Below are 57,671 nucleotides of genomic sequence, written 5' to 3'. Positions count from 1 at the left end.
GGCGTCCAGGTCGACCAGGACGACGCGTCCGTCGATGCGGCGCAGCCCGGGGACGCCGTCGATCCGAGCGCCCACCCGGACCGTGCCCAGGCACAGTGCGGCGTCCCGTTTCACCGGTCCGCCGATGAACAGCGTGCGTGGGGCCGCGACCGCGTCGGTCCAGCGCGGCAGCACCTCGTGCACGGCCGTGTCGCTCGGGCGGTTCAGCACGACGCCGAGACTGCCCGCCTCGTTGTGCTCGATGATGTAGACGACGGTGCGCCGGAAGGTCGGCTCGACCAGTTCGGTGGCCGACACCAGCAGCGTCCCGGCACGAACCACCTGCTCACCGTGCCGGAAATCGCGTCGCCTGCGGTCGCCGTGCCCGCCGCGAGTCTTCCGATCGTCCGGGTCTTCTGCGCGTGCCACTCCGACATCATCGCAGCTGTTCGCCCACAATGCGCCTTCTGCGGCCCACTTGTGTGTTCCGGATTTGCCGAACGGGTCGCGGACCGGGCGTCGGACGTCACGTTGCGCCACCGCCGCCACATCGTAGAGTCCACGTCATGGAACTGCCCGAGGTGCGCCTCGAGAACAACGCCGCCGTGTACGACTTCTATCGCGAGCACCGCCAGAACCGTCTGAAGGCATGGGGTGCGTACGCCATTCTCGGCCGCCGCTACCATCCGCGCGTCACCTACGCCGAGGGCGCGCGCGAAGCGCTCCGCACGGTGATCAGGCAGAACAGGCCGCTGCTGATCGCGATCAACCACCTTTCCGAGAGCGATCCGTACACCGTGGCGGCGGCCGCGTGGCGCAGCGGACTACGCCGGGTGATCGGCCGGGTGCGCGTGCTGGCCAAGGACGAACTGTTCGCCGACCCCGATCAGCGGCGCAAGATCGACATGATGGGCGGCATCCCGGTGTTCCGTGGCAAGGACCACGGCCTTCGCGCGGTGAACGCCGCTGGACAACTCATGATGGACGTCTGCGCGGAGCGGATGGCCCGCGGCGACGGCATCGCGGTGTTCCCCGAGGGCACCTGCAACGACGTGGACCCCTCCCGCGTGCAGGCGGTGGGCAGCGGCATCGGGCACATCGCCTTCCGGGCGATGAAACTCGGCGCCGAGCCCGTGCTGGTGTCCATGGCGCTGAGCTACGGTCCGCGCACGGACCCGGCGGTGCAGCCGACGAAGGAGGAGGCCAAGGGAGCCAGCTTCTACTTCAATGTCCCGGTGCTCGATTTGCCGCCCCGGCCCGGCGACATCGCCCGGCTGGTGCGCACCGATCTGCAGCAGGCGCTCGACGGCGCTGTCGCGGCCTACTGAGGCAGGTTCAGCCGGTCGCGCGCCCAGTGCGGCACCATCACCAGGTATTCGGGGCGGGTCTCGATGAAGTGGTGGACCGCCCGGCACATGGGCAGCGCGCCGAGCTTGTCGTCGCGGGTGCTGTCGAGGGCGGTCTCGATCAACAGCCGCGCATAGCCCTGCCCCTCGTAGCGCGGATAGATCTCGGTGTGCACGAACGCGCGCTCGGAGGCCGTGTCCTGGTATTCGGCGTAGCCGGCGATCGCACCGTCGACGTAGATCTCGAAACGTTCCAGTGCGGTGTTGTTGCTGACCTCGGTCGACATGGCTCGACGCTACTCTGTGCGCCGGTATCCCGGTAAATCACGCTCACAGCGGGGCGGAATCCCGCCACCGACTTGTCTGTCCGGGCGGGCCTGCGCAGAATGCTCTTGGTCGGGTCCGTCGTCGCGCGCGAGCGGGCAGGCTCGGGGAGGTACCGGAATATGTTGAGGACACCGCGGGTTTCGCGGGTCGCGGCCGCCGTGGTCGCCGTGGGCCTGCTCGGTGGATCGATCGCCGCAGGCGTCGCGGACGCCGCGCCGGGAGTCGCGTTCGGCAAGTGCCCCGAGGGTTCCGTGCCCGCCGATCGGGGCGTGCAGTGCGCCGTGGTGAGCGTGCCGATGAACTACGCCGACCCGGATGGCGCGAAGATCGAGCTGACGGTCAGCCGCATCGCGGCTACCGGCCAGCGGGAAGGTGTGCTGTTCGCCAATCCCGGTGGGCCGGGCGCGGATGCGCTGGACTATTGGGCGCGCCGGTTGGACGTGCTCCCCGCCGCGCTGGCCGAGCATTACGACCGGATCGCCGTCCAGCCGCGCGGACTGCGTTGGGCGACACCGCTGCAATGCGGCACGAGCACGAAGAACGGGGAGGGGCAGCAGGTCTCGCTCGGCGGCGGCAACCGCGACGAGATCAAGAAAGCCTGTGACGCGGCGCAGCCCGGCTACCTGGACACCATCACCACCGAGAGCACCGCGCGCGACCTCGACGCCGTGCGTTCCGCGCTCGGCCTGGAACGGATCGCCTACCTCGGCACGTCCTACGGCACCTACCTCGGCGCGGTGTACGCGGCACTGTTCGGCGACCACGTGGACCGGATGATCCTGGACTCCAACGTCAATCCGCACTGGGTGTGGACCGAGGAGTTCGCCCAGCAGCAGGTCGCGGGCAAACAGCGCCTGGACGATCTGTTCGCCTGGATCGCCGACCACGACGGCGAATACCACCTCGGCGACACGGCGTTGCAGGTCTACCGCACCTGGGTCCGGCTGGCCGCAGGCCAGGGCGGCGGTTGGTACGCCAACCTGACCCCGCCGCCCGCGAGCATCGCCGACCTGCCCGGCGTGCTGCCGGAGCCGTTGGCGGAGATCGCCCGGGACGGCTACACCGGCAGCGTAGAGCAACTCGGCAAACTGCAGAATTTGTTGCGCACCTTGATGAGCGGCGGTGTTTCCGCGCAGGTGCCGTTGCTCGGCGCCACCACCGTGGCCACCTATACCCGCACCTTCTGGCCCACCTTCGCCCGCGCGATGGCCGACGCCGCTGCCGACCCGGCGAACGTGCAGCGTCTGCGGGCCATCGAGGGCGCTACCTCGACCGACCCCACCGGGCGGTTCGTGTTCAGTGCCATTACCTGTAACGAGAACGCCGTGGCAGGCAGGCCGGAACTGCTCGGCGCGGCGGCAGGCACCATCGCCTCCGGCGGCAACGCCATGGACGCGCGCGCCGACCTGGTGCGCTCGGGGATGGCCTGTGGTTCCTGGAAACCCGTGACGAAACCGGTGCCGATCACGGGCGCCGGGCTGCGCACCCCGCCCCTGGTACTGCAGAGCCGCAACGACGCGCTGACCAAGTACGAAGGCGGCCCGGCCATGGCCACGGCGCTGGGCGGCGCGCTGGTCGTCGTGGACGGCGGCGACCACGGCACGTTCGGTCGCGGCAATCCGGCGGTGGACGAGGCCGTGCTCACCTACTTGCGCACCGGGAAGGTCGGCGTCACACGGGCCGACGAGGCTCCGCTGCCCACACGCTGAGAGTCCGACCCCCACGAAAGTGGTTCGTGACTGCTGTCCGACATCACGAACTGGGACTCATGGCGGCGTGAAAGCCCGGTCGGCGGCCTCGGCGCCGAATTCGTGGCCCGGCTCCGCCTCCCGCCAGGTAGGCAACCCGCACTCGCTCCCGTGGCGGCCGAGCCTTTCGCCGGCGGCCGGTGGTCCTCACCACGGTCGCGAACTCGTCATCTCGATCGCGCCGACGCTGTCCTCGCGCGCTGTCGATCCGGCCCGCGGGGTCGATCGGAGCGCGGCGACCGGCGTGCAGCTCCGGATGTTCGTTCCCGGTCGACGCCGGTGCGATTCACGTCGCGCAGTTCAGCGATATCCGCCGGTCCGGACACCGGTTCACCGCTTCGTGTGCGGAATCCGCGCTTCTCCGAGGTCGGCGAAGGCCCACGACGACGGCTGTGGCTGATGTGTCGTGGTGCGACCGGTCCGGTCGCGTCCGAGAATGTGAGGATGACACCCGCTGCGCGAGTCATCCTCGCTCCGGACAAGTTCAAGGGGTCGCTCGCCGCGCCCGAGGTGGCGGCGGCGCTGGCTGACGGTTTGCGGCGGAGCGCGCCGGAGACCGAGATCCGGCAGCTGCCGGTCGCAGACGGCGGTGACGGCACGGTCGAGGCGTTCGTCGCGGCGGGTTGGGCGCGGGTGGAGGTGACCGCTCCGGGGCCGACGGGGGTTCCGCGTCGCACATCCTATGCCCGGCACGGTGCGACCGCGGTCGTCGAACTGGCAGCCGTGGTCGGTCTGGCGATTCTGCCAGAGGGTCGGCTGGACCCGTTGGGCGCGAGCACATATGGGCTCGGCGTGGTGTTGGCGCATGCCATGGAGCACGGCGCGACCGACATCGTGCTCGGTCTCGGTGGCAGCGCCTCCACCGACGGCGGCGCGGGCATGGTGCAGGCGCTCGGCGTCCGTGTCCTGGATGCCGACGGACAGGAATTGCCGAGCGGTGGAGCGACTTTGGCCCAGGCCGCGAGTCTGGACCGCTCCGGCTTGCACCCCGGTGTCGCCGGTACGACATTCACGCTGGCCTGTGACGTCGACAATCCGCTACTCGGGCCGACCGGCGCGGCGGCGGTGTACGGGCCGCAGAAGGGCGCAGGGCCCGCCGAGGTCGATGCCCTCGAATCCGCCCTCGACACTTGGGCGCAGCTCGTCGGCCCGGAGTTCGCGCGGCTGCCCGGCGCGGGCGCGGCGGGCGGTACCGGTTTCGGCGCGCTCGCCGTGCTCGGCGCGCGGGTCCGCAGCGGTATCGAGGTCGTGCTCGAACTGCTCGATTTCCCCGCCCTGCTCGCTACCGCCACCCTCGTGGTCACCGGTGAGGGATCGCTCGATCGGCAGAGCTTGCACGGCAAAGCGCCGGTCGGCGTGTGCACGGCCGCGCGTAAGGCCGACGTCCCGGTGATAGCCGTGGCGGGCCGCACGCTGCTCACGCCCGACGAGATCCGGGCCGCGGGCTTCGCGGACTGCTACGCGCTCGCCGCTCTGGAACCCGACCCGGAACGGTCGATGGCAGAGGCGGCGTCGCTGCTCCGACGCGTCGGCGCGCGGATCGCCGACGACCGGCTGGATTAGCTCGCCGACGCCAGCGTGCCGGCGGCCAGTTGGTGCTTGTGCCGGTCGCCCCATTCCTCGAGCGGGCGCAGCGCCACGGCCAACTCCTCGCCGAGCGGCGTGAGCGAGTACTCCACCCGGGGCGGGACCTCGGGATAGACCTCGCGGTGCACCACACCGCTGGCCTCGAGCTGACGCAGGTTCTCGGCGAGCACCTTCTCGCTGACTCCGTCGAGCAGCTTGCGGATCCGGCCGAAGCGCTGGGGCCCGATGCCGAGCACCCACATCAGGTGCATCTTCCACTTGCCGCCCACGACATCGATCGCGACCGTCATGCCGCACACTTCATGATCCGCGTCACTGCTCATGCCCACCGCGCTCCTCTGACCTCGTTTCGAACCCCGAGGTGAGCAACCGCACCTCCACGTTCGGTCTTCCCGACTCTACCTGCGGGAACGACGATGAATTCCGGCGCCGACGCAAGTAACCGACGAGAATCGAAGGGACACATCATGTCCGAACAGACCACCGCCCGCGCTGTCTCCGTCGTCGGCCTCGGGCCGATGGGGCAGGCGATGGTCCGGGCCTTCCTGGCCGCGGGCGTCGAGGTGACGGTGTGGAACCGCAGCCCCGAGAAGGCCGACGCCATGGTCGAGATCGGCGCGAAGCGCGCCGCGACCGTCGCCGCCGCCCTCGATGCCAACGAAGTCACCGTGCTCAGCCTGACCCACTACGCGGCGATGTACGACGTGCTCGGTCCGGCGACCGGCCACCTCGACGGCAAGGTGATCGCGAATCTGTCCTCCGATTCGCCGGAGCAGGCCCGAAAGGGCGCGGCGTGGGCCCGCTCGCACGGCGCGCAGTTCCTCTCCGGCGGCGTCATGTCGGCGGGGGACAACATCACGCATCCGGCGTCCTACATCTTCTACAGCGGCCCCCGTGCGGTGTTCGACGCCCACGCCGAGCTGCTGCGCCCCTTGAGCCCGCAGGAGTACCTCGGCGCGGACGACGGCCTGGCGCAGATCTTCTACCAGGGGCTGCTGACCATCTTCCATCCCTGGTTGCTCGCCTTCGACCAGGCCACGGCGATGATCGATCGGTCGGGTCACGACGTCGCGGCGTTCGTTCCGTTCGCGATCCGCTCGGCCGCCGCCTTCCCCTACTTCATGGAGGAGCACTCGGTCGCCAACAAGAACGGCGGCTGGGCGTCATTGGCCGGTCTGAAGATGATGGACGCGGGCGCGCAGCACGTTATCGACGCGAGCGAGGAGATCGGCGTCGACGCCGTCCTCTCGCACACCGCCCAGGGGCTGTGGCGCAAGGCCATCGCCGCCAGCGAGCGGGCCGGAAAACCCATTTCCACCTACGCCCTGCTGCGCGACCCCGCCTGACGTCGCGGAGTCGGCCGGGTCCTCGCACTGTCGACGCGAGGACCCGTCTTCTGCTTTCGCAGGGCTTGATATGCAGCCTTGTGGTTGCCTATTGCTGGCCCAGCATCCTCTCCAACCTCAAAACCCTCCTGGAAACCGGCGAACCCCTCCCGGCCCCATAGGCCTCCGGGAAACACGAAGAGAGCAGTGCTCTTGACTTCCTCGCGCCCTTCGTGGAACACTTCTCTCTATAGAGAGCAGTGCTCACAACAAGGAGTAGTCATGGACCTCAACACCCGCTACGTCGGCCCCGCCGGATTCGACGCGGTCTTCAACCGGATCGCCAACCTGCTGCCCAAGCTGGGCATCAGCGTGATGGGGTCGCGGCTGCTCGCGGTGCGCGGGCGCAAGAGCGGGGAATGGCGCACGACGATGGTGAACCTGATGGTGCGCGAGGACGGCGAGCGCTTCCTCGTCGCGCCGCGCGGGCACACGCAGTGGGTGCGCAACCTGCGCGTGGCGGGCGGGGGCGAGCTGCGGCTCGGCCGCAAGGTCGAGGTGTTCACCGCCACCGAGGTGCCCGATGCCGACAAGGTGCCGCTGCTGCGCCTCTACCTGCGGAAGTGGGGCTGGGAGGTCGGCAAGTTCTTCGAGGGCGTGACCAAGGACGCCACCGATGCGGAACTCGCCGCCATCGCGCCGGGGTTCCCGGTCTTCCAGCTGAAGTGAGCTCAGCGCGAGCGGGCCAGGAATTCGATGGCGGCGGCGTAACCCTGGATGCCCATTCCCGCGACCACGGCGGTCGCGATCGGAGAGATGTAGGAGTGGTGCCGGAACTCTTCGCGTGCGTGCACGTTGCTGATGTGCACTTCGACGATCGGGAGTTCCGGGATCACCAGCGCGTCGCGGAGCGCCACCGAGGTGTGGGTGAGGCCGCCGGGGTTGATCACGATGCCCGACTCGGCGCCGCGCGCCCGGTGGATGCGATCGATCAGCGCGCCTTCGGAGTTGGACTGGAAGGCGACGATCTTCCGGTCGAACTTCGCCGCGGTCCGTTCGCACAACTCCACGACGTCCTCCAGCGTCGCCGACCCGTACACCTCCGGCTGCCTGGTGCCGAGCATGTTGAGGTTCGGGCCGTTCAGAACCAGGATCGGGCCCGGCGTCGCGTCCGCGGTCACAGCCATGCACGGCAAGATACCGCGTCACACCGCGCCGCCCGACCGGGCCCGACCGGCTACAGCCCCTGCGGGCCTTCCGAACGCAGGTCGTCGACCTTGCGCATGGCTTCGCGCAATTCCTCGAGCCACGTCTCCGCGTGCTTGCCCGCCAGTTTCACCGTCCAGGCGAGGGCGTCGGCGCGGGAACGGGCGACGCCCGCGTCGACCAAGGTGTCGAGCACTTTGCGTTCCGGCTGACGCAACCGGGTCATCACGGGCACGGCGAGGTGGGTGAACAGAATCCGTTCCCCGTCCACCGAGACGCCCCAGGCCACATTGCGCCGGTAGCGGTGCTGCGCTTCGTTCGCGATCTGCATCCGGGCGGGCCGGGTGGACTCGCGGAACCGGGCGACCGCTCCTTCCTTGGTCGCGCGGGGAACCTCTTCGGTCGAGGCTTCGGAATCGTCGGCGTCCGGCTTCTTCTCCGGCTGCGGAATCGGCAGCTCACCGATGACGACGATTTCGTCCCGGTCGATCTCGATCACCGGCGGACCGGTGAACCAGTCACTTGGCAATCTTCCGGCGAACCAATCGGGTACGTCCGACGGGTCCGGCAGGTCGGCTTGCTGCCAACCGCCCGTTCGTCCGAAACCCCGGCCGCGGTGTGCGTTTCTCATGGCGGGTCACCTACTTATCGTGATGCGTTGCTTTCAGTGATTACAAGATTACGTCGCAAACTACGCGGGGGAGTTGCGCTCAGTGCGAACAAGGGTCCGGTTGCATCGATCCGCACCCGTGGGGGTATTTATTGATACGAAACGTCGAGTCGGGTGGTAACCGCGCGACTTTTCGAGAAGGCCGGTACGGTAGCGGCGCCGGTTGCCGCCGACCGGCTGGACGATGATCATGAAAGGCCCCCCGAGATGCATGATCCCGGGGCAGAATTGGGATGCTGAGCATGGGTAACGTCCGCGCTACGGAGGCATCGCGGTCTGGTCTTTTTCGGGTACGGTGGTCTTGTTACTGGAGTGACAAGAGTGAAGAGTGGGCGACATGGACGTGTGGGGATCCCGCCGCTTTCGTGTTCGCGGCGCAATGGCACTCATGGGGGTGGCGGCGCTCGCGCTCGGGATCGGGTCGTGCGGGATACACGAGAAGCAGAATGAAGCGGAAGCGGTCGTGGAGCGCTTCACGGACCTGCTCGACGATCAGGACTACACCAAGGCGGCAGACCTGACGTCGTACCCCATCGCGGCCACAGCAACTCTGAAGCAAATGTTCGAGGGCTTGCAGGGCGCCAAGGTCGACTACCGCAAGACCCAGTTCATCGGTCTGGACGCGCAGTCGGCGATCTTCAGCATGGACGTCGAGTGGAGCTTCGGCGAGCGCAAGACCTGGAATTACAGTCTCGAGGGCAACGTCCGCAAACTCGCCATCGGCTGGCGGATCTCCTGGGAACCCGCGGTCGTGATGCCGCAGCTGGCGCACAACCGGACGGTGCGGCTGGTGCGCACCTATCCGACGCCGGCGCCGCGGGTCAACGACATCGCCGGTGAACCGCTGATGACCGAGCAGACCATCAACGTCGTCAAGCTCGATCCCGCCAAGATGCCGGACCCGGTCGCGTCGACCGACGCGCTGGCCAAGGCCATCGAGCCGGTCGCGCCGCTGATCACCGGGCCGGCGCTGATGCAGCAGCTGGCCACCTCGCAGGGCAAGCCGATTATCGCGGTGAACTTGCGCGAGGGGGATTTCGCGATCCTGGAGCCGCGGATGGCGCCGATACCCGGTGTGGTGATGGAGAAGCAGCCACGGCTGATCTCCGCCGACCGCCGGGTCTGGTCGCCGATGCTGGACGCGCTGCGCAAGGTGCAGCAGGAGAGTCAGGAAGCGCATTCCGGGTGGGGCGTGCAGCTGTTCGAGCAGGACGGGCGGTTCATCACGCAACTCGCCGGTCAGCAGGGCCCACCGGGACCGGACATCGCGGGCACGATGGACCAGCGCCTGCAACGTGCCGCCGAGGACGCGGTGGTCAGCGTGCCCACGCAGGCCTCGATCGTGGCGATCCAGCCGTCCACGGGGGCGGTGGTTGCGGTCGCGCAGAACAGCCAGGCCAGTGAGCACGGCTCGGTGGCGTTCACCGGACTGTATCCGGTGGGCGGCAACATGGACCTGTTCCGCGCCGTCGCGGCGTCGGCGAAGAACAAAGCCCCGCAAGATGTCTCGGTGCAGGACGCGGCCGAGGCGGCGACCGCGCTCGGCGTCGGCATCGACTTCAAGGTGCCCGGCCTCGACGAGGTGACCGGTCGCCTGGCCATCGCGGGGCGCAGCGCCGAGCAGGTGCTCCAAGGCGGTGGTTCGGATGCCGTCCTGGCCAGCCCGTACGGCATGGCCATCGCCGCGGCCGCGATCGCGCGCGGGGCCGTGCCGCCGCCGATGATCGAGGCCGGACGCCCGAGCGCCACCGACGCCCGGCTCGACCCGCTGCCGCCGCAGACCGCCGACCGGCTGCGCGGCATGCTGCGCGACGCCACGAACGCCCCGGAACTGGCGAGCGTACGCCGCTACCGCGACGTCGCCGCGTTCGCCGCGACCGCGGGTCCGGACGGGTGGCTGATCGGGTCGATGGGCGATCTGGTCTTCGCGATCCACATCAACGACGTGGACAGCAAGGACGCGACCGCGCGGATGGCGGCCAGGATGCTGCAGGCGCTGGCTACTCCGGAGCCGTGATCACCGCACGGCTTTGTACACCGCGCGCCAGCCGAGCAGGAACACCGCGAGCACCACACCGGCGACCAGCACGAAGCTGACCGCTGTGCCCTGACCGCTGACCACGCGCAGCAGCATGCCCCCGACCAGGGTGCACGCCCAGATCACGACTCCGGCGGGCCACAGCGGGGTGATGTCGAAGCGCCCGCTGCCCGCGGCGGCGCGCCACCGGAGCGCCACGACCAGCCAGCCGACGACCAACCCCGTCGCGAACGGCCACACGGTGCGCAGCAGCCCGGCGAGCACCGCTTCGTCGTGGCTGCGCCTGCCGATCGCGCAGAAGACGACGACGAGCAGCGCATCGACCACGAAGGGCACTGGTTTCCTCACGCGGGCCAGCGTAACGGCAGCCAGGACGCGGCTTCCGTCACAGCCGCCGCTGCTCGAACTCCTTCTCGAACTCCGCGTCGTCGGCCTGCGGTCTACGGAACAGGAACAGGAACACGATCCACCCGGCGATGGCGACCAGGATGAAGCTCACCATCCGATAGACGAACGCCGCGGCCACCGCTTGCGCGGCGGACAGGCCCGCGGCGGCGGTGAGACCGTAGATCAGCGTCGCGTCGACGTAGACGATGCCGCCCGGCGCGAACGGGATGGACCCGACGGCCTTGCCCACGGCGAACGCGAGCAGCAGACCGGCGATGCGCGGATCGGCGCCGACCGCGTAACAGGCCGCGCCCAGGCAGGCCACGTCGGCGAAACGATGCATCAGCGCCCAGAGCGTGACCAAGACGCCGTCGCGCTTGCCGAGTTCAACCGACTCCAGCTGACCGAGCATGTCCTCGATCTTGGCGGCGGCGTGCTCGGGCGGGCGTTTGCGCAGCCGGTTGACCAGCGCCAGCAGGTTGCGCAGCAGCGCGTCGAGCGAGCCGGGATTGCGTGAGACGTGATTGCCCGCCCACACCAGCGCGACGACGGCGGCCAGCGAGAGGATCAGCTTCAGCGGGCCGATCTGCCCGCCGGCCAGCAGCGTGCCGCCGACGCCGAGCAGCGCCAGCCCCACCGCGGCCACCACGCCGGAGAACACCAGCTGCCAGGAGGCGACGACCGGACTGGCGCCCCAGCGTCTGGTCTGCCGGTAGGTGAACGCGGTGGAGAACACCTGGCCCGCGGGCAGGGTCACCGACATCGCCGTCGCACCGTAGACCACGGCGACGGACTTCCGCTGACTCACCGCGACGCCGCCCGCGTTGAGCAACTGCTTCTGCACCCGGCCGAATCCACTCATCGACAGCGCTTGCAGCCAGATCGCGGCCGCCAGCCAACCCCAGTGGATCTCGGTGAGTTTGCGCCAGGACTCGTGCAGTCGCGGCCAGAGGTACACGCCCTCGGCGATCAGCAGGGCCAGCAGAGCGGCGCCGAGCACCCATTTCAACCAGCGGAATCTGCCACGGCGGGGACCCGCGGTGAGCGGCGGCGCAGGATCGTCTGCTCGTTCCCCGTCGGCCGTCACGCGGTCAGCCTAACGAACGCGCCGTTTCGACATCGGTATCGTCGGGCGCGTCGGCCCGTTCTCGTGGCCAGGCCAAAAGCGTTTTCCTGCGTCTGCCGCGCAGCTGTACCTCGTCGCCGGTTTCCCACTGGTCCTGCTCGCTCTCCTCGGCGAAATACAGCGCACTGCCCGAGGCCAGCGTCCGGCCGGGACGTTCTTTGGCCAGCTCGGTGAGCCGGGACGCCTCGTTGACCGGATCTCCGATCACCGTGTACTCGAAGCGGTTGGCCGCGCCGATGTTCCCCGCGACGGCCAGTCCCGCCGAGACGCCGATCCCGATGTCCAGGCCGGGAACTTCGCGCAGGGTCTCGCGCAGTTCGCGCGCGGCGGCGAGCGCGGCGGTCGGCGCGTCCGGGCGGTCCAGCGGCGCGCCGAAGATGGCCAGCGCCGCGTCGCCGACGAATTTGTTGACGAAGCCGTGGTGGCGGTCGATCACGTCGACCACGATGCGGAAGAACTCGTTGAGCAGGCTCACCACCTCGGTTGGCGGCCGCTCGGCCGCGGTGGCGGTGGACCCGACCATGTCGACGAACAGCACCGCGACGAACCGGGTCTCGCCGCCGAGTTCGGTGCCGTAGTCCAGCGCTCGCTGCGCCACCTCTTCGCCGACGTGCTGACCGAACAGCTCCTGCAGCTGACGGCGCTTGGCCGCCTCCTCCATCATCCGGTTGAAGCCGACCTGCAACAGGCCGATCTCACTGCCGTCGAAGACCTCGACCTGTACGTCCCGCGCCCCGGCCTGGACCCGGTCGATGGCCTGGCTGAGCTGGCGCACCGGGTCGGAGATGCTCGAACCGGTGAGCATCGACAGCGCGAGCGCCTGCATGATCACCACGCCGCACAGCAACAGGATGGAGATGGCCAGCGACTGTGCGGAGAACTTCACGTCCGAGGAGATCTGGGTCACGCACAGCAGCACGATGGCGATGGTGGGCGCGAAGGTGCCCATACCCCAGGTCATCCCCATCCTGGTGCCGACACCGGGAGTGAGGGTGTGGTCGAAGGTGCCCTCGGTCAGCGCTTGGGCCGCCACCGGGCGGAGGATGCGCTCACCCAGCATGTAGGTGAAGCCGAACACGATGGTCGCGGCCATGCACTCGGTGACGATGACCGCGCCCGCCAGCGCGGGAGTGTCCCTGATGATCAGCGCGGCCAGCACGGCTCCGCCGGTCAGCCACAGCGCGAGGTGCAGGATCGCCTGGCGCAGCGGTGCGTGCAGCGCGGCCATCTGCTCCTGGCGGCTCGGCGGTCCGCCGCGCATCTGCCAGCGCATCACCGGGCGCAGCATCAGCGCGGACGCGGCCATGCTGAGCAGGCCGCCCGCCACGAAGACGACAGCCGGGATCAGCAGGCCGGTGCTCCTGGCACCGGTTGGCTCGCCCTCGGGGACGGGTAGTCCGTACTGGATGAAGGCCCACACCAGAACCGCGCCGAAAGCGTTCGCCAGCAGCATCGATGTCAGGTACAGCGGCCAGCGCGTTCGCATGGTCTGTTTGACCGCTTCCAGAGGCGCCGACACGGGGTCCAATCTAGCGTTCCGGTCCGGTCGGCCTGTCTGCGGCGCTGGCCGCTGGTGAAGGCGGACAGGCTACGGCCGGGCCGGTTAGGCGTACCTCCGCCTTCGCTCCGGCCATGCGCGGGCTGAGGACGGACTCCGTCCGACAGCGCCCGTTAGGCGTACCTCCGCCTTCGCTGCGGCCATGCGCGGGCTGAGGACGGACTCCGTCCGACAGCGCCCGTTAGGCGTACCTCCGCCTTCGCTCCGGCCATGCGCGGGCTGAGGACGGACTCCGTCCGACGGCGCCCATTAGGCTCACGGAGGTGACCGACCCGAAGCCAAGTCCAGAGCGGAAAATCACGCTGTCGCGCCCCGCCGCGGAGACGGTGCACCCGATCGTCCGGGTATCGGCGGAGTGGGGCTGGCGTCTGCTGGTGCTGTGCGCGCTGGGGCTCGCGGTCACGGCGATCGTGCAGAAGTTGGCGACCGTGGTCATCCCGCTGGCGATCGCTCTGTTGGCGGCGGCGCTGCTCGCGCCGCTGGTGGACTGGATGCAGCGATTGGGCGTGCCGCGCTCGGTGGGTGTCTTCGTCGCGCTGGTCGGGTCGATCGGCGTGGTCGCGGGCATCATGACCTTCGTCGTGGAACAGTTCGTCGCCGGTGTGCCGCAGCTGTCGAACCAGTTCACCGACAGCATCCATCAGATCCAGGACTGGCTGATCAACGGCAGGCTGCATCTGAGCAACGAGCAGATCCGCAACGTGGGCGACGCGATCGTCAAGGCGATCCAGTCCAATCAGGACAGCCTGACCAGCGGGGCGCTCACCACCGCGACCGTGATCGGCGAATTGCTGACCGGCGCCTTCCTGACGCTGTTCATCCTGATCTTCTTCCTCTACGGCGGCGATCAGATCTGGGAGTTCGTCACCAGGATCGTGCCCACCGACCATCGCGAGCGGGTCCGCACCGCCGGACGGCTCGGGTTCGGCACGCTGGTCGGGTTCGTCCGCGCGACCGTCGTGGTCGCCGCGGTGGACGCCATCGGTATCGGCGCCGGGCTGGCCATTCTCGGTGTGCCCTTGGCGTTGCCGCTGGCCTCGCTGGTGTTCATCGGCGCGTTCATCCCGATCATCGGCGCGTTCCTGGCCGGATTCATCGCGGTGTTCATCGCGCTGGTGACCAAGGGGCTGGTCACCGCCCTGATCGTGCTCGGCATCATCATCGCGGTGATGCAGCTCGAGGGCCATGTGCTGCAACCGCTGCTGCTGGGGCGGGCGGTCAGCATCCATCCGCTGGCCGTGGTGCTGGCGATCACGGCGGGCGTGGTGATCGGCGGGATCGCGGGCGGTCTGCTGGCGGTGCCGTTCGTGGCGGTGATGAACACGGCGATCCGGTCGTTGCTGGAAGGCCCCGAGGAACTGTACGGGGAGCTGCAAACCGGCGAGGACCAGCACGGGCTGTATTCGGCCGAACCGGATCGACCCGAGCCCGGCCGGTTCGACGTGGCCGCGACGCTGATCGAGGCGACCAAGAAGCAGGCCACGGAGTCGGCGCAGCGGAAGGCGGAGTCCGATGACGGCGCGCAAGCCGGCGACGGCACGGCGAAGGGCTGAGCTGCGCTCGGCCGACGTGGCGACCACACCGCTGTGGCGGGCCGCGCAGGCGCTGCGGTTGGTCACGCTGCTGTACGCGGTCGGTCAGCAGATCGCTTCGGTGCCGTATTACACTAACCAGCGGTTGAGCTGGGTCCTCATCGCGTTGATGGCGGTGTGGTCGGGTGCTTCGGCGATCATGCTGTCGCAGTGGCATTTCCCCGAAGTGGCGCGGCTGCGCACTTGGGTGGTGATCGGCGATCATGTGGTCGTGATCGGGCTGATGGCCGCGACCCGCCTGGTCGCCGACTACGGCTGGTATCACGGGCACCAGACGCTGCCCACCACGCTGTGGGCCACCAACGCCGTGATCGGCGCGGCGATCCTGCGCGGGCCGTTCGCGGGCGTGCTGTCCGGAGCCTTGATCGCCGCGGTGTCGCTGACGGTGCGCGATCAGTGGGGGGAGGACGTGTGGGCGGACGCTACGGTGCCGGTGCTCGTCTCGGTGGGTCTCGCACTCGGCTTGGCGGCCAACACCGCGCGCCGCGCCCAGGACCAGCTCGAGCAAGCCGTGCGCCTGACCGCCGCGGCCGAGGAGCGCGAACGGCTGTCGCGCGAGGTGCACGACGGCGTGTTGCAGGTGCTCAGCTACATCAAGCGCCGGGGCAGCGAAATCGGCGGACCCACGGAGGAATTGGCCTTGCGCGCCGGTGAGCAGGAGGTGGCGCTGCGCGTGCTGATCACCGAGCAGGCCGATCACCGGGACGCGGGCGGAGCCGAGGTCGACCTGCGGCCACTGCTGACCGCGCAGTCCACGCCGACGGTGTCGGTGTCCACGCCCGGCGATCCGGTGCGGGTCGGCCGCTGGATGGCGAACGAGATCGCCTCGGCCGTGGCCACGGCGTTGTCCAATGTGGAGCTGCACGCCGGGCCGGATGCGAGAGCATATGTGTTGCTGGAGGACACCGGCGACGAAGTGGTGATCAGCGTGCGCGACGACGGCGTCGGCATCCCGCCGGGAAGGCTGGCCGAGGCGGAAGCCGAAGGGCGCATGGGAGTTTCCCGGTCCATCGTGGGGCGGATCGCGGCGCTCGGCGGCAGTGCGGACCTGCTCACCGAGATCGACGGCGGGGTCGGGTTCGGCACCGAATGGGAATTCCGGGTGCCCAGATGAGCGAGCGTCGGCGAGGCGCGGGCACGAGCGAAGACGGAGGCGCTGATGGCGGACCAGACGGCCGGGTCCATTTCGGTGATGGTGGTGGACGACCACCCGATGTGGCGGGACGGCGTCTCCCGCGATCTCACCGAAGCCGGATTCCGGGTGACGGCCACGGCCGACGGTGTCGCCGCGGCGAGCAGGCGCGCCGGGGCGGTGCGGCCGGACGTGGTGCTGATGGACATGCAGCTGCCCGACGGTAACGGGGCCCAGGCGACGGCCGAGGTGCTGCGGGTGTCGCCGCAGAGCCGGGTGCTGGTGCTCTCGGCATCGGCCGAGCGTGACGACGTGCTCGACGCCATCAAGGCGGGCGCCTCGGGTTACTTGGTCAAGAGCGCGTCGGCGGCCGAGCTCATCGACGCGGTGCGCGCCACCGCGGCCGGTCAAGCGGTGTTCACACCGGGGCTGGCCGGACTCGTGCTCGGCGAGTACCGGCGGATGGCGACCACGCCGGTGCGCCCCGACGAGCCGCACCGGCCCGCCCTGACCGAGCGCGAGACCGAGGTGCTGCGGATGGTGGCGAAAGGGCTGTCCGCCAAGCAGATCGCGACGCGGCTGGGACTGAGTCACCGCACCGTGGAGAACCATGTGCAGGCGACGTTGCGCAAACTCCAGCTGGCGAACCGGGTCGAATTGACTCGCTACGCCATCGAACAGGGGCTCGAGTAGTCCGGAGGATGCGCTCGAATCAGGGATCGCCCTGATGCGGTCGTGGCCGTCCGCTGGGTAACCTCGATCGCATGGGTGGGCCCGAATCGGTATCGAATGCGATCGGCTCCGGCGGCGCGGTGGGCGACCGGGAACTGCGCGTGTCGGACGCCGAGCGAGAACACGTCGGTCAGCTGCTACAGCGCGCGGTCGGCCTCGGCATGCTCTCGCTCGGTGAGTTCACCGAGCGGATGGACACCGCGCTGGCCGCCAAGACCCGCGGCGAATTGAACGCCGTCCTCATCGATCTGCCCGGCGTCCGCCTGGTGGGGCAGCCCGCCGCGCCGCCGTCGACGTTCGTGAACTCCTCGCCCGCCTTCACCAGACACACGTCCGGCTCGAACGGCGCGAGCAACGTGATCCGTTCGCGGTTGTCCGGGGTGAGCCGTCGCGGCCCGTGGCAGGTGCCGCCCACCCTGTATCTGAACAACTGGCTGTCCGGGGTCACCTTGGACTTCACCGAGGCGATCATGTCGACCCAGGTGGTCGAGCTGCGGGTCGACGACTTCGCCGGTTCGATCAATCTGATCGTGCCCGCGGAGGCCACCGTCGACCTGAACGGGCTGGAGCTGATCGGTTCCAGCGTGAACAACAAGGTGCGCACCGGGCCGCCGCTCGGCGCCCTGCACCTGGTGGTGCACGGCAAGATCCGATTCGGCTCGGTCACCGCGAAGCATCCGTTCATCGCGCAGTGGCGCCGGTTGATGGGACGCTGACCGGTTGGTCAGCCCGCCGTGGGAGTCAGGTCGAGCGTCGGGTAGTCGGTGTAGCCGTCCGCGCCGCCCACGTACATCAGATGCGCGTCGCGCGCCGGGTTGAGTGGTGCGCCGGTGCGCAGCCGCTCGATCAGATCGGGGTTGGCCAGGAAGGAACGGCCCAGCGAGATCGCGTCCGCTCCGCCCGCGAGCAGGTGTTGCGCCGCTTTCCGGCCGCCGTCCTCGGGCAACGGGACGCCCCAGCCCAGATTCGGGTTGGCGATGAGGGCCCCCGGCCACAGCGCCCGAATCCGCTGGAACAGGGGCTGATCGGGATCGGCGAAGACGTAGTGCAAGTAAGCGAGGCCCTTGTCGGCCAGCGCCGAGACGAGTGCGGGGTAGATGTCCTCGGTGTCGCCCTCATCGATGCCGTTGACGGACACGCCGGGGGAGATCCGCACGCCGACGCGCTCGGCGCCGATCGCGTCGGCGATCGCCTCGACCACAGCCACGGTGAATCGGATGCGGTTGGCCACCGACCCGCCGTAGGCGTCGGTGCGCTGGTTGGTGTTCTGCGCCAGGAATTGATGCAGCAGGTAGCCGTTCGCGCTGTGCACCTCGACTCCGGCGAATCCCGCCGCGATCGCGTTTTCCGCCGCGGACGCGAAATCGGCAATGGTGGCCTCGATACCGGCGGTGGTCATCTCCAGCGGAACGACGGCATCCTGCGCGCCGCTGGGAGTGTGGATGGGCTCGGGCAACGGAACCGGCGAGGGCGCGACCGGGTGCAGCCCGCTGTTGTCCGGATGGCCGACCCGGCCGCCGTGCTGGAGTTGCAGGAACATTCGCCCGCCCGCCGCCGCGACGGCGCCGGTCACCGCTCGCCAGCCCGCCACGTGCGCGTCGGTGTAGATGCCCGGAATGTCGGCGTAGGTCTGACCCACCCGGTTCGGTGTGGTCGCCTCGGCGATGATCAGGCCGGCGCTCGCGCGCTGCGCGTAGTAGGTCGCCATGATCTGGGACGGTGTGCCGTCGGCCGCGGCGCGGTTACGGGTCATCGGCGCCATCACGAGGCGGTGCGGCAGCATCAGGGAGCCGAGGGCCACGGGCTGGAAGAGAGCGGAAGCCGCTGCGTTCGTCATGCTGATACGGTAAAACTTGACATCGATGTGAGATTCAAGCCCGAAGGCGAAAGGCCAGGTGACGGATGCGAATCGGGGAACTCGCCGAGCGCACCGGCGTGAGTGAACGGTCGCTGCGCTATTACGAGGAGCAGGGCATGCTGGCCTCCGACCGCACGGGCGGCGGTCACCGCGACTATCCGGAGCGCGCGGTGGACCGGGTCATCCACATCCAAGAGTTGCTCGCGGCAGGACTCACCAGCAAGAAGATCGCGCGAATCCTGCCCTGCATGCGCGACGCGGACGGCGGTCCCAACGAGTACGCCACACCCGCGCTGGTCGATGAGCTGCACACCGAGCGCGAACGGATCACCCGCACCATCAATGATCTCCTGCGCTCGCGCGAGGTGCTGGACGAGGTGATCGAACGAGCCGGGGAACGACCGGCGGGCTAGGTGTTGACCCCGATCCGGCGGGCGAACGCGCGCAGCGGCACCTTGCGGTCGTGGTCGAGCAGTTCGGACACGATGTGGCGCGGCAGCGACTGGTATTTCAGCCAGTCCGCGCCGCCCACCCGTTCCGCGGTGAGCAAGGCGTCCAGCGCGCGCTGGTGCCGGCCGGTGCGGGTCAGCGCGACCGCCGTGTCGGCGAGGTGCCGCGCCCGGGATGCCTGCGGGAGACTGCCGTTGACCGGCATGTCCTTGGCCGCGGCCAGCGCCTCGGGGTAGCGCTCGGAGGAGATGTTGACATCGACCGTCTGCATGACGACCTGGGAAGGGCCGAAATAGGTCTCGTAATCCTGCCGGTCCGTGCCGATCCGCAGGGCCACCTCGCTCGCCGCCTCCACCAGGGACAAGGCGTCGTGCACGTCCTGGGCCCGGCCCGCCGCGGTCGCGCCCTGCAACACCAGCGAGCCGTAGGCGGACAGATGCGCGGGCGTGACGTCGCCGGAGGGCTCCAGGGTCGCGGCCGCGTTCAGCGCGACGCCGCGCGACTCGTCGTAGCGGCCCTGCACCAGCAACTGCCAGGCCACCGAACCGCGGATGGTAGCCAGCAGTAGGGGATCGTTGCCCAGCTCGGCGGCGGCGAGCGCCTGCCGGATGGCCAGGAACGCCGGATCGGTCTGGCCGAGATGCACCAGCGTGCATCCGGTTACCCAGTACATCCGGGCCAGCAACTCGTTGGCGGGTGCGACCGAACCGTTGCGCGCGGCGTGCACGGTGGCGCGCAGCTGGGTCAATCCCGGCGGAAGGATCGAGGTCAGCAGCTCATAGCGGCCCGACCAGTAAGCGCCCCAAGCGTATTCGACCGAGCGCCGTCCGTCGTCGAGGCTGACCGCCTCCTCTTCCCTTGTCTCGCCGAGCAGGTCGTCTACCGGCGTCAGCGCGCGGCGGATGGCCACGATGCCCGCGTCCGGATTGGTGGACGGCACGCCTTGGCGCTTGCCGATCAGGTCGGCGATATCCACGTCCAAGGCGCGCGCGATCTTCTGCAAGCTGGCGATGGAGGCGGTTTGGCGGCCACCCTGCTCGAGTTTGCGCACCAGATCCACGCTGACCCCCGCCTGATCGGCGAGCTGGCGCTGCGTGAGCGCCTTCCCGCGGAACTGGCGGATCCGAACTCCGATCGACGATTCGTCCATACCCAAGTCCTTTTGTTAAATCTGGGTTTCAGAGTACGACGCTATGTTATCTGCGACTACCGAAGTGGGACATTGCGTACGACTCGTTCGCTGCTGGTTGGAATACCGTTGCCTTTCTGCAACTTTGACTACAAAGGGCGGCGGCAATGAAAACCATGCCGAAGAACACCTTGCAGGCCGGGCGCGCCGATCGCGCGTGGCGGCCTGGTGCACAGACCACGCGACCGGCGCGCCACAGCGCGATTCGACCGGTACGCCAGGTCAGCGCTCTGCCCGCGAACGCTGGAACACGGATGCGCGACCAGCGCGGGTTGCTACCCCGAAAGCCTCTCGTTTCGACCGAATTCGGCTACTGCGATGCGGAGTAAAGCGATGTTCGAGGGCTGTCACGACCCCCATGAGGTCGCGCATCTGCTGCGGCATACCTACGGGCTTCCGGTTCAGTTGCTGGCCGGACGCCCGACGATAACCACCGGCTCCATCATGGGCGCGATCGTCATGCCGCCGGAACTCGGTCGCAAGGTGCTCGTCCAATTGGACCGTAACCACACCGCACCCGTGATCGCCGATCCGGGCGAGCGCACGTGGACCTTTCTCGTCACGCCGCCGAGCCCAGCTCGGCCGGTCGAGGTCGCGGTCCGGCGCTGTCTCGCCGGTCACGGGGTCACCGTGGTTCCCGGCGGTCGCATCATCCTGCTCCCCAGCTCCGACTCGGCACTGGGCTGGCACTGGGCGGGCGAACCGGCGCCGGGCGTCCTGCGCATGCCGCCGCGCACCGCGGTGATCGAGGCGGTGCACGAGGTCGTCGGGTTGCGCACCTACTGACCACTTGGCGCGACCGGTCCTCATCCGACTGCTCCGGGTGAGGACCGGTCGGGCGGGTAGAACCCGCCTGTCTACCAGGGGTAACTACTCATGCTCGCGCGCGTCGCGGTGACCAGCATGAAGTCATGACCACCTCCATTGATCCGGCGTTGCTCGCGCGTCTCTCCGGCGAGTTCGCGACGTTGGGGACGCAGCTGGGCGTGCTCGGCCGGGATCTGCGTGTGCTACATGAGCAGGTCGTCGCGGATGCGGGTGTCCCGGTGCGTCCGGCCTCATCCGACACGCCGGGTGCGCCCGGGAACGAGGTACCGGGCGGGGCAGCGTCCGGCGAGGCGCGCGATTCGATTGCGCGACCGTCGGCATACGGCGAGTCCGGCGGACAGGCGTTCGGCTATGCCACGGAATCCGGTGCGCCCGCCCGCCCGGTTGCGGGGTCGTCGAGCGAAATCGGAGGGCCTGTCAGCGGTGGGTTCGCTGGATTGTCGTCGCGTGAGACCGATGCACACGCCAGCGGTGGGTTCACTGGGTCGTCGCGTGCGGCCGATACGTTTGCCAGCGGTGGGTTCGCGGGTTCGGGGCACGCGGCGTCCGGTGCGATACCACCGATTACGCCGCCCTGGCCGGGACAATCGCCCGCGGCCGGTGTTCCGGTTCCCCCTTCGCAGCCCGCATACGTTCCGCGTTTCGCCCCACCGCCCGGCGGTGCGTGGGGTGGCGCTCCGTGGCCGCCGAACGCGCGGGGAACAATGCCGGGAGCGGTGCCGCCTCGCCCGCCTGTCCCACCGCGCGCGGGGCCACCGGCGCCGCATACGCCGTGGTGGCAGCGAGACGGGGTGATCAGCCGGATCTTGGCGCTGGCGGGTGTCGCGGTGACGTTGATCGGCGTCGCGATGCTCCTGGTTCTGGCCGCGCAGGCGGGATTCTTCGGGCCGGTGCCGAGAGTGATTGCGGGAGCGATTTTCTCGGCTGGGTTGTTGGCCGCGGGCGTACGAGTCTTCCAGCGGACCGGAGGGCGGGTCGGCGGTATCGCACTGGCGGCCACCGGCATCGCGGGCGCCTATCTCGATGTCGTCGCGGTGACCGCCATCTACCACTGGCTGCATCCGGTACTCGGGCTCGCCGTCGCTTTCGGTGTCGCCACCGCGGGCGTCGGTTTGGCGATGCGGTGGCGCTCGCAGCCATTCGCGGTCCTGGTGGTGCTCGCCGCGGCGGCGCTTTCTCCGGTGATGACCACGCGGGTGGTACTGCTCGCGTTCCTGATCGTGTTGCAATTGGCTTGCGTGCCGGTGCAATTGACGCGGAACTGGCCATACCTGCACGTGACGCGCACATTGCCCGCCGCACTGGCGACGTTCGCGTTCGTCGCGGGTGCGGTTCTCGGAACTCCCGCCGCTGGAGAGCGCAGTTGGGTGCTCGTGGCCGCGGTGGCGGTCGCGTCGGTCGGAATCACCGGGACGATCGTCGTCGTCCGGCACCGGCCGGCCGATCTCACCGCCTCGCTGACGATGGCGGCAGCGCTCGGGCCGATGCTGCTCGTCCCGGGGATGTATTCCGAACGGCACATCGCGGTGTCGGTAGCGTCGATCGCCGCCGCGGTGCTCCTGCTCCTCGCCGCGGTGAGCATGGCGCCGAAAGTCAACGAGTTGGTACGGATCCCGGGGCACACGGCCCTCGCGGCCGCCGTCGTGGGCTCGATCGCTGCGCTCGAGGCATGTGTCGGCGCTACCGAGACGCGGACCTTGCCCACGGCTCTGCTGCTGGTGGCGTTGGTCTTCCTCGGCGTCGCGGGCCAGCGGACGTCCCGCCCGGCGGCTGGCCTCGGCGCGGCGTTCGCGGTGCTCGGCGGCGTGGCCCTGCTGACTGTCGCGAGCCCGGAAGTGCTTGCCTCGCAACATCGGTCGGAGGCGAACCTCGGCGTGGCGACCGTGCTCGGCGCGACGCTGGCCCTCGCGGTGATCGCGGTGGCGATGTGGTGCGCGCGGCGATTGCCCGGACCTGTCGCGGGCAGCGCGTGGCCATGGATCGCCGCGAGCGTCGCCGGACTCTACGCGGTGACCACGACGACGGTCTCCCTCGGCGTCGCGACCGGAACGCCGAACTGGTTCCTCCTCGGCCACAGCGCCGCGACCATCCTGTGGATGGCAGCCGCGACCGGCGCTCTCCTGTTCGGATTGCGCGAACTTGCCGACGCACCCGCGGTCGCCAAACTCGCCTTGGGTTCCGGATTACTGGTCACGGCAGCCGCACTGGCCAAACTGTTCCTCTTCGACCTGGCCACCCTGGACGGCTTGGTCCGCGTCGCCGCCTTCCTCGTGGTCGGCATTCTGCTGCTCTTGGCAGGCACCCGCTACGGCCGCGCCTTCGCCGACGCAGGGATCGAGCGGCGACATCACTAAGGCGCTGTTGGCGACCCAGCGGTGGCATCCGGCCGACGCAGTTCAGGGTTCCGACCTGGTGAATTGGTCAGTTTTGAAGGTTTTCGAAATTTGTTGGAACCGATCGTCGACGTGTCGCGTCCTACATAGCGACGGAGAAGGACTCGAAAGGGGAGGAGTACAGATCGGTAGCCCAGGGGGATGCGTAGGGCCATGCACTCGGCATCCGTCGGGTCGGAACACCGCTTGGTCAATCGAGGGTGCGGCGTGGTGTATCTAAGAGTTCGCTGGTCGCAGCTCTACTCATCTAATGTGGAGGGTTCAATTGTTCGCGAAGTTTTCGCTTCTAGTCGCAGTGGCTGCATCATTACTTGTAGGAGCCGCTGGTGTGGCATCTGCCGAACGGCCAGGAATTCCCGTTAAAGGTCCTCTCGTTGACACGTATGAATGTACGGTGTGGATCACTAACTATGGGAATCCGAAGTCGGAACATGAGTGCCGAGGTCCGGAAAACAAAGTCTATGTGATCCTACTGACCGGCTAGTAGACACTATGCGACCGGCGGCCCGCGGCTCACCGCTGACCGCCGGTTCTGCATCAGGTACGAAAAGCGCGGATTTCCTTACTGATTGGGGCTTTCATATCCAGAAGGAACCCCGGACAGGGCGGCGGGAATCGGTCTCCGAGCAATCGCTTCTCACTCCCGGTCGCGTCGGCGCAATAATTCGTTAACGCTGACCGTGCGGCCGTCGCCGCCGTGGTGCCTGCCTTCCTCGGGGGCCCGGCCGATGTGGCGGCGGGAGGAGCGCAGTTCGGCCATCCAGCTCTCGATGCTGCTGCGGTTGGTGGTGTCCGGTCCGTTGTACGGCTCCGCGGGGGCCTCGGGTTCGGGTGCGCGGTGCGCGGGGCCGTCGGAAGCGTCCGGAGCCTCGGGCGGCAGGTGGCGCGCCGGACCGGGCGCGTCGGGTCGCTGCTGTGCGAGATCGACGGTGTGTTCCTGCGAGATACCCATAAGCGGGCGTGGTTCCGGTGCGTGGGTCGGGCGCGGGGCGGGTGGCGTGATCGGTGAGACGGCGGGTCGCGGGCTGTGCTCGGGCAGGGTCACCGACGGCAGACCGGCGAGCGATGCGTTCGGGTCCTGCGGCAGGCCGGAGGGCGGCGCCGGTCGCGACGGGTGCACGGGCGGTGACGGCGGCCGTTGCTCCGCCTGGCCGGGCGAGCGAGGATCGTTCGGAACCTGCGAAATCCGCCGCGGGCGAATCGGTTCACCCTGCGGGGGTGTGGGATTCCGTGGTGGTTCCGTGCGTGGCCTGGCCGGATCGAGCGGCGGCGGCGCGGGGGTCGGCGGCGGCGCGAGCGACGGCGGTACCCGGTCCAGCCGCCTGGTCGGCGCCTCGGCCTCGATCTCGGCGACCGTGCGCGGCTTGCGCCTGCGCGGCACTTTGTTGGCAGCGGTGACGGCGGGGATCTGCATGGTCACCGGATCGGTGATCGGCGTGGTCTTCACCAGGTCGACGACATCGCTACCGCCGACGCGCTCGTCATCGAGGATGGGCTCACCGAGCCCGACCTTCTCCTGCACCTTCTTCATCCAGGCAGGCGCCCACCAGCAGTCGTCGCCCAGGAGCTTCATGGTGGCCGGGACGAGCAGCATGCGCAGCACGGTCGCGTCGATGAACAGCGCGGCGATCATGCCGTAGGCGATGTACTGCATCATCACCAGGTCGGAGAAGGCGAACGCACCGGTGACGACGAGCAGGATCAGCGCGGCCGCGGTGATGATCCGGCCGGTCTGCGCGGTGCCGATCCGCACCGCCTCGGTGGTGCTCGCGCCTTGGGCGCGCGCCTCGACCATGCGCGACATCAGGAAGACTTCGTAGTCGGTCGACAGGCCGTAGATGATCGCGATGATCAGCACCAGCACCGGCGACATGATCGGCTGCGGAGTGAAATTCAACAGCCCCGCGCCGTGGCCGTCGATGAAGATCCAGGTGAGGATGCCGAGCGTGGACCCGAGACCGAGGGCGCTCATCAGCGCGGCCTTGATCGGCAACACCAGCGAGCCGAAGGTCAGGAACATCAGCAGCGTCGTCACGAACAAGACGAGCGCGATCATCAAAGGCATCCGGCCCAGCAGCGCGTTGATGCTGTCCTTCTGGATCGTCGGCTGACCGCCCACGAGCATGGTGACGCCGTCGGGCAACTCCAGCGAGCGGAGGTAATCGATGGTCGGATCGGCGTCCTGCGAATTGGTCAGCGTGACGGACGTGTTGTAGATGGTCTTGTCGTTGGGAGCCGTGCTGGGCGGATAAGCGAATTCGCCGGCCAGCCCGGGCGCTTTGCTCGCCTCCTTCACCACCTTGGCTACCTGGGGAGCGCGGCTGGGATCGTCGACTAAGAAAACCAGTTCGATCGGATCCGATTTGCGCAGCGGAAAGATCGTGTCGAACTCTTTCTGCGCCAAGCGGGTCGGATTGTCCGGCGGCAGATACCGCTCGTTGATACCGCCGAAGCTCAGATTCTTGACCGGGATGATCAGCAGCAGCAAGAGGATGCACAGCGGGATCGCGATCTTGAGCGGGTGCTTCATCACCCAGCGGGTGGAGCGCCCCCAAATGCCGTTCTCCACCTCATCCGCGGTCTTGGTCTGGCGGAACCGCTTGAGGCCGAGCAGGTCGACCCGCTTGCCCAGCACCGACAGCATGGCGGGCAACACGGTGATCGAGGTCAGCGCCGCGAGCGAGACCGTCGCGATGGCGCCGTAGGCCACCGATTTCAGGAAGCCTTGTGGAAACAGCAACATGCCGCCGAGGCTGGCGACGATCATCGTGGCGGAGAACACCACCGTGCGGCCCGAGGTCATCACCGTTCGGCGGACGGCCGTTCTGGTGTCGTATCCCTCGGCGAGTTCCTCGCGGAAACGACTCACTATGAACAAGCCGTAGTCGATGGCCAGCCCCAAGCCGATCATCGAGACGACCGGCGAGACGAACGAATTCACCTCGGCGAACTCGGTGATGAACCGGACGATGCCCCATGCGCCGATCACGGTGAGACCGCCGACGATCAGCGGCAATCCGGCGGCGACGATGCCGCCGAAGACGAAGAACAGCAGCACGGCCACCGCCGGAATGGCGAGGATCTCCATGCGCTTCTGGTCGTCGGCCATGGTGTCGTTCAGCGTGCCCGCCACGGCCTGCAGACCCGTCACCTGCACATCCACGCCGGGAATGAAGAAGACGTTCTTCACCTTCCGGTAGTTGCGCACCATCTCGGTGTCGTTGTCGCCCTTGATGGCGATGGAGGCGAAGGCGTACTTCTTGTCCTTGGAGCCGAAAACGGAGGCCTGGACCGGAATGTTCGCGTTGTTCCGCCAGTAGACACCGTTGATCTGGGTGATCTCGTCGGGATGCTCGCGAGGCAGACTCGCCAGATTGTCGAGGATCTTGCCGCTGAATTCCGGATCGTCGATCGTCTTGCCGTCCGGCGCCGTGTACAACACGATGACGTCGGATTTGTGATCTCGTTCGAAAGCACCGTCTTTGATTCGCGCCGCGCGCGCCGACTCCGAGGTCGGATCATCCCACCCGCTGGAGCTGAGGTGGTCCTCCAACCCGAGGCCGTAGCCACCGAGAGCCAGAAGACCGGCCACGACCACGCCGATGACGGCGAATCGCAGCCGGTATACCAGATCGCCCCAGCGTGTGAACACTAAGCGACTCCTTGGGCGGGGCGAGAGGTGAGCAGTGCCGACAGCGGCCGGAACGGCTGCAGCCAGGCACCCTCGTCGGGCAGCGAGTCGAGGCTCACCCGGGGCAGCGGTTCACGGAACACGCCCGGAATGTCCTCGAGGTCGATGAATTCGAGAGTATCGGATGTGACGGCCCAACTCGCGTGCTCGCGGAAGCCGAGCACCTGAACCGGCACTCCTTTGGCGGCGAGCGCCTCCAGCGGTTCGCGAAACGCCTGGCCGTCGGCGGAGGCGACCATGATGCCCGCCAAGCCCGCTCCACGGCTGCGTAAGGCGATGTGCGCCAGCATGTCGGCGTCGACGTCGGAGTCCTCGTCGATCTTCGGTTTGGCGAAGACCGCGTAGCCGACGTTGCGCAGCGCCTCCACCCAGGGCCGCACGACGTCGGCGGTGCCGGGCGCGATGTTGGTGAAGACGGTGGCCTCGGGTTCCACCCGATGCACCGCGCCTACCGACAGTTCCGCGGTCCGGGCCAGCAGCCAGCGGCCGAGCGCGTCGAACCGCGGGCGGTAGGCGGCGGTCGGACGACCGCCCAGAATGGCGCCGAGGCCCATGTCGAGGTTCGGGGCGTCCCACACCAACAGGACGCGGCGCACGTCCGGCCCCGAGCTGCCCAGACCTTCCGCTCCGCCGCCGTGCACCTCCCCGGCAACATCGACCACTTCGTGGGCCATTTCACTGACGCTCATCGGTCGATCTTCCCCCATATGAGCTCCGTGATGGCGCTACCGGCGCGATGTGCCTTGCCCTCGAATTTCGTGACGGGCCGCTCGAAACCGATCGGCGCCGTGGCGCGATGCTCCGCGCTGACACCGCCCGTCGCCTCGTTGAGACCCGAGAGCAGGGGCTCCGCCATGCCGACCGCGTGGATGTGCTCGGCATAGCCCGCGTGGTCGGTGGCGACGTGCAGCACACCGCCCGGCTTCAGGCGGTTGGCGATCAGCGCGACCGTCGCGGGTTGCAGCAGCCGCCGCTTGTGATGGCGCGCCTTCGGCCACGGGTCGGGGAAGAACACTCGGACGCCGGTCAGCGACTCTTCGGCAATCATGTTTTCCAGTACGTCGACCGCGTCGCCGCGCAGCAGGCGGATGTTCTCGATCCCTTCGCGCTCGACGCGCTGCACCAACTGCGCCAGGCCGGGCTGATACACCTCGATGCCGATCAGATTCAGGTGCGGTTCGGCCTGCGCCATGACGGCCGTCGCGGTGCCCGTGCCACAGCCGATCTCGATGACCAGCGGAGCGTCGCGGCCGAACCAGGCGGCGGCGTCCAGCGGCTCGTCGGCGACCTCGCGGCCGATCGAGGGCCACATCCGGTTCCAGGATTGCTGCTGGGTGGCGGTCAGCGCGCCCCTGCGCGAACGGAAGCTGGTGACTCGTGGGTACAGGCGGGAGCCGGTCTTGTGCCTGGGCCCGCCCTCGGCCGGAGCCGAAGCTGTGGACGGCGGGCCCGGAACTGACTCGGCAGTATGGTTCGCGGCGTCGTTCACGGCGTCCATTGTCCAGCATCCGGCGACCAGTGCGGCAAGCGGTCGTGCACGGGCCGCTGAGCAGGAGGTCAGGCGGCGCGCGCGGGCGCGATCCTCGGCTCGGTCGGCCGTTGCTGACGCAGCGGCCTTCCGAGTGCGACCTTGGCCGCGGTCACCGCCATCTCCAGCAGTCCGCGCACGCCCGAGGGTGAGGCCGCGACCGACCACACGGTGCTGTCGCCCGCGTCGCTCACCGGTTGCCCGGCGAGCCGGTCGGCCAGCCAGTCCAGGCTGATCGGCGTGGACAGCGGCAGCAGCGAGAAGTGCTCGCTGAGCCGGTCGCGAACGTAGGTCACCGCGGCGCCGCCGCGACGGTAGCGGGCCACCTGTCCGTCGATGCCCTCGATATGGATGACCTGGTCGTGAATGGGTTGCACCACCAGCAGCGGGCAGGCCGGCGTCGTATTGCCGAGCCGCAGATCGTCGAACATCGCCCGCAGCTCCGGGGTGTCGAGTACCTCGGCGAGCGGGCGGTCGAGGAAGTCGTCCACCTTCTTGCCCGCCAGCCCGAGGATCGCGCCGACCGGCGTCGCGTTCTCGGCGCGGACGACGAACCGGTGGCCGTCCGGGTTGAGCTCGTTGTCGATCAGCGAGCTCAACGCGGGATACAGCCTGCGCAGGGCGGCGATGACGATGGCGGGCAGACCCGCGAAGGGCGTGCCGTTGAGCCGGTCGAAGACCTGGCGCGGGTCGCCGACCGGGGCGCCGAGCACCGCGCCGACGATGTCGAGTTCGGGGGCGTAGGTCGGGGCCATCTCGACCGTCCACGAGCTGGCCATACCGCCGCCGGAGTAGCCCCACACCGCGACGCGGGTTTCCGGGCCGAGCCCGAGGGGGTCGAAGCGCAGGGCGGCGCGGATGCCGTCGAGCGCGCGGTAGCCGGGCTCGCGCGGCGCGCCGAAGTTCCCGTGCGGTCCCTCGTGGTCGGCGATGCTCACGGCCCAGCCGCGCCGCAGCGCGTTCGCGACCAGGAGCCATTCGAACTGGGTGATCGAACCGAGCGCCCGCGAGCCGTGACGCAGCGCGTAGGACGGCGAGCATTTCTCGGTCACCGCGTCCATCGCGGTCTGGAAGGCCAGCAGCGGGCGATCCTCGTCCGGTTCGGCGCCGATCGGAAGCAGGACGGTGGTGATCGCCGCTTCCGGCGCCCCGTGCAGATCAGAGCTGCGGTAGAGTAGCTGCCAGGCCGAGACCTGTTGCGGCACAATTCCGAACAGCGCCACTTCGATCTTCCTGCTGCGCAGGATGGTGCCCGGCGCCTTGGCCGCGAACCCTTTCGGCGGTCGATGGAACGGGTCCGTGCTGGGCAGCAAGGGCTTGCGGTCCGCGGGACAGGCGGGCTCCCGGTCGACTGCGCCGATGACATTCGCGGTCATCGCAACCTCCTCATCTTCGAGGTCGGTTGCCGCATGCGAAAGTTCAAGCTGCGCACCGGTTATGGTGCCGACCACTTCTGCAGGGTAAGTGACCGACCGGGCGTCTGGGAACCCCGCGGTACACGGCATTCCCGGCACTAGACTCCCCGGCATGAGCAGACCGACAGTATTCATCACCGGCGCGGCGGCGGGCATCGGGCGGGCCACGGCCTTGCTTTTCGCTGCGCAGGGATACCAAGTCGGGGCTTACGACATCGATGAAGTCGGGCTGACCAGGCTTTCCGGTGATATCACAGCCAAGGGTGGCGTAGTTAACACAGGTGTACTCGATGTGACGAACGCCACGCAATGGGCGGAGCGGCTCGCGGAGTTCCACGCCGCGACGGGACGACTGGACATCCTGGTCAACAACGCCGGGATCCTGCGCGCGGGGCCGTTCGAGGAGATCGACATCGCCGCCCATCGGGCGATCGTGGAGGTCAACGTGGTGGGCGTGCTCACCGGGACACACAGTGCGTTCCGCTACCTGCGCGACACGCCGGGCGCGCAGGTGGTCAACCTGTGCTCGGCTTCCGCGATCTACGGTCAGGCCGAACTCGCGAGCTACGGTGCGACCAAGTCCGCCGTCAAGAGCTTCACCGAGGCGCTCGACCTGGAATGGGAGCGCCACGACATCCGGGTGCTCGCGATCTGGCCGCTGTTCGTGGCCACGGCCATGGTGGACGGCGTGACTACCGGGACGACGAAATCGCTGGGCGTGCGGCTGACCGCCGACGACGTCGCGGCCGGGATCTGGGAGGCCACCCGCAAGCGCGCCCGGCTGCCGAAGGTGCACTACGAGATCGGCACGCAGGCGAAGGTGCTCGCGACGGTGGGGAAATACGCGCCGAACTGGATGGTGCGCACCGCCAACAAATACTTCAGTGGCAGCTGAGCCCGTCGAACCTGCCCGGCGAGCCGACTTCTGACACAATTGCGCACCGTAAAAGGGGGTGTGTGCAGCATGCCGACAGCCACTGATTCCGATGGGCCGCTGCGGGAGCGCGGCGTGCCGACGTCCGCGCACGATCAGCTCGACAAACTGCTCGCCGAGCTGCGCTTCGGCACCGGGCGGGATCCGCAGACCGGGTACGCCGCGGCGGCGGCCGTCAGCGCGTGGCGCAAACCGCCGCGCATCCAGGTGACCGGGCGCGCGCACGCGGGGCGGACCACGGTGCTGCACGCGCTCGCGCTCATGTCTGCGGTGGAGACCGATCCGGTGGACCGGCCGGATGCGCCCGACCCCGACCTCGACGCCGACATCGTCGTCTACGTGCTGTCGGCCGCGCCGACGCCCGCCGATCGAAGGGTGCTGGCCACGCTGCCGCCACAGCGCACGATCGCGGTGCTGAACAAAGCCGACGCGATCGGCTCTCGCTGGGGCGATGCCGTGGCCTCGGCCCAGCAGTACGGCAGCCAGCTGCGGATTCCGGTGGTTCCGGTGGTCGCCTCGCTCGCGACGCGCACCAGGGCGGGCGCGCTGACCGGCGCGGAGCTGGACCTGCTGCGCAAACTCGCCACCGAAGCCGACCCCGCGCTGCTCCTCGCGCCGGACCTGTTCGTCGCACCGGGGCCGGATGCCGCCCAGCGCGAGGAACTGCTGCGCCGCTGGGATCTGTACGGCGTGGCCTGCGCGTGCACGGCCCTCCGGCACGATCCGGATCTCGCTCCGCAGGCGCTGCTGCAGATCTTGCATGCGGCCAGCGGCATCGACGCGCTCCATCAGTTGCTGCACCGCCGCTACGAACAGGTGTCCGCGCTGCGCGGCGGCGAGCTGCTCGACGAGCTGGCCCGGCTCGCCGCCCGCGCGGTCCCGGAGGAGGGCGGCCGGGCGCGCGACCTCCTGGAGTCCTATCTGTACAGCGACGACGCCGTCTGGCTCGGGCTCTGCGCGGGCCTGGCGGGGCCCGAAGTGGCCCATCTCGCCGCGGGGTATCCCGCCCCCGCGCCTTCCGACGCCGACGATGCGCTAGCCCGCGCCACGCGCTGGCACGCCGTCGTCACCAGCGATATGCCCCCGGCCGCCCGCCGCGCCGCGTTGCGGGTGCACAACGGGTACGTCCGACTATGGGAACGGATGAGCAGTGCCGGTCTCTGAGCCGCCGGAGTCGGCGTCGGCGAGTGCGGCTGCCGCGGTGGACTCCGCCGACGGCGAAGCCGAGCGCCCCGCCGCGCTCGTCCCCGAGCTCGCGGCCGTGGTGGAGCGATGGAATCCGCAGGGCATGGCGCTGCTGCGCGCGGTGCACGACTCCGGTGGCGCTCGTGCGGTCACGGTGATCGGCCCCGCCGACGTCAACACGACCTTGTTGCGCACCGAGTTGGCCCGGTTCGAACCGCGCCTCACGCTGTCCGAGCCGCGCGCCGACGCCGTATCGGAGTCCGCCCCGCCCGCGGTGGCGTTGATCCTGCTCGACGCGGGCACCATCATCGGCGCGGACACGCTCGGGGTGGTCGATCGATTGCGCGCGGACGGCGCCCGCCTGCTGCTCGCCATGAACGGCGTCCACGCCCACCGGGACTGGCACGCCGTGCTGGAGCGCGACCTGGAGTTGCTCGCCGCGTCGGGCGCGGGCGATCTGGACATCGTGCCGGTCTCGGCGCGGCTCGCGGCCGCCGCACGCACCGCGGGCGACGCCGGACTGCTCGATCGCTCCGGTGTCGGCGCATTACACGCGCGGCTCACCGCGGCAGCCGCCGCGGGCGGTGACCGGCCGGGCGCGGTGACCGGCCGGGTCCTCGCCGACACGCGCCGACGGGTGGCCGAACAGGTGGCGGTGCTGCGCTCCGGCGCCGAAGCGGCCCGGCTGCGCGAGGAGCGCGCCCTGCTGCTGGCCGGTCGCGACGGGGGGCGCGCCACCGCGATGTCCACCCTGCGCGGGCAGCTACACCTGGCCCGGGTGGACCTGATGACCGAGATCGGCGCGAGCATCCGGGCGCTGCACACCGCCGTGCGCGCCGAGCTGGACCGGCTGCGGCCCGCCGAGCTCGGCGGCTACCCCGCTCGGCTGCAGCAGTCCGTCACCGAACTGACCGGCGCCCTCGACCACGTCATCGACCAGCGCATCGCCGAACTGAGCGCCCGGATCGAGAGCACGGATCGGGGTTCGCCGATGCGGCGGCGCGACCCGGCCCCTAGGGTCGGCCCGGATCCCGAGCCACGCCACCGGGGTGTCGAAGATCACCTTATGATCGCGCTCGGCGCGTCGGCCGGTGTCGGTCTGGGTCGCTTGCTGGTTGCTCCGTTCTCCCTCGTATCGGCCCTCGACGTCGCGAGCGTGCCGGTGACGTTGCTGCTCGGCGGCGGTGCGGCGGCGTGGGTGGTTCGGGCTCGCCGCCAGCTGGCCGATCGAGCGCACATCCGGCAATGGGTCGCCGACGCGTTGGTCAACGTAAAAGCGCAGCTCGAGCAGCGCGTGGTGACCGCACTCGTGGAAGCGGAGACCACTTTGGCCGATCACGTGGTCCAGGCAAGCACCGCGCGAATGGTCGAGACGGATCGCACGGTGGCCCGGCTGGAGGCCGAATTGCGCCGGATGGCGGCCGAGCAGCCGGCGCAGCTCGCCGCATGCGAGCGCGACGTCCGGATCCTCGATCGCTGGATCTCGCCTGTTGAAACGAACGACCGATTGGGTACACAGTGAGGAACCCGATACCGTACCGGCCGTCACATCGCGTTAACCTCTATTCAGGAACTTGGGCGTCCGCTAAGTCCTGATCTGCCGCCCTCCTGGGGTGCGCGTTCGACCGGTCGGAACGGGCGCCTTCCCGCCAACGGTGGCGCTCGGTGCATTCGCGCTGGTCATGGGCCTAGGGCCAGGCGGCGGAGCATCGAACAGCCGCCCATCTCAGGAGAGTTTTCATGACGTCAGCGACCATTCCTGGTCTTCGTGGATCCGACGGCAAGGCGCCGACCGAGCACAGCGAACTACTCGCCTGGGTACAAGAAGTCGCCGAACTCACCCAGCCGGATCGAGTGGTGTGGGCAGACGGCTCCGACGAGGAATGGGAGCGGCTCACCGAGCAGCTCGTCGCGGCGGGGACGTTCAAGCGGCTGGACGAGAAGAAGAAGCCGAACTCCTTCCTCGCCCTCTCCGATCCTTCCGACGTGGCCCGGGTGGAGTCGCGCACCTACATCTGTTCGAAGACCGAGGCCGACGCGGGCCCGACCAACAACTGGGTCGACCCGGCCGAGATGCGCGCCACGATGACCGAGCTGTACCGCGGGTCGATGAAGGGCCGCACCATGTACGTGGTGCCGTTCTGCATGGGTCCGCTGGGCGCCGAGGACCCGAAGCTGGGCGTCGAGATCACCGACTCCGAGTACGTCGTCGTGTCGATGCGCGTGATGACCCGCATGGGGGCCGCCGCCCTGGAGAAGCTGGGCGCCGACCGCCCGTTCGTGAAGGCGCTGCACTCCGTGGGCGCGCCGCTGGCCGACGGTCAGGCCGACGTGCCGTGGCCGTGCAACGACACCAAGTACATCACCCACTTCCCCGAGGACCGGGAGATCTGGAGCTACGGCTCCGGCTACGGCGGCAACGCGCTGCTCGGCAAGAAGTGCTACTCGCTGCGGATCGCCTCGGCGATGGCCCACGACGAGGGCTGGCTGGCCGAGCACATGCTGATCCTGAAGCTGATCTCGCCGGAGAACAAGGCCTACTACATCGCCGCCGCGTTCCCCAGCGCCTGCGGCAAGACCAACCTCGCGATGATCCAGCCGACCGTGCCGGGCTGGCGCGCGGAGACCCTGGGCGACGACATCGCCTGGATGCGCTTCGGCAAGGACGGCCGTCTCTACGCGGTGAACCCCGAGTTCGGCTTCTTCGGCGTCGCGCCGGGCACCAACCGCAGCTCCAACCCGAACGCCATGGCCACCATGGAGGCGGGCAACACCGTCTACACCAACGTCGCGCTGACCGACGACAACGACGTCTGGTGGGAGGGCCTGGAAGGCGAGCCCGATCACCTGATCGACTGGAAGGGCAACGACTGGTACCGGCGGGAGACCGAGACGCTGGCCGCGCACCCGAACTCGCGCTACTGCACGCCGATGGCGCAGTGCCCGATCCTGGCGCCGGAGTGGGACGACCCGCAGGGCGTGCCGATCTCGGCGATCCTGTTCGGCGGCCGTCGCAAGACCACCGTTCCGCTGGTCACCGAGTCCTTCGACTGGCAGCACGGCGTGTTCATGGGCGCCACGCTGTCCTCCGAGCAGACCGCGGCCGCCGAGGGCAAGGTCGGCACCGTGCGCCGCGACCCGATGGCCATGCTGCCGTTCATGGGCTACCACGTCGGCGACTACCTGGGCCACTGGATCAACGTCGGCAAGAACGCCGACGCGGCCAAGCTGCCCAAGATCTTCTACGTGAACTGGTTCCGCCGTGGCGACGACGGCCGCTTCCTGTGGCCGGGCTTCGGTGAGAACTCCCGCGTGCTGGAGTGGATCATCGGCCGCATCGAGGGTTCCGCCCACGCCGAGGCGACCGCGATCGGCAACGTGCCGACCGCCGCGCAGCTCGACCTGGAAGGGCTGGACGTCGATCCCAAGGACGTGGACGAAGCGCTCGTCGTGAACGCCGACGAGTGGCGCAAGGAGATCCCGCTGATCGAAGAGTGGTTCGAGTTCGTCGGTGACAAGCTGCCTTCCGGCGTGCGTGACGAGTTCGAGGCGCTCAAGCAGCGTCTGGGCTGACACTCCACCCAAAGTAGCATTCGCCCGCACCATCCGGCAGATGGTGCGGGCGATTTGTTTTGCGCGACAGACGTTTCCGTACCGGCTTGCCGTCTCCGGCCTGCATGCCGCGGATCATGGCCGCCGACCACGGGGGCGGTTACAGGATCCCGACGGCTTCGAGTTGATCCAGGATTTCCGACACTCGTGTGTGAATAGACCTCATGCCGGCGACGAGCGGCACATCGTCATCTGTGTCCGGAACATTGACGACGACGGTTGCCTCGAGCCGGTTGTCGTATGTGAGCTGAGACTGTGTGAACCCGGGGCGAAGCCTCAAACGGAAATGTTTGAAAACGGCTCCCGGTACGAGTTCGTGGACTGCCAGTCCTGGAATATCCACGACTTCGTAGTCATCCGATGGTGCGAAAATCAGCTCGGTCCTGAAGGAGTTGGTGACGAGCACCCGGCGGTGTGCGTCGCGGTCGACGAGTTCGCGGAGAAGTCCGAGTGGGTGATGCGTCGGCTGCGGATCGTTATATGGCTGATGGCGGAGAATTATGGCTGTGGTCGTGGCGTCGAATATCTCCGGAACGCATATCTCCTCACCCCTGCTGTCCGTGCTGCTCAGCAAGATCGGGAAATGCTCCGCGTGCGGGTAGACGGCGTGGTCGAGCGCGGCCCTCGAGTTGGTGAGCGCGTCACCGGTGATCAGTCCCCACTCGTCGGGCACCTCGGATACGCTCACCGCGGCTACCTGGCAATCGATCTCGTTCTCGTATTCCAGGCTCGGGGAAAGGTCGACCCGGACTTCGACCTGGTTCGCGTTCTGGTATTCCGAGATCATGCGTTCGAGGTCATTGATGTGGTGTACCGCGCGAGCAAGCTTGTGCCGTGCGCTTGCGATGCCGGTGACACCGTTCATAACGTCGAGCATACCGATCGGTCTGACGGGGCGGCTTGGTTATTCGGCGAACGGGGACATTCGGATCATGGCCAGGAAACCCGCCTTGTTGAGCCAATGAATCCGGCCTTTCGGCATCGCCTTCGCTTCCGCTCGGAATGCGGCGACGACATGCCGTCCGAACTCCAATCGCGGGTGCCGCCGCAGCAGTTCGGCGACCCACTCGCGGTCCAGTTCCGCCAGTCGCGTCCCGAGTACGTCCACCGAGGCTCCCGCGGAGACGAAGCCGCCGGGGTCGCCGAGATTGTCGGCGACCCCGGGCGTGATGTGGGCGGCGATGGCCGCGCCGATCGCTTCGGCCCGTTCCGGCGGCGCGCCCGCGCCCAGTGCGACGGCGGCCGCCCGTTCGCCGCCGACCACGGCGAAACACCGTCCGGGCGTGGGATGTTCGAGTTGCAGGTCGTGCAGTAGACAGGAGACGTAGACGAGTTCGTCGTCATAGGCGGCGCCGTCGAGATCCGCCAGGACCCGTCCGAAGTAGTAGGTCCGCAGCGAATGGTTCAGCACGTGCGGCGACAGCGACTCCCGCGCCTCGGTCTCCGCCGCGACGGCGAGCTGGGAGTCGGGTAACCGCAGACCGGCGAACTCCAGCCTCCCGCGCCCCCGCCTGCCCAGTGCCAGCCGGAGCCGGTTGGGCGCCATGGCGGGCAGCGTGCGGGCGGTCGCGACGGCCAACGCGCGGCGTTGCTCTTTCGACAGAGCGCCCCCGGTGCGGGTGGCCCATGCCCAGTCGAGGCCCGTCGGTGCGGCCACGATTCCTCCTTCTGGTCGGAACTCGGTGTGCACTGAAGTCAAGCGTGTGTCCGGATCCGCGGCGAGTGGCGGAAATGACAGTATTGCTCGGATTCGTGCCAAACTTGGGGACGTGAAGCAAGTCGTGGCGCTCGCGCTGGACGGAGTGATGGCCTTCGATCTGGCCTGTGCCGTTCAGGCGTTCCGCCACGGGCCGAGTAAGACCGGCGAACCGTACGGGTTCGAGATGCGGACCTGTGGGGTGCGTCCGGGGCCGGTGTGGACACCCAACGGCTTCGAATTGCGCGTGGAGCACGGGCTGGAGGCGTTGGCGGAAGCCGATGTCGTCGTCGTGCCCGGTATCGGTATCCCGACGCTGCCCACCCCACGGGAGGCGCTCGCCGCATTGCGCGGCGCGGCCGCGCGGGGCGCGACCATGGTGAGCATCTGCGTCGGCGCGTTCATCCTGGCCGAGGCCGGGCTGCTGGACGGACGACGCGTGACAACGCACTGGGCCTACTGCGACGAGTTCGCCGAGCTGTATCCGGCGGTGCGTTTGGACCCGACGGCCCTCTACGTCGATGACGGTGACGTGCTGACGTCGGCCGGGCTGTCGGCGGGTCTCGATCTGTGCCTGCACATCGTCCGCCGCGAGCTGGGCGCGCACGCGGCGGCGGAACTGGCCAGGTGGAACGTGACCGCGCCGCACCGGGAAGGCGGTCAGGCGCAATACATTCCGGACGCGCCCGCCGCGCGTACCGATGGCGGTCTCGCCGCGACGCTGGCTTGGGCGGTGGCGGAACCGGCTGCGGCGGTGGATGTTTCGGCCCTGGCGGCGCACGCGCTGATGAGCGAGCGCACCTTCATCCGCCGTTTCAAGGCGCAAGTCGGCACCACGCCGCGGCGGTGGCTGGATGCCCAGCGCACCGCGCGGGCGCGCGAACTTCTGGAAACCACGCGTTTGCCAGTGGAAGTCGTCGCGGTGAAGGCCGGGTTCGGCAGCGTCACCGCGCTCCGGGCGCACCTGCGTGCGGCGACGGGCGCGACACCGGCCGCGTATCGCCGGTCGCTGGGCCGGTGAACGCACCGGGGTGAAGTGCCTGGTGCGGCGAATGGCATTGCGGGGGTGACGATTCCGTTGTGCCGACCCCGGCGCTCGGGAGTCGGGCGGTCGGATTGGTGTCCCGCATCACACTCGAGCTCGTGAAATTCCCACGGACCGATCGGTTTAGCCGGATGGGAAAAGGGGTAATGATCTTGTCGAGAGATTTCGTGTATTCGTAACCTATGCTTGGCGTGTTCTTCCTTCCGCATCACCCAGTCGGATTACTGGCGGTTAACTGATCGACTGAACGACTTCCCTACCGATATCGGACCCGCGATGCCGCGGCGCACGGCGAGATCGACGCGAGAGGTGGATGGAGCATGGCCGATCCGGAGATGACGACGTCGGTTGCCCCGATGGTGGCCGAATTCGAGTTCGAGACCGTGAGTACGCCGCTGCGCCGGGCCGCGGGACGGCTGCGCGCGGTGCTGCCGCCCGGGTGGCGCGTCGAGATCGTCGACGCACCACCCCGGCGTTACGGCAACCGTGCTCCGCTGCTGCGGGTGGTCATGCCACCGGAGTGATCAGCCGGTCCAGCCGAGCGGCATGAGCAGCGACTTCTGCTCGCAGAACGAATCGAGACCCTCCGGGCCGTTCTCGCGGCCGAGTCCGGAGGCTTTGTAACCGCCGAACGGCGAACTCGGATCGAACGCGTACCAATTGATCGCGTAGGTGCCGGTGCGCACCCGCGCCGCGATCTCGGCGCCGTGTTCGATATCGGTCGTCCACACCGAGCCCGCGAGACCGTAGACCGAGTCGTTGGCGATGGCCACGGCCTCGTCCTCGGTCTCGTACGGGATGACCGACAGCACCGGCCCGAAGATCTCCTCTTGGGCGATGGTCGACTTGTTGTCCACGTCGGCGAAGATCGTCGGCTCGACGAACCAGCCCCGGTCCAGCCCCTCCGGGCGACCGCCGCCGAGCACGAGTCGCGCTCCCTCGGCCTTGCCCTTGGCGATGTAGCCCTCGACCCGGTCGCGCTGGCGTTCGGAGATCAGCGGACCCAGCTGCACGCTCGGGTCGTTCGGGTCGCCCACCTTCATCGTCTTCACGTGTTCGACCAGCGCGTCGAGAATCTCGTCGTACCGGCTGCGCGGGGCGAGGATGCGGGTCTGCGCGACACAGCCCTGCCCGCTGTTCATCAGGCCGGAGAACGCGAGCACCGGGATATTGGCCGCGACGTCCATGTCGGGCAGCAGGATCGCCGCCGACTTGCCGCCGAGTTCGAGCGAGACGCTCTTGAGCTGACCGGTGGCGATGGCGCCGATCTTGCGGCCGACCGCGGTGCTTCCGGTGAAGGTCACCTTGTCCACGCCGGGGTGTGAGACGAGGTACTCGGCCGCGTCGGGCTCGGCGGGCAGCACCGAGAGCACACCCTCGGGCAGGCCCGCCTCGGTGAAGATGTCGGCGACCAGGTTCGCCGTGAGCGGAGTCAGCGGGGCGGGCTTGAGCACGATGGTGCAACCGGCCAGCAGGGCGGGCGCGAGCTTGTTGACCGCGAGGAACAGAGGGACGTTCCACGCGGTCACCGCCGCGACGACGCCGCGCGGCTCGCGGGTGACCCGCGTGGTGCCGAATCCACCCACCCGGGTCTCCGACCACGGGAAAGACTCCGCCAGGGCCGCGTAGGCGTCCAGTGCGGCGACTGCGGGCAGCTGGTTCAGCGTCATCGCGATCATTTGCGGCGCGCCGACCTCGGCGGTCAGCGCGGCGAGCAGATCGGCGGAACGCTGTTCGATCAGCCGGGCGGCGCGGGTGAGTACCTCGGCTCGCTCCTTCGGGGACGTGGTCGGCCACGGTCCGTGATCGAAGGCGTGCCTGGCCGCGGCGACCGCGGCGTCGACATCGGCCCGGCTCACCGCGGGGACGCTGCCCACCGGCTCGACCGTGGCCGGCGAGATGACCTGGATGCGCTCGGCGGTGGCTGGCGCGGTCCAGCGGCCGCCGATGAACAAGCTGTCGTAGTGCATGAGAACACGTTACAGTTTTGCCCCCGCATTGTCTGTAACCTGTTCCAGTTTTGCGGCGCGGCGGCGGCCTGGCCGGTGTGAATTCCGACCTCTCGGTTCGCTTTTCGCAGAACGCACTATTGCGTTCTGTTGCTGGAGGGGGGATGCTGTATCGACATATCAGCTCGCTCCATTACCGAATCGTTACCGCAAACTGGGGAGTCCGAGTCATGGCGGTGCAAGTGATCGGCCGGTCGCTGATGACCAGTGATCAAACCGAGCATCAGGCTAAGAGTGTCGGCAGCGGCGGGTGGGTGGTCTCCTTCCTACCTGGGCGCACCCTGACGATCGAGCAGGCGACGGCGGCTATGCAGGCCGCGGAGGCGGTCGCCGCCGTAGGGATGCTGGCCGACCTGGTCGGGCTCACTACGCTCGAGACTGTCGGGTTGGCGATGCGCGAATCGCCGTGGAGCGAGCCCGTGCACGCTCCCTGCGGGAAGCGGCACTGGCGCCGCGGATGGCTGGAGCCTTACTTCGGCTAACTTTTGGTTGCCACCACGACCAGATTGCTAACAAGTAACTCACGCACCATTGGCACCCGGATCAACCACCACGCCCAGCGGGGGTGGTAGCGCGGGAAGACCGTGTGCACCTCCGCCGGAGTACGTGCCGCCCAGCGCAATCCGTCAGCGGCCCGCACCGCGAACAGCGACGTGCCGAACCTGTTCTTGGGATCGCGCCCGTGCTTGCGCCGATACCGCCGGGCGGCGTACTCGCCACCGAGGTAGTGCCACGGCCCCGTCTCGTGGCCGCCGAACGGGCCGTGCCACACCGTGTAGGAGAGCACCATCAGCCCGCCCGGCCTGGTCACCCGCACCATCTCGTCGGCCATCACCCACGGCTTCGCGACATGCTCGGCGACGTTCGACGAGAAACAGATGTCGACCGCGTCGTCGCGGAACGGCAGCGCCATCCCGGACCCGCGGACCGCGCCCGCCACGGAAAGGCCCGCGGCGTGCATCTCCGTCGGGTCGGGCTCCACCGGAATGTAGCGAGCCCCCGTACGGGCGAACTCATCCGCGAAGTAGCCCGGACCGCCGCCGACGTCGAGTATCGTCGCCCCGTCCAGCGACCGGCCGGTGAGATCGGCGTAGAAGTCCGCGATCAGCGCCGCGCTGTCGGCGGCCAGACCCCCGTAGAACAGGGCCGGGTCGGTCTGCTCGAACCGGAAACTGCCGAGCAGTCGCAGCGACCGGCGCAAGGTCGCCCGGCGGGCGAACCGAGGCGAACTCCTGCGTGTCGGCGTCTTCGCGGCTTTGAGCACGGCGCCGAGTCTCGCACAACCCCGATGCCGGCCTGCTCGGGCGGGTGCTCGGGATAGGGTGTAGCGCGACATCCGACATTCCCACCGGGACCTACTGACCGAGAGAAGCTCCACCGTGCGCGAAGTCCTCCTGCTCTGCTGGCGCGACACCGGGCACCCACAGGGCGGCGGCAGCGAGCGGTACCTCGAGCAGGTCGGCGCGCAACTCGCGGCGCGCGGGGTTCGAGTCACCCTCCGTACCGCCCGCTATTCGGGGGCGCCGCGGCGCGAACACGTCGACGGCATCACCATCAGCAGGGCGGGCGGACGCTACACGGTGTACCCGCGAGCGCTGGCCGCGCTCCTGCTCGGCAGGATCGGTCTCGGTCCGTTGCGCGGCGTGCGGCCGGACGCGGTGATCGACACCCAGAACGGCATACCGTTCTTCGCCACCGCCGTCACCGCGGCCCCGTCGGTGGTGCTGGTGCACCACGGTCACCGGGAGCAGTGGCCGGTCGCGGGCCGCCTGGTCGGCCGCGTCGGCTGGTGGATCGAGTCGTGGCTGTCGCCCCGCGTGCACCGCCGCAATCAATATCTGACCGTTTCACTGCCGTCGGCGGAAGAGCTGGCCACCCTCGGTGTGGATCGCTCCCGAATCGCGGTGGTTCGCAACGGGGCCGAACCTGTTCCAGTGGACGCACCCACCGGCGCCGCGGAAACCCGCACTCCCACACCAACTGTCGTGGTGCTGTCCCGTCTGGTGCCGCATAAGCAGATCGAGGACGCGCTCGCGGCCGTGGCCCGGCTGCGCGACCGCATCCCGGGTCTGCGCCTCGACGTGATCGGCGGCGGATGGTGGGCGGACAACTTGCGGGACAACGCCCGCGAACTCGGTATCGCCGACGCCGTCACCTTCCATGGGCACGTGGATGAGCGCCGCAAACACGAACTCCTCGCGCGCGCCTGGGTGCACGTGCTGCCTTCCCGGAAGGAGGGGTGGGGGCTCGCGGTGATCGAGGCGGCCCAGCACGGTGTTCCGACGGTCGGCTACCGCAGCTCGCGCGGGCTCACCGATTCCATCGTGGACGGCGCCACCGGAATCCTGGTCGACGACGTCGCCCAGTTGGCCGACGCCGTCGGCGACCTGCTGGACGATCCCGGCGCACGCACGGTCATGGGGGAGAAAGCCCGCGCGCGCGCACGCGAATTCTCGTGGGAGCAAACCGGAAACGGAGTCTACGAAGTACTGGCGGCGGCCGCCCGCGGCGAGCACACGAGCGGGTTGATCGCGCCGCGGACAGTGGACTGAACGACGCCTCTACGGCCTCGCACATCGTTCCGCACGCCCTCAGCCGTTCGCAAAGCACTATTACACAGCAGTATTCGCGTCGCACCTGGTCGGGCTCGTCGTGTCCAACGGGTGACGCTGTCTACTGTGCTGATCCCGAGGTGGTCCGCCCGGCGTGAGGTATTCGCCGCCTCCGCCTCGTTCGTGCGGGGATGTACGGCTAGAGGGGCGCGTTCGTACGACGAGGTCCGGTGGTCGGCCTGCCTGCCCGCTCCGGCGCTCATGAATTCGACGTTGCGGCACCGAAGTTGCCGACGGGACATTTCATACCGTTGTTCAACGGGACGATATATGGTGGTTCGTTGACTGCGTCTTCGATGGCGACGCCGTGACAGGAGGCCGATGCGGTTCAAAGTGGCTACCACGATGCTCATCGTCGTGGCGCTGGTGTTCGCTGTAGCGGGTTGCGGTAGCGACGGGTCCCGTGCGAACACGATCAGGGTGGTGTACCGGAGCTATAGCGACTTCACCGCGATGGGTCCGTTGGTGACGGCGGTCAAGACGGAGTTCGAGGCCGCGAACCCGGGCATGACCGTGCAACTCGTCCCGGTGACTGCGCTGGACAACGACTATCAGCACAAGCTCCAGTTGATGCAGCGGTCTGCGGCGACGGCGCCGGACGTGTTCTTCGAGGACAGCTACTACGTCAACTCGGACGCCGCCGCGGGCTATTTGCTTCCGCTGGACGACTATCTGGGTTCCTGGCCGGATTGGCACAGCCAGTTCATCGAATCCACGAAGCAGGCCGGCAAGTCCGTCGACGGGAAGACCTACGGCGTCCCGTTGGGTACGGACAGTCGTGGTTTGTGGTTCAACCGGAACATTCTCGCCCGAGCCGGGTTGCCTGCTGACTGGCAGCCCGCGACGTGGGACGACGTACTGGGAGCAGCCAGGAAGATCAAGCAAGTCGAGCCCGACGTCGAACCGCTGTATCTCCCGGTGGGAAAGCCGATGGCGGAGGGCACCTCCATCACGCTGCAGATGCTGCTCCACGGTACCGAGACCGCGAACTTGTACAACGCCGCGACCAAAAGGTGGGTTGCCCCGAGCCGGGGGATGCAGGATGCGCTGAACTTCGTCGCCACGGCAATGCGGGAGGGCTTGATGCAGACGGCGGCGCAGGCCGAGGACACCCAATGGTCTCGTGTCGAGCGAACCCGCCTGATCGCTCAGGAGAAGATCGCCATTGTCATGGACGGCAGCTGGTATCCCTCGTTCTGGAAACCGGGTGGTGTGTCCCCCTGGCCGAACTGGTCACAGACGCTGGGTACGGCCGCGTTCCCCACCCAGCACGGTCAGGCACCAGGAAAGGTGAATCTGTCCGGTGGTTTGACCCTGGCGCTCGGCGCGCGCACCGCTCATGCGCAGGCCGCCTTCCAGTTCATGACCATCGCTGTCAACCAGAAGAACTCGGCGGCCATGGCGCTGGCATGTTCGTGGTTGCCCGTGCGTAAAGATGTTCAGGCGGATCCGCGGCTGTCGCAGGCCGACTCGAGCGAGCCCTTCTGGGCAGGTCTGCTTCCGCTTACCCGCTATCGCCCCACCTTGGCCGACTACCCGAAAGTATCGGACACGATGCAGACCGCGGGTGAGTCGGTCATCAACGGTGCCGACCCGAGTCGAGCCGCCCAGCAGTGGGCGGACGCTGTTGTTCGTCTCGTCGGGTCCGGTGAAACCGAGGCCGGATGATCTCGGTACCCATCACCGCCCGCGCGCGGATCGGCCGATGGCTTCCGTTGACGCCGGCGACGGTGCTACTCGGAATCTTCGTTGCGGGCCCGGTCCTGTGGTGTGTGTTCGCGGCTTTCACCGATACCGCGTTGACCGGGGCGGCGGCCCGGGATCCTGACTTCGTCGGTTTCCAGAACATCGAGCGGGTACTGACCGGTCCGGACATCGGCGCGTCGGTGTGGTCGACCGTGGTGTTCGTCGTCGCGTCGGCGGTGATCGGGCAGAACGGCCTGGGCCTGCTGTTGGCGGTACTGATCCAGCACCGGAGTCGATTCGTGCGTCAAACCGTAAGTGCGACTGTGATATCGGAGTGGGTGCTGCCAGAAGTTGTCGCGGCCTTGGCGATTCACGAAGTCCTCAACGACCACGGACCGATGAATCAGCTGTTCCGGTTCATGGGCACCGGTCCACAGGAGTGGCTCTACACGGCGCCGATGTCAGTGGTGATCGTGGCCAACGCCTGGCACGGGGCAGCCTTTTCCCTGTTGATCTACCAGGCTGCGCTCGATGAGGTGCCGGGCGAGTTGATCGAGGCGGCACAGATCGACGGTGCCGGACCGGTACGCCGATTCCGTTACGTGGTGCTGCCGCTGATCCGGAGGACCATCGCCGCCAACCTGGTGCTGGTGACTCTGCAAAACATCGGCATGTTCAGCCTCATCTTCGTGCTGACCGGTGGCGGACCGGGTAACAAGACCGAGACGCTGCCGTTGCTGATGTACGAGCAGGCGTTCAAGTACGGCCGGATCGGGTTGGGGGCCGCGATCGCCCTGGTGCTGCTACTACTCGGCGCGGTGTTCTCATCGGCCTACGTTCGTAGCCTGAGCAGGCAGGTGTGAGCGGTGCCGCGTGCCAGAATCACGGTCGACCTCATCCTTGCCGCGGTGGTGTTGCTGTTCGCCGCCCCGATGGTGTGGCTGCTGGTGACGGGCCTCGGCGTGGACGGCATAATCGGCGGCCCGGCTCCAGTGCGGTTCACCGGTGCCAACTTCGGTGCGGTGCTGACCTGGGACGTCGCCGGTCGGCCGCTGCTCAATGGCCTGCTGATCAGTGGGGGAGCAGCGATCATCACAGTGCTGGTGGCGTTGCCCGCCGCTTATTCGCTCTCGCGTTACCAACTTCGTTTCGGCCGGATTTTTCTCTACACGGTCTTGTTCGCCACGGGACTTCCGCTCAGCGCCGTGATGGTGCCGGTATACGGGTTGTTCGTACGCCTGCAACTGGTCGACTCGCTCGTCGGCACAACCCTTTTCCTGGCAGCCACCTCGCTGCCGATGGCCATCTGGATGACCAAGAACTTCATCGACGGCGTGCCGCTGAGCCTGGAAGAAGCCGCCCAGACCGACGGCGCCTCATCCCTGCAGCGGCTGCGGCACGTTGTTCTGCCGCTGACGTTGCCGGGCCTCACCGTCGTCGCGATCATCACCTTCATCAGCACCTGGGGCAACTTCTTCGTCCCGTTCATCCTGCTGCTGGACCCGGGCAAGCAACCGGCCTCGGTGGATATCTTCTCGTTCTTCGGCGAGCACGGCGCCATCGCCTACGGCCAACTGGCCGCATACTCGATCGTCTACACCACCCCCGTGATCGGCCTGTACCTCCTGGCATCGAAGACGCTCGGCGCGGGCTTCGCACTGACCGGCGCGATCAAGGGATAGCCGATGGCCAATGGTGCCTTCCGCGTTCGATCGAGCTTCCCGCCGGTCACTGTCGTCCGACTGCCGATGAGGAGTTGCACGGCGGCGTGGGTCGGTTCCGTGCTCGTCTATGGCGTCGCGTTCGCGCGCCGAGGACGATGACGGGCCCTGCGATGAGCGACGCGCCCCAGAGCACATGGGCTGCCGCCGCGACCCAGCGTTGCGCGGTAGTCGGTGCACCACGCTCGATGACACCCGGCACGCGATACAGCGCGAGGTCGGGGTCCTCGTAGACCCGCTCCACCTGGGCGAGGGTCGAGGCCGATGCGCCGAGCGGTCCAGGGGTGTTTCGTTCGACGAGGACCCAGCCCACTCCGAGGCGCGCCAAGTCTGCGGGCGGGCCACCGTGAAGCAGCAGGTTCTCCACTTCTCTGGCGCGGGCGCCTTCGCCGGAGACGGTACGCCCGCGTACTGGGAGTTCGCCTGTCTGCAAAACGTCGCTGGGCAGCATGCGCGGGGCCGGGTCGAGTACGGGGGCCGCGCCGCTGTAGTGGAACTTGCGAAACATGCCTCCCGGCAGCACCGCGACGTCGCCGGGACCGTCCATTCGCTCGGCGACCTGCTGCCAACCGGCGGGATAGTGCACCGGCCGCACAGCACCGCCGACGCCCCAGGCCAAGTCGTGGAGCGGCAAAACGATAAGCGCTACGAATACCGCTGTGACTGTTGCCGTGATGGCCGGAGACGCCGTCGCGGGCCGGTCCGGTGTCGCGTCCGAGTGCACGGGGAGAAGACGCCGGGCCGTCATCGCGCAGCCTGTCGCCGCGGACAGGGCGAAAGCGGGCATGGCAAGGGCCACGTATTTCTGGGTATCGCGCAGCAGACCCGCGCCGGGAACGTGGGCGACCAGCCACTCCAGTGCGTGCATGCCCCACGCGGTCGCACCGAGCGCGGGGAACAGGATCGCGATCACGGCGAGCAGCAGCAATGCCCGGCGGACGTGGCGGTTGTCGGGATCGGGGCCGCCGGTGGCGACCGAGCGCACGCCCAGCACGACTATCGCCAGCAGCACCAGCGTGCCGATCGCTGCCAGCGGTGTGGTGCGCGAGTCCGGTACCGCCTCGGCGTTCCAGATCCCGCCGAGACCGGCCAGGCTCCCGAGCGTGCCCAAACCGGGTTCGGCCCGCGCGGCGAAGGCCGCGATGCCCGCGGGATCGGATGGCTCCGCGCCCGCACCGGACAGCGCGGTCGCGGCCAGCCATGGCGCGGAGGCGGCCAGCCAGAGGACGAACGTCGCGGCGAGTTGACGTCGATGGACCAGGGCGAAAGCGGTCACGCCCGCCAGCAGTGCTCCGGTCGGGGTGAGTCCGGCGGCGGCGAGCGATACGGCCAGGGCCGCCCAGGTGGATGCCGTTCGGACGGTCGCGCGCGGCGCCGCCGCGACGCTGAGCCGATTCGACCCGCCTTCGCCCGCTGTGCCGGTTGGTACGGAGTTGCGCGGATGTTCGGCTGAATCGGTCGGAGCGGTGTCGTCGGAACAATGGGAGGAGCCGGGCGCGGCTGCCGCTACCCCGCTGGGGTGTCCGGGTGAGTGGCGCGTAGCCAGTGGTGGTTCGGCTCGGCCGGTCGACCCGGTGCGCTCACGGGCCTTGGTCGGTGCGACTCGGCTCGCACGATCCGACACGTGGTGTGTAGTCGCCGGCGCTTCCGCTGGGACAGCTGTTTCGGAACGCGGGCCGTTACCGGTGGTGTCAGCAGGCGCTTCGCTGGAGTGATCGATTGTGTCCGGGGTGCCCAGCGGTTCGGCATGCGGGGTGGACTCGGTGGTGTCGGCCGAGGCGGGTGTGTTCGACAGGATCCGTCGGCGTCGCTTCGCAGTGGCCGTACCTCGAAGGCGGTAAGCGGCCAGCGCTGTCCACGGCAACGCCGCATAGCCCGCGAGCAGGCTCCAGTGTCCTTGGAGCAGCCGCTCGGCCACGTACGGATTCCACAACGCGACCGTCGCGGCGACCAGTTGCGGGCCGAGCGACGCGCGCAGCAATTCACGCGCGAGCGTCGCCGCTCCGTACGCCGCGGCCCACAGTGCGACGAGCAGAATCGCCTTGACCACCAACCCGCCGTCCGCGAACGACGTCAGGGTCGCGAGCAGAGCGTCCTGCGGCACCGCCCGTGGCGCGGCGTCGCCGAGGCCGAGCGCCGCGTCGGTCGGATAGTTGCGCGGCGTGCTCACCGCGTCCCGCAACAACAGATACCCCGGCGCGAGCAACGGCCCGGCGACGAGCAGCGCACCGGCCGCGCTGTATGCCGCGACCACCGCTCGAGTCCGACTGCTCCCGCTCACGCCTGAGCACTGTACGTCCCGGCCACCACTGCCGCCGATCCAGCGGCGTCGGCGCACGGAATCCGGGGGGACCGTGGGGGGTGCTGTGTACCAGCGCCGTCGCAGCCGCCCGTACTCCGGTATCAGCTGGCGGGCGCACCGTCTGCTGGGGTGATGTGTTGCCGCGAGGATGACGAGGACCAGCGTGGGTGCTGTGTGGTCGCGAGCCTGTCGAGGCCGAAGACTGTCGGGACGGCGGCGAGCGCATTGCCTGTCCCATGGTCCGGCGGGGCGCGACAGGTGGCGGGCCGTGCGAGTGGGACTATGGGCGGCGTGTCTGCTGTCCGTCGGTTTCCTGTGGTGGCGGATCTGACGTGGGTGACGGCCGGTGCGATGACCGCGAACGTCGCCGGGTATCTGCTGCAACTGCTGGCCGGGCGGTGGCTGGGCGTCACCGGGTACAGCGAGTTCGCGAGTCTGCTCGCCGTCCAGCTGCTGTGCGCGGTGCCCGCGCTGGCGTTGCAGAACGTGGTGGCCAGGGAACTCGTTCGCGGCGCGGGAACGGCGGCGCTGCGCGGGCTGCAGTGGCGCTGCGCGGTGATCGTCGCCCTGGTGGCCGCGGTGCTGGTGCCGCTGGTCGCCGTCACGCTGCACGCCGGGGTGGCCGCCACCGCGGCGGCACTGGGTGCGGCGCCCGCGCTGGTGCTGTTGTCCGGCGAGCAGGGCGTGCTGCAAGGCAGCAAGCGGTTTCGAGCGCTGGGAGTCGTGCTCGGCGCCGCCGGGGTCGCCCGGGTCGCGCCCGCGCTGGTAATTCTCGCGCTGGGCGGCGGTGCGACGATCGCGCTGTGGGCCGCCGCATGCGGCATCGCGACGGCGGCAGTGCTGGCCAGGATCGTCGCCGGTGCGCCGTCCGAGCGCGCCCGAAACGAACCCGGCGAGGTCTCCGCGCCCGGGGTGCTGCCGGTCCTGCGGGCCGCCCAAGTGCAGGCGGCGATGATGGCTCTCTCGTCGGCGGACCTGATCGTGGTCCGGATCGTGCTCGACGACGTGGACGCCAGCCGTTACGCCCTTGGCACCATCGCCACGAAGATCGCCTTCTGGCTGCCGCAGGCGGTCGGTGTCGTGCTCTACCCGCGAATGGCGCAGCCGACGCACTCGGCGAGCGCGATCCGGGCGGCGCTGGCGGTGCTCAGCGGCATCGGTCTCGTCGCCGTGCTCGGGGCCGCGCTGGCCGCGCCGCTCGCCCCGCTGCTCGCGGGCGAGGACTACGCCCCGATCCAGGGCCTGCTGTGGTTGTTCGCGTTGCACGGCGCGCTGCTGGCCGTGCTGCAAGGCGCGGTGCTCTCCGCGATCGCCGTCGACCGCACTTCCCTCGCACTGGTCACCTGGCTGGGCCTCGTCGTCGAAGTCACCCTGATGCTGTCGCTGGCCCGCTCGATTCCGGCGCTGATCACCACGGCGGTATCGGTCGCGGCCACCACCACCGTCGTGGTGGCCGTCATGGTCCTGCGCGCGGCCGACCACAGGGCGCGCCCCGAACCGCTGCGCCCGGTCGGCTGACCGAAACGAATTCGGCTCCCCAGCCGGAGGGCGGGGGAGCCGAATTCAGGAACGCTCAGCCGGTCAGGGCTGCTTATCGATCCGAATCTGTTCGGTCGGCGCGTCGTCGGCACCGCGGTTGACGCGCGGGGCGGGGCTGGTCGGAGCCGAGCCGCCCGGACGCTGGAACGGGGCGCCGCCCGCCCGCGCGGGCGTCGGAGCCGAGCCGCCGCGAATGCCGAGAACCACACCGACGATCAGCGCGATCACACCGAGGACGCCCAGGATGATCGGCAGGATCCGGCCGTACAGCGACAGCTTGTCGATGTTCTCCTTGGCCACCGACAGCTGCGACTCGACCGTGTTCTCGTCGAACACCAGGTGCGACTTCAGCGCGGTCACCTCCGGCTTGTCCGCGGTGCGCGAGTAGTAGAGGTGCAGCGCCTCGCCGCCCTTGACGACCGTGCCGGTCTGCGGCTCCACCCACAGGTCACGGGTGTTGGTGTAGTAGCGGGTCATGGTCACCGGCGCATCGCCGCCCTCGACGCCCCACTTGGCGGCGGGCAGGCTCAGCCGGTTGGTCGGCGCCTGCACGACGTCCCAGAGGCTGGTGGCGGGCACCGACATCTGGAAGTGGTAGACCTTCGTGTTGTTGATCTCGGTCTCTTCGATGAAGTTCGCGTCGAAGGTCTTGCGGACATTCAGATCGAAGTACGGGTAGGTCTTCTTCTCGGTGCCGATCGGGAATCGGTACTGCAGACCGGTGTGCTGCACCGGCTCCGCGATGCTCTGGCCCTCCAGGTTCGCGGTCACCGCGATCGAGCCGTTCGGCACGGTGCTGACGGGCTCACCGGTCACCCGGTCGATGGTCACCCGGTCGACGGTCGCGGTGAGCAGGCCGGTGTCGCCCTGCTTGTCGATGCGCCGCAGCGTCTGGCCCGCCTGCACCGTCATCTGGTGGGCGTCGGCCGGGTCCTCGACGGTGAGGAAGCGCTGCGAGACCAGCGGGACGTTGGCGTCGACCTTCGCCGAGCCTTCCGGAGCGGTCAGCGACTTGGCGTCGAGTACCAGGCTGTCCTCACCCTGCTGGTTCGTCGCGATAGTGGTGATCTCCAAGTCGAGGGGAGTTTTCGCCAGTTTGTCGACGGTGTAGGTCGGGATCATGATTGCGGCGACGATCAGCAACGCGCCGAGACCCACGAGCAGGCAGGCCACCGTCCTTCTGGTACCGGCACTCAGTGCCATGCAAACTCTCCTCGTCGTAGAACACAGGTCGCTCCGGCGAGTACTGCGGGCACGCCGCGGCACTCGTGAGCCCCGACACTAACAGTCCGATGTCGTACTATGCGGCGTCGAGGCCGGAAACGGCCGAGAAATCGCCCGAGTCTAGCGCGAAATCTGAAACGTCGGGTTATCAACTGTGGACCTGCCGAGGCAGACTGGAGCCCGATGACCGCAACCCTGCCCAGCACCGCCCCCGCGACCGAACGGGTGCGCCCCCGCGCGTTCGTGCCCGCCTTGGAAGGCATGCGCGGTATGGCCGCCCTCGGTGTGCTGCTGACCCATGTCGCCTTCCAGACCGGCGCAGCGGGCACGCCGGTCATCGGACGGGTGTGGGGCCGGTTCGATATGGCGGTGGCGGTGTTCTTCGCACTGTCCGGTTTCCTGCTCTGGCGTCCGCACGCGGCGGCGGCGCGGGGACTCGACAGCGCCCCGCCCGCGGGCTACTACCTGCGGCATCGCGCCGCCCGCATCCTGCCCGCGTACTGGGTGGTAGTGTGCGCGGTCCTGGTGCTGCTGCCCAGCGCCGCCGGAACCGCCGGCCTTCGGGTCTGGGTGTCGAACCTGGCGCTGTTGCAGGTATTCGTGCCGCTGACGCTCACCGACGGCCTCACGCAGATGTGGAGCCTTTCGGTGGAGGTGGCCTTCTATCTGGTGCTGCCGTTGCTGGCGTTCGCGCTGGTGCGCCTGCGCGGACCGGCGGCGCGGTGGCGGGTGCCGGTGCTGATCGCCGTCGCCCTCGTCAGTCTCGGCTGGAATTTCATTCCGGTCCCGACACCCGACGCGATCCACGCGGACAACTGGCTGCCCGGATATCTGCCCTGGTTCGCCGCGGGCATGCTCCTCGCGGAGCTCGCCGAACATAGCGTTCGGCTATCACGCTGGTGGAAAGTCGGCGGGAATCAGCCCCTGATGTGGGCCCTCGCGGCGGTGGCCTTCCTGCTCGCGGCTACCGATCTGGCCGGTCCGGCGGGTCTGACCCGAGCCGAACCATGGCAGTACGCGGTGAAGATGGGGCTGGGCGCGATCATCGGTTTCGCGCTGCTCGCGCCGCTGGTGCTGCGGGACCTGGAGGCACGCGGGCACCGCTGGCTGGAGTCGCCGGTGGCCGCGACGCTCGGACGCTGGTCCTACGGCATCTTCATCTGGCACCTCGCGGTGCTGTCGATCGTGTTCCCGGTGTTCGGCATCCTGCCCTTCCAGGGCGACTTCGGTTACGTCCTGGTTCTCACGCTCGCCATCACCCTTCCGGTCGCCGCGGCCAGCTATGCGCTGGTGGAAGAGCCGGTGCGGCGCTGGGCCCGCCGCCGGGACCGGGTGCGGCGGAACTCCGAACCCGAGCCCGCGCCCTGATCGGCGGCCCCGCGCGAGGTCAGCCGTCGAGTTGCCGGTGGATGTCCATCAGGTGGTGGCGCAACTCGTGCAGGGTGTGCACCGCCAGCCAGCGCAGGGAGCGATCCGCGGGTTCGGGGTAGAGGAAGACGAGGGTGCGTTCCCAGTCGTCGTCGCCGAGCCGCTCCAGCACGTTGGCGAACAGCAGGGCGGCGTCGCGGATCTGGCGGGCCACGTCGGCGGGGTTCTGCTGGGCGTAGCCGTCGTGCTCGACTCGTTCGTCCCGGCCCATCGCGGTGCTGGGCGGGTTGTCCGAACGGCGAGCGGCCAGCACGCGTTCGCGCTGGGCCAGCAGCACATCCCGGACGTGGCAGGCGTACTCCAGCGGCGACCACACATCGGGCTTGCCGCGTTCGCGCAACTTGACGCTGTCGGCGCCGAGCAGGTCGGCGTATTCCACGGCGTGCTCCCGCGCCAGCGACGGCACGTCGGCCGCCGAAGCCAAGTCGTAGACGAAACCGCATTCGGCACAGGTGTTCACGCATGGTCACGTTAGCAACGGGTGCCATTGCGGCGCACGGCGAATGGGCGTCTTGTCCAGCGGCGCCGCCGCGCGTTCGCGCGGGCCGAGGTCGCCGGCTGGTGCGCGGGCCGGGGGTCAGTGCTCTCCGGTCGACGGGTCGGTTTCGTCCGGCCGGATCGCGCCGGGCCGATCGGCGTGTTCCGGCCGAGGCAGCGCCGCGATGCCCACCGCGATGATCGCGAGCACCGCGGGCAGCTGCACCAGCAGGGAGCCACCCATATAACGGTCGGGCGAACGCCACGGGCCGGTGGACAGCGCGGCAGCGGACAGCATGGTGCCCGCGCCCGCGACGACGACGAGCGCGCGCGGTGTGACGTACCGCGTGAAACGTGTCGCGGCCAAGGCGATCACCGTGGCGGCACCGCCCACCGGACCCGCGATCACGGTGGCCGCGCCGGTGAGCCCGATCGCGCCCATCCAGCGACGGCCCCAGGTGCCGGGCACTTCGGTGCTCGAATTCGCCTGACCGGTAGGCACATTCGCCGCGGAGGGCCGCGCGCGGCGGGGAACGGCCAGCACCGCGAGCGGCAGTAGCAGCAGCAATCCGCCGAAGATGGCGAGGCGATACCACCGGTCGACCGGGAAGGTGATCGTCACCGGGCCGGTGGCATCGGCCGGCAGCAGCCAGGCTTGCTGCCAGCCGTCGAGCACCACGGGTTCGAGCACGCGCCCGTCCGCGCTGGTCGCATGCCATCCGACATTGGTGCTCAGCGGCAGCACGAGCAGACGGTCGCCCGCGCTCGTCGGCGGTGCGGCGGCGGTTTCCGCCCCCGTTCGGTTCAGGCGCAGCCGATCCACGAAGAAAAGGTCGGTCGGACCGACCGCCACGTCGGCGCGGCCCTGCGGCAGCGCGAGTTCCGGTGTGTCCGCCTCGTCCGTGCACACCCGGGCGGGAACCGGCGCACCGGACCGCAATTCGCCGACGGTGGCGGTGACCGTGGTGCGCAGCGTCCGGCCGCCCGCGTCGATCGTCGGGCCGAGTGCGCACGGGACGGTGATCTCGCGGTCCAGCGCGGCGGCCTCCGGGTAGTCCGGTCCGAGGACCGTCACCTCGGCCAGTCCGGGCGGCTGGGTCTGGACGAAACCAAGCGCGGTCTTGTCCAGCACCGGCCGCCAGGTCCGCATGCTCAGCTCGATGCGGTCGGTCACCGTGGGATGCAGGGAGATCCGCGTCGGCGTGCCCCGGCCGTCGTCGTCCAGCTCGCGCACCTGCGGCCCGTCGCCGAGGTTCACCGTCACCGAGGTGGGCGCGGCGGGCAGACCGCCGAGCGAGGGAGTCAGTTCGAGACCGGTCACCAGCGTGGGCTCGGGCAACTCGAGGGTGAGCGTCGGCCTGCCCGCGGTCGGCTCGCGGACCGAGTCCTCCGGTGCGGTCCAGCTCGTGCGCGGATCGCCGTCGGTCGCGGCGAATGCGGCCCCGCGCAGGTCGCCGACGTCGGCCTTGCCCCGGGCCACCGGCCTGGCGTGGTCGGTGAGCAGCGCCTCCAGTGCCGGACCCTGCCGGGTGCGGACGGTCAGTTCCGGGGCGACCGACATCGGTTCCGGAACGGTCAGCGTGCGCTCGAACGCCCCCGGTTCCTCCGGGGCCAAGGCGAGACCTTTACTGCAACGCACCCGGTCGGGCGCATCGAAACAGGCACTGCGGCCGGGGAATTCCTGACCGAGATCCCATCCCCGCACCGGTGCGCCCGCGGGAGCCGAAGGCACCACGGTGCGATGCCTGATGTCGACGCGGACGGGCGCGTCGCGCGTCGAGTAGTCGTCCAGCGTGAGTTCGCTGATCCCGAACTGCCCGCCCGAGGAACCGTTCTCGGTGCGAATCGCGGTGATCTTCAGCCACTCGGTGCGGCCTGCGGGGAGCGAAACCGAGACCGGCGCACCGGGTTCGGGCACTCGCACCGAGACGGTGCCGTTCGCGGTGCGCACCTCGATCCATTTGACCGGGTCGCCGATGGCGGCCGAACTGGTGGTCAGGTTCAGTTGCCCGGCCTTGATCGGGTGATCGAGATCGAGCCGGAGCCATTGGCCGAGGGCGTGCTCGGTGCCGTTGCTGATCCACGCGGTGGACGGATCGCCGTCGACGACGGCCGCGGTGGAACTTCCCGGGGCCGCGCCGCCGAGCTGGGTGGCGTCGGCGGCCGAGCTGGACGCGGTGACGGTGGCGCCCGACCACTCGCCGCGCACCAATTCGGTACCGGGCACCGGATAGTCGGGGACCAGGTTGAAGGTGCGGCGCGCGTCGTCGGGTGCGCGCAACGCGGAGTTGTGGTTGTCCACCCGGCCGAAATCGGCTTCGCGGTCCATCGGCGTATCCGTGACCGTCACCGGGCCGAGCGGTAACCCGGCCTCGGTCGCGTCGGCGGCGAGCAAGGCGGGTGTCCGGGCGAGGCCGGGATCGCGGCGCATCCGCTCGAGCACTTCGGGGCCGCCCTGGATGACCGGGACGTCTCCGAGCGGGACGGTGTACGCGCCGGGGAACGCCTCCGGCGCGCCGGTGCCGCTACGCACTTCCGCGGGTGTCCCGTGGCCCGGCGCGTCCACCCGGTAGATCTCGATCGCCGGGTACGGCGGGCGCAGGTCACCGTCGGCCACCAGGTCGTCGGCGATCACCACCGATTCGATGGGGTTGCCGAACTCGGCCACCTTGTGCAGCCCGGGCGACCCGTCGAGCGCCTGATGGGCCAGCATCGGCCGGGTCGAGCGAGAGGTCTCCGGATCGAGGTCGTTGCGCAGGACGACGACGCCGATCCCTTGGGCGCTCAGCGTCGCGGCCAGTCCCGCCGATGGCCTGCCGTCGGCGATGAGCCGCTGCACCGAATCCATCGCGCGGATGGTGCCGGGCGGGTTCAGCGGCACAGCGTCGCGGATCGCCCACGGCGTTCGGGCCAGCGCTTGCAGTGGTTCGTCGCGCGTGAGTCCCCAGACCTGACTGCCGAAAGGCGCGCCGGGCACCACCAGGGCGCGCGTATCGGCGGCGTTGTGCTCGAGCCAGTCCGCGGTCTGCTGCCAGTAGGCGGGTACCCGGTCGTAGGCGCCGCGCGGGGCGAGTTTGCCGGTCCAGGCCAGCGAGGTGGACAGGGCCAGCGCGGTGAGGATCAGCGCCGCGATCGCGACCGCGCGGTCCCGCTCCGGGTGCGCGAAAGCGCTCCGCCAAGACTTCAGCGGTACCGAAGCGGGCAGCGGAACCCGGGCCAGCAGCTGCGCCAGCCCCAGCACGAGCGGGATGCGGATCAGCGGCTCCAGCTTGTGCACGTTGCGCAGCGGGGCGCCGCCGGAGTCCAGGAAGACGCGCACCGACTGCGCGAACGGTCCGCTCAGTTCACCGACGAACCCGGCGCTGATGCCGACCAGCCCGACACCCAGGATCAGGACGAGCCTGCCGCGATACGGCATGGACCGCAGGGCCAGCCCCGCCATGCCCGCCGCCGCGACCAGCCCGGTGGCCAGCACCGCCGCGGGCTGGGTGACCAGCACCGCGCCCGCGATGCGCTCCGGCGAGACGAACGGCGTCCAGCTGTCGGTGCCGCGCAGCACCTCGCCGAGCGAGGCCCACTGCGTGGTCACGCCCGAGGACTCGATGTAGTCCAGGAACGGCGGACTCACCTTGCCCAGCAGCAGCAACGGCACCGCCCACCAGAACGTGGCCAGCACCAGCAGCGGAATCCAGGCGGCGGTGAAACGCCACCACCGGCGGCTGGGCCGATAGGAGCCCGATCGAGCGCCGTCGGACGCAGTCCGCCCGCGGCCGATCGCCGGCGAGGCAGCCGCCCACCACAGCAGCGCAGGCAAAAAGGCGGCCACGGTCGCGACAGCGTTGACCGAGCCCATCAGGGCCAGCGCCAGCGCACTGCCCGCGGCGGACTCGGCCCCGCCCCGCCGCCGGGGGCGCCCCGCGGCGCCGCGGGCGGGGGGGGGGGGGCGCACCCCCCGCCCCCGCCTCAACGGCCGCGGCGGCGCCGAGAGGGACCCCGCGGGGGGGCGCACCCCCGGCCCCCCTGCGGTCCCCCGCCCGCGGACGCCGCCGGCCGGGCCCGCGCGGGGGGGCCCGGGGCGGGGCACGGGGGCAACCCG

48 protein-coding genes (1 of these 48 running past the window's edge) are annotated in these 57,671 nt (G+C 69.1%); 26 read left to right on the top strand and 22 right to left on the bottom strand.

What is annotated here, in order from left to right:
* Positions 1-408, bottom strand: the 5' portion of a protein-coding gene (locus ACWEH3_RS07620) for a YqgE/AlgH family protein (RefSeq protein WP_450022112.1). The gene continues 237 nt to the left of window position 1, outside the view; 408 of the gene's 645 nt are visible here — the first part of the coding sequence; the start codon lies at positions 406-408; its stop codon lies off the left edge, out of view.
* Between the two features lie 137 nt (positions 409-545).
* Between ACWEH3_RS07620 and ACWEH3_RS07615 the strand changes: the two genes are divergently transcribed.
* Complete coding sequence (locus ACWEH3_RS07615; protein WP_450022114.1) at positions 546-1,307, top strand: lysophospholipid acyltransferase family protein; 762 nt, start codon at positions 546-548, stop codon at positions 1,305-1,307.
* On the opposite strand, the gene ACWEH3_RS07610 is transcribed toward ACWEH3_RS07615, so the two are convergent.
* Positions 1,301-1,612, bottom strand: coding sequence for a GNAT family N-acetyltransferase (locus ACWEH3_RS07610; RefSeq protein ID WP_355071301.1), 312 nt, complete (start codon positions 1,610-1,612; stop codon positions 1,301-1,303). The two genes, ACWEH3_RS07615 and ACWEH3_RS07610, sit on opposite strands and share 7 nt — an antisense overlap.
* A gap of 159 nt (positions 1,613-1,771) precedes the next feature.
* Here ACWEH3_RS07610 and ACWEH3_RS07605 point away from each other — a divergent pair, with 159 nt between their 5' ends.
* Together ACWEH3_RS07605 and ACWEH3_RS07600 are read left to right on the top strand one after the other, a co-directional pair.
* Positions 1,772-3,361, top strand: coding sequence for an alpha/beta hydrolase (locus tag ACWEH3_RS07605; RefSeq protein ID WP_450022116.1), 1,590 nt, complete (start codon positions 1,772-1,774; stop codon positions 3,359-3,361).
* A gap of 483 nt (positions 3,362-3,844) precedes the next feature.
* On the top strand, positions 3,845-4,963 hold the full coding sequence (locus ACWEH3_RS07600; protein WP_450022118.1) for a glycerate kinase: 1,119 nt from the start codon (positions 3,845-3,847) through the stop codon (positions 4,961-4,963).
* Here the strand turns inward: ACWEH3_RS07600 and ACWEH3_RS07595 are convergent.
* Positions 4,960-5,310, bottom strand: a complete 351-nt coding sequence (locus ACWEH3_RS07595; protein ID WP_450022120.1) for a winged helix-turn-helix transcriptional regulator — start codon at positions 5,308-5,310, stop codon at positions 4,960-4,962. The two genes, ACWEH3_RS07600 and ACWEH3_RS07595, sit on opposite strands and share 4 nt — an antisense overlap.
* A gap of 93 nt (positions 5,311-5,403) precedes the next feature.
* Between ACWEH3_RS07595 and ACWEH3_RS07590 the strand changes: the two genes are divergently transcribed.
* Both ACWEH3_RS07590 and ACWEH3_RS07585 read left to right on the top strand, forming a co-directional pair.
* Positions 5,404-6,333 carry an NAD(P)-dependent oxidoreductase gene (locus ACWEH3_RS07590; protein ID WP_450022122.1) on the top strand — a complete coding sequence of 310 codons (930 nt, stop codon included), beginning with the start codon at positions 5,404-5,406 and terminating at the stop codon, positions 6,331-6,333.
* A 261-nt stretch (positions 6,334-6,594) separates the two neighbouring features.
* On the top strand, positions 6,595-7,041 hold the full coding sequence (locus ACWEH3_RS07585; protein ID WP_450022124.1) for a nitroreductase family deazaflavin-dependent oxidoreductase: 447 nt from the start codon (positions 6,595-6,597) through the stop codon (positions 7,039-7,041).
* 2 nt (positions 7,042-7,043) lie between these two features.
* Here ACWEH3_RS07585 and aroQ read toward each other — a convergent pair whose 3' ends face one another.
* Positions 7,044-7,499 carry a type II 3-dehydroquinate dehydratase gene (aroQ, locus tag ACWEH3_RS07580; RefSeq protein ID WP_450022126.1) on the bottom strand — a complete coding sequence of 152 codons (456 nt, stop codon included), beginning with the start codon at positions 7,497-7,499 and terminating at the stop codon, positions 7,044-7,046.
* Between the two features lie 50 nt (positions 7,500-7,549).
* Positions 7,550-8,149 (bottom strand): hypothetical protein, encoded by a 600-nt coding sequence (locus ACWEH3_RS07575; protein ID WP_450022128.1) that lies wholly within the window; start codon positions 8,147-8,149, stop codon positions 7,550-7,552.
* Between the two features lie 502 nt (positions 8,150-8,651).
* Here ACWEH3_RS07575 and ACWEH3_RS07570 point away from each other — a divergent pair.
* A complete protein-coding gene (locus ACWEH3_RS07570; protein ID WP_450022130.1) occupies positions 8,652-10,205 on the top strand; it encodes an NTF2-like N-terminal transpeptidase domain-containing protein in 1,554 nt (517 codons plus the stop codon).
* Here the strand turns inward: ACWEH3_RS07570 and ACWEH3_RS07565 are convergent, their stop codons facing one another.
* The 3 genes from ACWEH3_RS07565 to ACWEH3_RS07555 are packed head-to-tail and all read right to left on the bottom strand — an operon-like array spanning position 10,206 to position 13,225.
* The gene (locus tag ACWEH3_RS07565) at positions 10,206-10,574 is read right to left on the bottom strand and encodes a DUF3054 domain-containing protein (protein ID WP_450022132.1); all 369 of its coding nucleotides are present in this window, start codon (positions 10,572-10,574) and stop codon (positions 10,206-10,208) included.
* A gap of 37 nt (positions 10,575-10,611) precedes the next feature.
* Complete coding sequence (locus ACWEH3_RS07560) at positions 10,612-11,700, bottom strand: lysylphosphatidylglycerol synthase transmembrane domain-containing protein (protein ID WP_450022134.1); 1,089 nt, start codon at positions 11,698-11,700, stop codon at positions 10,612-10,614.
* Positions 11,701-11,704: 4 nt separating this feature from the next.
* Positions 11,705-13,225, bottom strand: coding sequence for an adenylate/guanylate cyclase domain-containing protein (locus ACWEH3_RS07555; protein ID WP_450022164.1), 1,521 nt, complete (start codon positions 13,223-13,225; stop codon positions 11,705-11,707).
* Positions 13,226-13,560: 335 nt separating this feature from the next.
* Here ACWEH3_RS07555 and ACWEH3_RS07550 point away from each other — a divergent pair, with 335 nt between their 5' ends.
* The 4 genes from ACWEH3_RS07550 to ACWEH3_RS07535 all read left to right on the top strand — a co-directional run bounded on the left by ACWEH3_RS07550 (position 13,561) and on the right by ACWEH3_RS07535 (position 17,469).
* On the top strand, positions 13,561-14,850 hold the full coding sequence (locus ACWEH3_RS07550) for an AI-2E family transporter (RefSeq protein ID WP_450022136.1): 1,290 nt from the start codon (positions 13,561-13,563) through the stop codon (positions 14,848-14,850).
* Positions 14,810-16,003, top strand: coding sequence for a MacS family sensor histidine kinase (gene macS / locus ACWEH3_RS07545; RefSeq protein ID WP_450022138.1), 1,194 nt, complete (start codon positions 14,810-14,812; stop codon positions 16,001-16,003). The genes ACWEH3_RS07550 and macS overlap by 41 nt, the downstream gene beginning before the upstream one ends.
* 45 nt (positions 16,004-16,048) lie before the next feature.
* On the top strand, positions 16,049-16,714 hold the full coding sequence (locus tag ACWEH3_RS07540; protein WP_450022140.1) for a response regulator: 666 nt from the start codon (positions 16,049-16,051) through the stop codon (positions 16,712-16,714).
* Positions 16,715-16,833: 119 nt separating this feature from the next.
* Positions 16,834-17,469, top strand: coding sequence for a DUF1707 SHOCT-like domain-containing protein (locus ACWEH3_RS07535; RefSeq protein ID WP_450022166.1), 636 nt, complete (start codon positions 16,834-16,836; stop codon positions 17,467-17,469).
* 8 nt (positions 17,470-17,477) lie between these two features.
* Here ACWEH3_RS07535 and ACWEH3_RS07530 read toward each other — a convergent pair whose 3' ends face one another.
* Positions 17,478-18,590 (bottom strand): alkene reductase, encoded by a 1,113-nt coding sequence (locus ACWEH3_RS07530; protein ID WP_450022142.1) that lies wholly within the window; start codon positions 18,588-18,590, stop codon positions 17,478-17,480.
* A gap of 65 nt (positions 18,591-18,655) precedes the next feature.
* On the opposite strand from ACWEH3_RS07530, the gene ACWEH3_RS07525 reads away from it, so the two are divergent.
* Positions 18,656-19,024: a MerR family transcriptional regulator gene (locus ACWEH3_RS07525; protein WP_450022144.1), complete on the top strand. Its 369-nt coding sequence runs from the start codon at positions 18,656-18,658 to the stop codon at positions 19,022-19,024.
* Here ACWEH3_RS07525 and ACWEH3_RS07520 read toward each other — a convergent pair.
* On the bottom strand, positions 19,021-20,211 hold the full coding sequence (locus ACWEH3_RS07520; RefSeq protein ID WP_450022146.1) for a helix-turn-helix domain-containing protein: 1,191 nt from the start codon (positions 20,209-20,211) through the stop codon (positions 19,021-19,023). The genes ACWEH3_RS07525 and ACWEH3_RS07520 overlap by 4 nt on opposite strands.
* A 357-nt stretch (positions 20,212-20,568) precedes the next feature.
* On the opposite strand from ACWEH3_RS07520, the gene ACWEH3_RS07515 reads away from it, so the two are divergent.
* Positions 20,569-21,036, top strand: a complete 468-nt coding sequence (locus ACWEH3_RS07515) for a hypothetical protein (RefSeq protein ID WP_450022148.1) — start codon at positions 20,569-20,571, stop codon at positions 21,034-21,036.
* Between the two features lie 833 nt (positions 21,037-21,869).
* Complete coding sequence (locus ACWEH3_RS07510) at positions 21,870-23,432, top strand: DUF2339 domain-containing protein (protein ID WP_450022150.1); 1,563 nt, start codon at positions 21,870-21,872, stop codon at positions 23,430-23,432.
* 676 nt (positions 23,433-24,108) lie between these two features.
* Here ACWEH3_RS07510 and ACWEH3_RS07505 read toward each other — a convergent pair.
* Genes ACWEH3_RS07505 through ACWEH3_RS07490 form a run of 4 tightly spaced genes read right to left on the bottom strand, consistent with a single transcriptional unit; the run spans position 24,109 to position 30,066 of the window.
* The gene (locus tag ACWEH3_RS07505; RefSeq protein WP_450022152.1) at positions 24,109-27,123 is read right to left on the bottom strand and encodes an MMPL family transporter; all 3,015 of its coding nucleotides are present in this window, start codon (positions 27,121-27,123) and stop codon (positions 24,109-24,111) included.
* Positions 27,123-27,851, bottom strand: coding sequence for an NYN domain-containing protein (locus tag ACWEH3_RS07500; RefSeq protein ID WP_195044044.1), 729 nt, complete (start codon positions 27,849-27,851; stop codon positions 27,123-27,125). Before ACWEH3_RS07500 ends, ACWEH3_RS07505 begins: the two co-directional genes overlap by 1 nt.
* Positions 27,848-28,660 (bottom strand): tRNA (guanosine(46)-N7)-methyltransferase TrmB, encoded by an 813-nt coding sequence (trmB, locus tag ACWEH3_RS07495; RefSeq protein ID WP_450022154.1) that lies wholly within the window; start codon positions 28,658-28,660, stop codon positions 27,848-27,850. Before trmB ends, ACWEH3_RS07500 begins: the two co-directional genes overlap by 4 nt.
* Positions 28,661-28,719: 59 nt before the next feature.
* Positions 28,720-30,066: a lipase family protein gene (locus tag ACWEH3_RS07490; RefSeq protein WP_450022156.1), complete on the bottom strand. Its 1,347-nt coding sequence runs from the start codon at positions 30,064-30,066 to the stop codon at positions 28,720-28,722.
* A 151-nt stretch (positions 30,067-30,217) separates the two neighbouring features.
* Here ACWEH3_RS07490 and ACWEH3_RS07485 point away from each other — a divergent pair, with 151 nt between their 5' ends.
* The 4 genes from ACWEH3_RS07485 to ACWEH3_RS07470 all read left to right on the top strand — a co-directional run bounded on the left by ACWEH3_RS07485 (position 30,218) and on the right by ACWEH3_RS07470 (position 35,797).
* Positions 30,218-31,000: an SDR family oxidoreductase gene (locus ACWEH3_RS07485; RefSeq protein ID WP_450022158.1), complete on the top strand. Its 783-nt coding sequence runs from the start codon at positions 30,218-30,220 to the stop codon at positions 30,998-31,000.
* 69 nt (positions 31,001-31,069) lie between these two features.
* Positions 31,070-32,203, top strand: coding sequence for a hypothetical protein (locus tag ACWEH3_RS07480; protein ID WP_450022160.1), 1,134 nt, complete (start codon positions 31,070-31,072; stop codon positions 32,201-32,203).
* Positions 32,190-33,746, top strand: a complete 1,557-nt coding sequence (locus ACWEH3_RS07475) for a hypothetical protein (RefSeq protein ID WP_452358289.1) — start codon at positions 32,190-32,192, stop codon at positions 33,744-33,746. Before ACWEH3_RS07480 ends, ACWEH3_RS07475 begins: the two co-directional genes overlap by 14 nt.
* Positions 33,747-33,964: 218 nt before the next feature.
* A complete protein-coding gene (locus ACWEH3_RS07470; RefSeq protein ID WP_450017874.1) occupies positions 33,965-35,797 on the top strand; it encodes a phosphoenolpyruvate carboxykinase (GTP) in 1,833 nt (610 codons plus the stop codon).
* A gap of 139 nt (positions 35,798-35,936) precedes the next feature.
* Here ACWEH3_RS07470 and ACWEH3_RS07465 read toward each other — a convergent pair whose 3' ends face one another.
* A complete protein-coding gene (locus tag ACWEH3_RS07465; protein ID WP_450017872.1) occupies positions 35,937-36,701 on the bottom strand; it encodes a hypothetical protein in 765 nt (254 codons plus the stop codon).
* A 39-nt stretch (positions 36,702-36,740) separates the two neighbouring features.
* Complete coding sequence (locus ACWEH3_RS07460) at positions 36,741-37,493, bottom strand: phosphohydrolase (RefSeq protein ID WP_450017870.1); 753 nt, start codon at positions 37,491-37,493, stop codon at positions 36,741-36,743.
* A gap of 112 nt (positions 37,494-37,605) precedes the next feature.
* Between ACWEH3_RS07460 and ACWEH3_RS07455 the strand changes: the two genes are divergently transcribed.
* Together ACWEH3_RS07455 and ACWEH3_RS07450 are read left to right on the top strand one after the other, a co-directional pair.
* Positions 37,606-38,553, top strand: a complete 948-nt coding sequence (locus tag ACWEH3_RS07455; RefSeq protein WP_450017868.1) for a GlxA family transcriptional regulator — start codon at positions 37,606-37,608, stop codon at positions 38,551-38,553.
* 344 nt (positions 38,554-38,897) lie between these two features.
* Positions 38,898-39,101 (top strand): hypothetical protein, encoded by a 204-nt coding sequence (locus tag ACWEH3_RS07450; protein WP_450017866.1) that lies wholly within the window; start codon positions 38,898-38,900, stop codon positions 39,099-39,101.
* On the opposite strand, the gene ACWEH3_RS07445 is transcribed toward ACWEH3_RS07450, so the two are convergent.
* Positions 39,102-40,547, bottom strand: a complete 1,446-nt coding sequence (locus tag ACWEH3_RS07445) for an aldehyde dehydrogenase (RefSeq protein WP_450017864.1) — start codon at positions 40,545-40,547, stop codon at positions 39,102-39,104.
* 209 nt (positions 40,548-40,756) lie between these two features.
* Between ACWEH3_RS07445 and ACWEH3_RS07440 the strand changes: the two genes are divergently transcribed.
* A complete protein-coding gene (locus ACWEH3_RS07440; protein WP_355071348.1) occupies positions 40,757-41,068 on the top strand; it encodes a hypothetical protein in 312 nt (103 codons plus the stop codon).
* Here the strand turns inward: ACWEH3_RS07440 and ACWEH3_RS07435 are convergent.
* Positions 41,065-41,850, bottom strand: a complete 786-nt coding sequence (locus ACWEH3_RS07435) for a class I SAM-dependent methyltransferase (RefSeq protein WP_450017861.1) — start codon at positions 41,848-41,850, stop codon at positions 41,065-41,067. The two genes, ACWEH3_RS07440 and ACWEH3_RS07435, sit on opposite strands and share 4 nt — an antisense overlap.
* A 115-nt stretch (positions 41,851-41,965) precedes the next feature.
* Between ACWEH3_RS07435 and ACWEH3_RS07430 the strand changes: the two genes are divergently transcribed.
* The 4 genes from ACWEH3_RS07430 (at position 41,966) to ACWEH3_RS07415 (ending at position 46,566) form a co-directional block, all read left to right on the top strand.
* Positions 41,966-43,138, top strand: coding sequence for a glycosyltransferase family 4 protein (locus ACWEH3_RS07430; RefSeq protein ID WP_450017859.1), 1,173 nt, complete (start codon positions 41,966-41,968; stop codon positions 43,136-43,138).
* Positions 43,139-43,519: 381 nt separating this feature from the next.
* Positions 43,520-44,866, top strand: a complete 1,347-nt coding sequence (locus ACWEH3_RS07425) for an extracellular solute-binding protein (protein WP_450017857.1) — start codon at positions 43,520-43,522, stop codon at positions 44,864-44,866.
* Complete coding sequence (locus ACWEH3_RS07420) at positions 44,863-45,747, top strand: carbohydrate ABC transporter permease (RefSeq protein WP_450017855.1); 885 nt, start codon at positions 44,863-44,865, stop codon at positions 45,745-45,747. The genes ACWEH3_RS07425 and ACWEH3_RS07420 overlap by 4 nt, the downstream gene beginning before the upstream one ends.
* Before the next feature lie 3 nt (positions 45,748-45,750).
* Positions 45,751-46,566 (top strand): carbohydrate ABC transporter permease, encoded by an 816-nt coding sequence (locus ACWEH3_RS07415; RefSeq protein ID WP_450017853.1) that lies wholly within the window; start codon positions 45,751-45,753, stop codon positions 46,564-46,566.
* Positions 46,567-46,612: 46 nt separating this feature from the next.
* Here the strand turns inward: ACWEH3_RS07415 and ACWEH3_RS07410 are convergent, their stop codons facing one another.
* Positions 46,613-48,886 carry a hypothetical protein gene (locus ACWEH3_RS07410; protein WP_450017851.1) on the bottom strand — a complete coding sequence of 758 codons (2,274 nt, stop codon included), beginning with the start codon at positions 48,884-48,886 and terminating at the stop codon, positions 46,613-46,615.
* Positions 48,887-49,189: 303 nt separating this feature from the next.
* Between ACWEH3_RS07410 and ACWEH3_RS07405 the strand changes: the two genes are divergently transcribed.
* Positions 49,190-50,425: a polysaccharide biosynthesis protein gene (locus tag ACWEH3_RS07405; protein ID WP_450017849.1), complete on the top strand. Its 1,236-nt coding sequence runs from the start codon at positions 49,190-49,192 to the stop codon at positions 50,423-50,425.
* Between the two features lie 63 nt (positions 50,426-50,488).
* Here the strand turns inward: ACWEH3_RS07405 and ACWEH3_RS07400 are convergent, their stop codons facing one another.
* Positions 50,489-51,649 carry a DUF3068 domain-containing protein gene (locus ACWEH3_RS07400; RefSeq protein ID WP_450017847.1) on the bottom strand — a complete coding sequence of 387 codons (1,161 nt, stop codon included), beginning with the start codon at positions 51,647-51,649 and terminating at the stop codon, positions 50,489-50,491.
* Positions 51,650-51,853: 204 nt separating this feature from the next.
* On the opposite strand from ACWEH3_RS07400, the gene ACWEH3_RS07395 reads away from it, so the two are divergent.
* Complete coding sequence (locus tag ACWEH3_RS07395) at positions 51,854-53,038, top strand: acyltransferase family protein (RefSeq protein WP_450017845.1); 1,185 nt, start codon at positions 51,854-51,856, stop codon at positions 53,036-53,038.
* Between the two features lie 19 nt (positions 53,039-53,057).
* On the opposite strand, the gene ACWEH3_RS07390 is transcribed toward ACWEH3_RS07395, so the two are convergent.
* Positions 53,058-53,477, bottom strand: a complete 420-nt coding sequence (locus tag ACWEH3_RS07390) for a DinB family protein (protein ID WP_450017877.1) — start codon at positions 53,475-53,477, stop codon at positions 53,058-53,060.
* A 198-nt stretch (positions 53,478-53,675) separates the two neighbouring features.
* The coding region (locus tag ACWEH3_RS07385; protein ID WP_452358288.1) for an alpha-(1->3)-arabinofuranosyltransferase domain-containing protein at positions 53,676-57,671 on the bottom strand (3,996 nt) is incomplete at its 5' end.

The sequence above is a fragment of the Nocardia sp. NPDC004718 genome, assembly GCF_053601535.1.
Note: the sequence above shows the minus strand (reverse complement) of the source record. Positions and strands in the feature narration are given on the sequence as shown.

Bases quoted from the DNA above. Each gene is read 5' to 3' on its own strand.
- ACWEH3_RS07615 (WP_450022114.1), top strand. From the start codon at position 546: ATGGAACTGCCCGAGGTGCGCCTCGAGAACAACGCCGCCGTGTACGAC.
- ACWEH3_RS07610 (WP_355071301.1), bottom strand. From the start codon at position 1,612: ATGTCGACCGAGGTCAGCAACAACACCGCACTGGAACGTTTCGAGATC.
- ACWEH3_RS07605 (WP_450022116.1), top strand. From the start codon at position 1,772: ATGTTGAGGACACCGCGGGTTTCGCGGGTCGCGGCCGCCGTGGTCGCC.
- ACWEH3_RS07600 (WP_450022118.1), top strand. From the start codon at position 3,845: ATGACACCCGCTGCGCGAGTCATCCTCGCTCCGGACAAGTTCAAGGGG.
- ACWEH3_RS07595 (WP_450022120.1), bottom strand. From the start codon at position 5,310: ATGAGCAGTGACGCGGATCATGAAGTGTGCGGCATGACGGTCGCGATC.
- ACWEH3_RS07590 (WP_450022122.1), top strand. From the start codon at position 5,404: ATGAATTCCGGCGCCGACGCAAGTAACCGACGAGAATCGAAGGGACAC.
- ACWEH3_RS07585 (WP_450022124.1), top strand. From the start codon at position 6,595: ATGGACCTCAACACCCGCTACGTCGGCCCCGCCGGATTCGACGCGGTC.
- aroQ (WP_450022126.1), bottom strand. From the start codon at position 7,499: ATGGCTGTGACCGCGGACGCGACGCCGGGCCCGATCCTGGTTCTGAAC.
- ACWEH3_RS07575 (WP_450022128.1), bottom strand. From the start codon at position 8,149: ATGAGAAACGCACACCGCGGCCGGGGTTTCGGACGAACGGGCGGTTGG.
- ACWEH3_RS07555 (WP_450022164.1), bottom strand. From the start codon at position 13,225: ATGCGAACGCGCTGGCCGCTGTACCTGACATCGATGCTGCTGGCGAAC.
- macS (WP_450022138.1), top strand. From the start codon at position 14,810: ATGACGGCGCGCAAGCCGGCGACGGCACGGCGAAGGGCTGAGCTGCGC.
- ACWEH3_RS07540 (WP_450022140.1), top strand. From the start codon at position 16,049: ATGGCGGACCAGACGGCCGGGTCCATTTCGGTGATGGTGGTGGACGAC.
- ACWEH3_RS07530 (WP_450022142.1), bottom strand. From the start codon at position 18,590: ATGACGAACGCAGCGGCTTCCGCTCTCTTCCAGCCCGTGGCCCTCGGC.
- ACWEH3_RS07525 (WP_450022144.1), top strand. From the start codon at position 18,656: ATGCGAATCGGGGAACTCGCCGAGCGCACCGGCGTGAGTGAACGGTCG.
- ACWEH3_RS07520 (WP_450022146.1), bottom strand. From the start codon at position 20,211: ATGGACGAATCGTCGATCGGAGTTCGGATCCGCCAGTTCCGCGGGAAG.
- ACWEH3_RS07515 (WP_450022148.1), top strand. From the start codon at position 20,569: ATGCGGAGTAAAGCGATGTTCGAGGGCTGTCACGACCCCCATGAGGTC.
- ACWEH3_RS07500 (WP_195044044.1), bottom strand. From the start codon at position 27,851: ATGAGCGTCAGTGAAATGGCCCACGAAGTGGTCGATGTTGCCGGGGAG.
- trmB (WP_450022154.1), bottom strand. From the start codon at position 28,660: ATGGACGCCGTGAACGACGCCGCGAACCATACTGCCGAGTCAGTTCCG.
- ACWEH3_RS07490 (WP_450022156.1), bottom strand. From the start codon at position 30,066: ATGACCGCGAATGTCATCGGCGCAGTCGACCGGGAGCCCGCCTGTCCC.
- ACWEH3_RS07485 (WP_450022158.1), top strand. From the start codon at position 30,218: ATGAGCAGACCGACAGTATTCATCACCGGCGCGGCGGCGGGCATCGGG.
- ACWEH3_RS07480 (WP_450022160.1), top strand. From the start codon at position 31,070: ATGCCGACAGCCACTGATTCCGATGGGCCGCTGCGGGAGCGCGGCGTG.
- ACWEH3_RS07470 (WP_450017874.1), top strand. From the start codon at position 33,965: ATGACGTCAGCGACCATTCCTGGTCTTCGTGGATCCGACGGCAAGGCG.
- ACWEH3_RS07465 (WP_450017872.1), bottom strand. From the start codon at position 36,701: ATGAACGGTGTCACCGGCATCGCAAGCGCACGGCACAAGCTTGCTCGC.
- ACWEH3_RS07450 (WP_450017866.1), top strand. From the start codon at position 38,898: ATGGCCGATCCGGAGATGACGACGTCGGTTGCCCCGATGGTGGCCGAA.
- ACWEH3_RS07445 (WP_450017864.1), bottom strand. From the start codon at position 40,547: ATGCACTACGACAGCTTGTTCATCGGCGGCCGCTGGACCGCGCCAGCC.
- ACWEH3_RS07440 (WP_355071348.1), top strand. From the start codon at position 40,757: ATGGCGGTGCAAGTGATCGGCCGGTCGCTGATGACCAGTGATCAAACC.
- ACWEH3_RS07425 (WP_450017857.1), top strand. From the start codon at position 43,520: ATGCGGTTCAAAGTGGCTACCACGATGCTCATCGTCGTGGCGCTGGTG.
- ACWEH3_RS07420 (WP_450017855.1), top strand. From the start codon at position 44,863: ATGATCTCGGTACCCATCACCGCCCGCGCGCGGATCGGCCGATGGCTT.
- ACWEH3_RS07405 (WP_450017849.1), top strand. From the start codon at position 49,190: ATGGGCGGCGTGTCTGCTGTCCGTCGGTTTCCTGTGGTGGCGGATCTG.
- ACWEH3_RS07400 (WP_450017847.1), bottom strand. From the start codon at position 51,649: ATGGCACTGAGTGCCGGTACCAGAAGGACGGTGGCCTGCCTGCTCGTG.
- ACWEH3_RS07395 (WP_450017845.1), top strand. From the start codon at position 51,854: ATGACCGCAACCCTGCCCAGCACCGCCCCCGCGACCGAACGGGTGCGC.